Below are 41354 nucleotides of genomic sequence, written 5' to 3' on the forward strand. Positions count from 1 at the left end.
CTATGCGCGGCCGGACTTAACGGTCAGCGCGTTGAGCACGCCGGTGACATCGAGAACCCGGTGAACCTGGGGACTGGCCTTGACGAGCGAAAGGTGTCGGCCCGTTGTCGCCGCCGCGTTCCGTGCCGTGATCAATGCGCTGATGACGCTCGAGTCGATGAAGGTCACCGCGGCCGCGTCAACCTCAACGACATCGGCGTTATCGACCGCCGCGTGCAGGAGGTCCTGCAGTCGCGGGGCGCCGTTCATGTCGATTTCGCCGGACAGCACAACCTTTCTCCGGTCGCCTTCGGCGTGGACCTGGTGCTGCCAGGTCAGCTCCCGATTCATTTCTGCTCACCCTCCATCGCGGACGCCTCGACCCTACCGTCCGTCCCGGCGGCAGCGGACTGCTGCGGCACGGCGGCGGCCGCCCGGCACGTGCACCGGTGGCAGGTCCACCGGCAGCGCGTCGCTGCCCGCGCCGTGATCGGTGACCTCACACACCAGAACGTCGTCCACCTGCCGAAGATCCAGGTGTCCTGACCCGCCGCCATGGCGCACCGCGTTGGTCACCAGTTCATGAACGGCCAGCACGAAGTCGTCGCCGTCGTCGCCGGACAGGCCGGCGGCCGTGACCCGCGCGGCGAGGAGGTGCCGCAGCGGGGTCACTGCCTCAGCGGTGAAGTGCTGCGACAGCAGCACGACCGGCCGGGCCGCGACGCGCCCGCTCACCCGATCATCCTCACCGAGCTGCCCGTCGTTCATGGCTGGCACGCTACCTATCCCCGACAGTTCCGCCACCGTTGCTGCAGGCAAGTATCTGCAGGTATTTCTGCGGTCGTGCCCGGTGCGTGCCCGATAGGCCGGTCAACAAGGCCAGCAACGGGTTGTCCCGGTCGTGTTCATCGCCTACTGGGCGAAGAACAAGCCGGATCACCGGCACGGCCACACTCGTCTACCTCGGGACTCAAGGCACCTTCCAGACTCGAAAATCGGTGAGCGAGTGTGCAGGCGGCAGCGCCCGGCGTAGGGCAGCGGAGCCGGGCTGTGGGTTGGTTGCGGTCAGGCCGCGTTGGTTAGGTCGGGTTGGGGCTGGAGGGCGACCTTGTGGCCGGTGAGGTGTTCGAGTTGGCGGATGAGGTCGCGTTGGCGGCGGTGCTTGTCGATCCGTGATTCGTAGAAGCCGGGGCCGAGGTCCTGGTAGCGGGCTTCGGGGTTGGCCAGCAGGTGCCAGATGATGGTCAGCAGCGAGTTGCCGACCGCGACGATCGCGCGTTTCTTGCCCCGCCGTCGGGCCAGCCGCCGGTAGCGCTCACCTAGAAAGGTGTTGGTCCGGGCGAGTCCGGCGACCACCTCGCCAATGGTGCCGGCCAGCCATGGGTTGCCCTTGCCGGTGGAGTTGCCCTTCTTGCGGCCGGCCGATTGGGCGTCGACCGGGGAGAACTTCGCCCAGGACACCAGATGCGCGGCGGTGGGGAAGACGCTCATGTCCACCCCGATCTCGGCGTTGAGCTCCTGAGCCGACCGCAAACCGATACCGGTGATTTCATCGAGCTTCTCCACCGCGTGGGCGAAAGGGGCGATCAGCTCTTCGGTCCGGGCGTCCAGCTCGGCGATGTCCGCGGCGAGGGCGTCGATGCGGCGCAGCATCGTGGCGCAGATGAAGGCATGGTGGTCATCGAAGTGACCGGTCAACGCGTCACGCAACTGGGGGATCTTGCGGCGCATCGAACCGTGGGCCATCTCCGCGAGGACCTTCGGGTCACGCTGCCCGCCGATAAGCGCCCGCAGCATTTGCCGCCCCGACACCCCGTGCAGGTCACTGATCACCGAGTCCAGCTTGATCTACGCGTCCTCGAGGGTCTTCTCCAGCCGCTGCTTCTCCCTGGTCTGCTCACGAACCAGGCTGCGCCGGTACCGGGTCACATCCCGCAGCTGACGGATCGGCTTGGGGTGCACCAGGCTCGGCCGGCACATTCCCCGCTCCACGACCTTGGCCAGCCACACCGCATCCAGCCGATCGGTCTTCGGCCGGCCCGGCACATTCTTCACGTGGCGGGCATTGAGCAGCCAGCAGGTGAATCCCTCCGCCTCCAACAAACAGGTAGAACACCGGCTTCCAGTAACACGACGTGGCCTCCATCGCCACCAGCTCAACGCGCTCAACCCGCAGCCAGTCCGCCAACGCCAGCAACGCCGTCGTCACCGTCGCGTACTCACGGACCTCCTGCACCCGCCGATCCGGTCTGGTCGCGTGCGGCACCCGCACACACGCCACCAGACCCGCCTTGCCAATATCGATCGCGCACACCCGGGTAACCAGCTCCACCGGCTCCTCGGTCATCTCCTCCACCGGCCACCACCCTTCAGCCACACATCCACAGGTGGTCACCCGCGGGAACGGAACGGGGCAGGGACAGAGCCGGACTCGCGTGCTCGAAGCAACAGTGCAGGGCCCCTAAAGATCACGCTCCCGCGTCAGACAAACTGACGGACTCGAAGTACCAAGGAAGGTCGACGTCGGCGGGCGACCACCCCCGATTTTCACGCACGGCACGGGCGTCGCGACAGAGTCATCGGAGACAAACTGACGCTCCGGCCGCCTGCCCGACGAGGACATCCGCTTTAGCTACCCTGCCCGCATAGCGACACAGCCCGGTTGTGCCAGGCGGTGCCGGTGTACGCCATGGGGTAGCTCACCTCGCGGGTTCGTTGGTCGGCCGTCTCAACCGACAGTCGCATCGGCACCGGATCAGGCTTGACGGAGCAGTGAACGACAACCTGGACCTGTATCACGCCTACCTCGCCGGGACGCAGCAGGCGAAACGGAGCGGTGGCATCGATCACTGTGCCGGGGAGGCGTGCTCCAACCGTGCGAACCGTAACCGGCTGTGGACCAGCGTTGACGACAGCCAGTTGCGCGTCAAACCGGGCGATGCTGTTGGAGATTTCACCGCCGTCACTTGCCGAGCTGGCTATGACGACAACCGCGACAGTGGCAGCCCGCGTCCGTTGGTCGCGTGAGCCTTGCACCTCGGCTACGCCAATACCGCCGACCGCTGCACCGAGGACGAACGCCCCGATGGCGTAGGCGCTCATTGCTCGGTTCAGTCTGCGGCGTCGCGGACCCTCATCCGGCTTGACGCGTCCACGGCCACGGTCATCCAGGTCGATGATCGGATGTTCCGCCGTCATTCCGACAGCATGGCGGCCGCATCCTGTCGCCGTACAGCCATTCCTACAGCCAAGGCTGCCCACAGCCGCCGACGCTGCCCGACAACCACGGACGGGCTGACCAGGGGAACCGCCACCTGACCAGCCATCCCTGATCTTCTTCTAGCCCCAGGCCACTCCTGCCGCCGGCGCCGCCGTTTGACAACCGCCATTGAGACTCGTCCGGTAGGACGCTCCCTTGTCCCCGCCGCGGAGGCTGGACGGTCTACGACTGCTCGACGAGGAGATTCCCAGCTCCGTGATGGATTTCAGCTATCGTTGGCTACGCCAGCAACGTCGACAGAAGTAGATCCGTGACCATCGCGGGCTGCGTGACCATGGCCAGGTGATCGGCGTCCATACGCCGCACCAGGTACCCACATTCTACCGCCTGCTCTGCCGTGGACTGGTATGCGGCGCTCAGCTGGAGGTAGATGCGTCTAGCGGAGTCCCATGCCTTGCCCGGTGTGGGCAGCACCTCGGAGACGACCTTCCACGACAGTTCGGGTAGGCCGTGCAGCACTTGCCGCCGCTGTTCGGGGTCGGGCAGGACATCGGCTAGGGAGTCTGCGGGGAACCAGGTGTCCCACGTTGGCAGCCGGCCGGACACCGCCATCTCTCGCAGCCACGTGGCCCGTTCCGGCGGCAGTGAGCCGACCCAGCTCGTGCCCGGATGGGGCAGGCGGGCATCCAGGAAGACAACGTCCAGCCGGTCACTGCCGACCGCGTCGGCAATGCCGGGCAGGTAAGCACCCGCGCGGCTGTGGCCGACGATGACGGTAGGCGAACCATGAGTGACGTTGGCAGCCGCGGCGCAGGCCGCCGTATGGAAGGACGGCGACTCGACCAAAGGGCGAAGGTCCAGCACGGCTACGCGCCGCCCCGCCGCTTCGAGATGCGAACGCAGGGCGTCCCATGTCGCTGAGGTGAGGAGCGGACTGTGGACGAGGAGCATCGCTGGTTCGGCGAGCACGATCGAATCCTGGTGGCTGTACAGCCATCCGTACAGTCAAGCCCGCTTGCGAGCGCCGACGCTGCCCGACAATGACGGACGGGCTGACCAGGAGCACGGTCGCATTGCCGCCGCTAGAAGGGCCATCCGCGCAGCTCGCCGGGTCGCCCATCTTGATCTCATAATCCCTCAGTGTCGGCGGGAGGCTGGACGGTCTGGCGACCGCCCGACGAGGAGATCCGCACGCGACATCCTGGTCAACCGAACCAGCAGGCCCTACCGTCATCGCATGGCAGGTCTACCGCGTGTCGTCGCCTCCGGGAAGCGGATTGCCGAGGTCAGAGGGACAGACATGTATCTGCTTACCGTTGAGCTATGGAGCCCTAACCAGGTGACAGTCCGGTTGGTCGGCGAGCTGAATGACCGGATGCGGTCTGCCGTTGCCAGCTACCACGCGGCCATGGAGAGCTTGAGCCCGGACAGAGGTAGGGACGCAGTCCCGAGATCGCCGGGCGAGGAACTGTTCAAGGCACTTCAGGTGCGCCTCAGCGATGAGGTGGGCACTGCTTACAACTGGGAGTCGGGGAGTAGTGGCGGGACCGGGCAGGAACTGCTGTGCGAGTGGCGCTTTCGTGCGTCTCATGAGCTACACGGAAACCGCCTCACACTTACCGTGACGAGCAGCGAAGGCGTCGGCGGCTCAGAGGAGATCGTCTTTCCGTCGTAGAGCGGACCGGCCGGCGGTCGAGGGACGCAGCTCGCCGCTGGCTGTACAGCCATCAGTACAGCCAAGACCACCGTCAGACGCCGACGCTGCCCGACAACGACGGACGGGCTGACCAGGCGCGCACCGCACGCCTTCGGGGCACACAGGGGGGCACAAGACACCGTGAAACGTCGGCAAACAACGACCAACGATGACAGCCCGAGACGCCGTGTGAGCAGGTGTCGCCGGCCGTTCATGCTGGTGGCGGGACAGCGGTTCTATGTTCCGCTTCAACTCCTCGACGTAGCCTGACGTCGTGCTGATCAAGGTGATGGACGACTACGGATGCTGGCCCCTGTGGGTTCGTGACGAGGCCAGCGGCGTCTACGAGCCGCGCGATCCTGCCACCTTCGGACTCTCCGCCGGCCTCGTGGGGCGATTGGCGTCCTGGCAGCAGTGGTCGGAATCCATGGTCAACATCGCCGATCCAGGCGACAGCAGAGTCGTCGGGGCAGAGGAGGATGCAGCCTTCGCCGCTGAGGGACGTGTGCTGGCGGCGCGTGTTGCGGAAGAAGTACCGCAGGCGGTGGTCTGGTTCAAGGATGGCAGCAGCGCCGACGCCGCCGGACCGGACTGAGGCGGGCCTACAGCGCGGCTGTCGACAGCAACGGCGACAGCAGCAGGCCGGGACGAGGACGGCCGGCAACCGCCGGGCGCGGACAGTCGCCCGAGCTCACGGATGCGGACGGACACGCCCAGACGAAGCGCCCAGAACTTACAAACGAGGGGTCACGGCTGGCCCAGGTGGGTTGAGTAGCCGCAACGTGGCATGCCGGCCGATGGTCGTGCACTCTAACCGTATGAAGCCTGAGCCCATCGCCCGGCTCGGTGTCGCCTTCCGCATCATGTATGCCTGGTGGGCCGCGCTGGCCGCGCTGGCCGCGATCGCCGGGCTGGTTGTGCTACTAAGTTCTACCGACCACCCGACAGGCTGCATCGTCTTCTGCCCTTCCAATCGAACTTTGGCCCTGCTCGTGATCGGCGGTGTCGGCGTGCCCATGACGCTCATCGGCCTCATCGTCGGAACCGTCGTGCTGCGTTATCGACTTCGGCACTTCCGGACCGCGTTCGCGGCCGGCACGGTGGCCGCGCTAACCGGCACGGTGTCCGGCCTCATCGCCACGTGGTCTGCTGTTCTTGTTCAGCTAGTCCGACGGACAAGGCCTACCTTGGCGGACCGGTTGAGCAGTGTTCGGCGACCTTGACTCGGCCCTGCCCGCTCCTGGCAGTGTGGGGCACACGCGGGGCACATGACACCGCGAAACGTCGTGAACTAGCGGTCAACGATGGCAGCTTGAGACGCCGTGTCAGCAGGCGTCGGGTGCGGTTTTCGCTGGTGGCGAGGCAGTGGCTCTGCGTTCCGCTTCAACTCCCCGGCTTGCTGCCCAGGGGGACCCCAAGCACTGACGGCTGACGGGTCGTCGAGCAAGTTATTCAGACGCTCGGAATGGAGCTCGCATGATTCCCGCATCCAGCCGGATTGCCCAGGTCTCGAGGTCAAGCGGTGGCCTGGCATGCCGCCGAGGGAAGCCCCAAGATCAGGCCGTATCCAGGCCGTCAGAGGTGCACCAAGAGCAACGAACGTTGACCACCGATGACCAGAGAACGGGCAGCTCAGACGGCATCTTGCCCGTGTTGATCGACTATGTCCTCAACTTTGATCAATACAACGCCAAGTGGTGCGTGCACCCCCAGAGCGCAGACCAGGCCTGGTCATCTGGTCATCGCTGTGGCCCAAGCGGCCGGATGCCCAGGTGCGTTTCGACCTGGAGTCCGATGGCTGGTTCTGTGGGCCAGTTCGGGTCCCACTTGTCGGGGTCTATGGGGCCCACGTCTCTTCGGCCGATTGCTGTGTTCGTGAGTTGTGGACCCGCCTTGTGTAGGGCTGGTTTGGCTGAAGGGACGTCTCGGTCAGGGGTTGATCAGTCTCCAGTCGCCTTCGGAGATGACGTCAACGGTGCCATCGACCACCTTGATGGCGGTGTTGTCGTCGATGGCGTAAGTCGGGACCGGGATTCCGGACGCCCACTTCTGGATGTTGGACAGCTCGGCGTCCTCCATGTCCGGATGATTGAGGTGGGGGTACAGCGTGAAATCCACCAGCCCCAGCGCCCGGTCGGCGCCCTGCGCCATGTCGCTGCCGTCCGGGACGAATCCGAGGTCGAATTCGGCGTCGCAGTTGTACGGGGTGACCGCAATGCTCCCGGCGCTGACCCCCACATAAACCGTGTCACTCAGCGACGGCAGGAGGTCAGCCAGGCCCGACTGGCGCAGCCAGTAGGTCAGGTACAGCACGTCGCCGCCCCAGACGAGGAGGGCATCGGCCTCCCGGACTGCCGGGACCCAGTTCTCTTCTCGAACGGTCGGCAGCGCGGTGAGCTCCAACAGCCCCAGGGATTTCCAACCCAGCTGGGACAGCGGGATCGGAGCCTGGCCGTGAATCGCCTTCCACGCCCTCTCACCTCCGCCGGAGAAGGGGTAGACACCGGTGGGGATGAACAGGGCCGTGGACTCGGCGATCGGCTTGCCCAGCAGGTCGACGAGCGCGTCGGAGATACTCGGGTTACAGATGCCCGACGACGTGAGAAGGAACTTCATCAAAATCCGCTCTCCCGAAGCCACCGCAATGACGGCGATCATGTTGCCCATTAGAACCAGCGTCCCGGCTTGCTAACCCGAGCGACACATCGCTGGATCATCCGCTGGCGGCCGTCCAACCGTCAACTGCCTCCGCCCGTACGACGACACAGGTCCGATGCCACGCCCTTACCTGCGTTTTGTTCGCCAGTTCGGGTCCCACCTTCCGGGTTGTCTCGATCGAATGGCCATCGCCTGGCTGTCTCCAACCATCCAGAACTACCTCACTGGCGAACGGCCCAACCCTCATTAACTGCAGTTTTGGAGTTTCGTAGATCGACTCCGACACGCGGTTGGTCGAGGTAGTGGCCCTGCGGGCAGATAGCATGAAGGCCCGCATGAACGCGGGCAGCCGATCGTCGCCTGAGGGGTTTCAAAACTCGGTTATGTGCGCTGAGCTGGTCTTTTTGTGCGGCTCGTTCGTACTCGTAGATCAGCCCGCCGAGAACCGGCCGGCGTTTGACCCTCGTGAGCAAGGTCGGCGGCAGGACGGTCGGAGCGCGGAGGCTGCAGCGCCCGATGCGGACGGCGCTGCTGCGGACGACGTCGACAGGTCTGAGGCGTCACGCACGTCGTTCCGGCGCAGGATCGGCCCGACCGGGACACTGCCCGGAATCTGCTCAGCCGTGCTGGTGATTGGTGGACCGCAGCGCAGCTCCGGTTCCGTTGGGGCTGACCAGTCCGGTTTCATAGGCGACGACGACGACGACGGCCTGGCCGCGGTCGCGCAGGGCGAGCTTGGCGAGGATGCGGGCGACGTGGGTTTGACAGTCGCCTCGGACAGGTGGAGGTGGCCGGCGAGTTCGGCGTTGCTCAGGCCGTGGGCCAGCAGGCGCAGCACCTCGAGTTCCCGTGGCGTCAGCGTGGCCAGGTCGCGGTGGATCGCGGCCGTGTCCGGGTCACGGCGGGCGAACCGTTCGACGAGGCGGCGGGTAATGGCCGGCGCCAGCAGCGCATCGCCGGTGCGGACCATCCGGACGGCGGCGACCGGGCGGCCTGCGTGACGGTCAAGGGGCGAATCGGTAAATCCCGGATACGGACGACGGCCCACCGCGGACGCCGGCGGTCGGGAACACGGGGAGCCGTCCCGCTCGAGCTACTACTACTGGCGGTCGGCCGTCACGGCAGCCTCGCGGGCTGGGCGCTCGCCGACCACATGCGCACCGACATGGTCATCGCACCTGTCCAAGGTCGTCCGGCGCCGGCGTTTCGACAGCCTGAACAGTGGTTGTAACAAGCCTGCAAACTCACGTGAACATCTGCCTCGCAGGTCATTGGCTGTTCGGGAGGCCTGCGCCGTTCGTTTCGAGGTTTGTTCAGTGAACACCGTTCAGACTCTTGTTCACTGCCACTTAATCCGGTAGAACACGAGTGGGTCCGCTGCGCGGACCATCTGCCTCGTGGTTCTAGGAGGACTACTCATGGCTCGTTCAGATCGCGCGGACAGCACCTCCTCGCCCGCCCTCTCTCGCCGCGGGGTCCTGCAGTTGGGCGGCAGTGTCGCGCTCCTGCTCGCGACGGGGGCCTGCGCGGCGAACAGCGGGTCGAAGCCCAAGAACGGAGCGTCGGGCGGCCCCACCGCCAAGACGTTGCGCATCGCGGTCTCGAGCTACCTGTCGAGCTGGGACCAGGACTTCGTCGGCTTCGACCTGACCGCGCTGATGCTCTACAAGAACGTCTTCCCGTACATGATCGACTATGGCGTCACGAACGCGGGAGACAGCCAGATCCTCGACACCCAGAACATCGGCCCGGCGTTCGCCGAGTCGTTCGAGCCGGACGCCGCGAAGAAGGTGTGGACGCTCAAGCTGCGCCGTGGGGTCAAGTTCGCCAGCGGCAACGAGATGACCGCCGCCGACGTGAAGTGGTCCAAGGACCGTGCCTTCGCCGCCCAGGCGAACGTGGCCGGCATCTACCGCACCATCGGGCTGACCAGCCCAGACCAGGTCAAGGTCGTCGACGACTACACCGTGGAGTTCCACCAAGCCTTCCCCAGCGCCCTCACCCGGCAGATCCAGGCGATCTCGCTGTACGTCTTCGACTCGGTGGAGGCCAAGAAGCACGCCACCGCCAGCGATCCCTGGGCCAAGGAGTGGTTCGCCAAGAACGCGCCCACCGGCGGCTACTTCAACGTCGCGAAAGCCACCCAGGGCCAGGAGATCGAACTGTCGGCGAACACCGGCTACCCGGGGCCCGACCCGGCCAAGACGCCCACCATCCGCATCTCGGTGGTACCCGCCGCCGCGAACCAGCGGCTGCAACTGCAGGCCGGTGACATCGACATCGCCCTCGGCATCAGCCAGCGCGACATCCAGGACCTCAAGAAGGCCCCGGGAATCAAGGTCATCTCGGCGGCGAGCAACCGCCAGGTGGCGATCCAGATGTCCGTCACCGCGGCACCGTTCAACGACGTGAACGTCCGCAAGGCCCTCGCGTACGCGGTGCCATACGAGCAGATCATCAGCAACGTCTACGGCGGGGACGCCCGCCCGGCCAAGAGCCCCGTGCCGCTGGACATGCCCGGGTACGACGCGAGCGGCTACCCGTTCACGCACAACCTCGACCAGGCCAAGGCTGCCATGGCTGCGGCCGGCAAGAACACGATCGACTCGGAACTGGTCTTCGAGGCCGACAACGACGAACAGCAGAAGATCGCCGTCCAGGTGCAGAGCGAGGCGGCGAAGGTCGGCATCAACCTCAAGCTGACCCCGCTGGACCCGGCCACCCTCGGCGAGCGGCGGACCAAGAAGAACATCCCGGTGCAGCTCACCTCCGGCCAGCTCTGGGTGAACGACGTGGAGTACATGCTCGCCACGAGCTTCGTCAACGGCGCGAACCTCAACTACTCCAACTACAGCAATCCCGAGATCGAGAAGATCTACGAGCAGTCGCACACCACCGTGGACGAATCGGCGCGCAACCAGTTGTGGAAGCAGGTCCAGCAGATTCTCGCCGCGGACGTGCCCTGGGTGGTCATCTGCCAACCCAACTTCAACCTGCCGGTACGGGACACCGTCGCCGGCTGGGTACAGCCCATGGACGGCCTCGCCCGCCTGCGCTACCTGACCGCGTCGGCCTAGGCACCGCCGGGCATCCGAATGCGCATCCTCCGGTTTGTCGTCAGACGACTGCTCCAGCTCATCCCGGTGCTGCTCGGGGTGGTCGTCCTGACCTTCCTCCTGGTTCGGGTACTGCCCGGCGACCCGGTGCGGACCATCCTCGGGCAGAACGCCACCGAGGCGGACGCCGCCGCGGCCCGCGCACGGTTCGGACTGGACCAGCCGTTGTGGCGGCAGTTCCTCCACTACCTCCGAGGACTGGTCACGGGAGACTTCGGCACCTCCATCCAGAGCGGCGGCTCGGTCGGCGCGGAAATGGCCCTGCGGGTGGGACCCACGCTGGAGCTGGTCGTCATCGCGGTGACCATCGCGCTGGTGGCCGCCACCGTGCTCGGTGTCTGGTCGGCCCGGCGCGCCAACCGGCCCGGCGACCACGGCATCCGGGTGCTCGCCCTGGTCGGCAACTCCGTCCCCGACTTCTGGCTCGGACTGGTGCTCGTGCTGGTCGGCTACAGCGTGCTGGGCTGGTTTCCGGCACCGAGCGGGCGGGTCGATCCGGACACCAACCTGACCCCGCTGACCGGCGCCGACCTGATCGACGCCGTGCTCACCGGGAACGGACCGGCGATCACCTCCGCCGCGGCGTACCTGGTGCTGCCGGTGTTGACCCTGGTCGTCGGAGTGGTCGCGCCGTTGCTGCGCAGCGTGCGCGCCTCCGCACTGGAGGTGCTGCGCTCGGAGCCGTACGCCGCGGCCGAGGCGCACGGCCTACCACGGCGGACCCTGCTCTACGGCTACCTGCTGCGAGCGACCCTGGTCCGGCTGCCGTCGCTGGCCGCGCTGGTCTTCGGCACCGCCATCGGTTCCACGGTGCTCGTCGAGTACGTCTACTCCTGGCAGGGCTTCGGCCAGTGGGCGCTGCGCGGTCTGCTCTACCGCGACTATCCGGTGGTGCAGGCCTCCGTGCTGATGATCGCGCTGTGCTACGTGGTGGTGTTCCTCGTCGCCGACGTGGTGCACGCAATTCTCGACCCGAGAGTGAGGATCTGATGGCCGACCTGCGCACGGCGGGCCCGGCCGGTGCCACGGACCAGGGCGTGGCCGCCGACGCCGGCGGCACCCGCGACGGCCGTTTCGCCCGCGTCCTGATCACCACCGGCGCTGCCATCCTGACCGTGGTCGTGGTGGCCGCGGTGTTCGCCCCGCTGCTCAGCTCCTGGGGCGAGACCGAGATCGACCCGGCCAGCACGCTGGCCGCGCCAGGCGGCGGCCACTTGCTCGGCACCGACGGCAACGGCATGGACATATGGAGCCGCGTGCTGTACGCCGCCCGGCTGGACCTGGGCATCGCGGTGGCCGCCGTCGCGCTCGCGGTGGTGGCCGGCACGCTGCTCGGTCTGGTCGCCGGCTACCGCGGTGGCTGGCTCGACGACGTGCTCATGCGCGTCGTCGACATCTTCCAGGCGTTTCCCACCTTCATCCTCGCGTTGGCGGTGGCCGCCCTGCTCGGCAACGGCACGCTCAACCTGGTCCTCACCATCGCGGCCGTGAACGCTCCGGCCTACGCCCGACTGGTCCGCGCCGAGGTGCGTACGCTGCGCGAGCTGCCCTTCGTGGACGCCGCCGTGACCTCAGGGGCGTCGACGGCCGGCATCCTGTGGCGTCACCTGCTGCCCAACAGCCTCACCCCGGTGCGGGTGATCGCCCCGCTCAACTGCGGCTGGGCGATGCTCACCCTGGCCGGGCTCTCCTTCCTCGGTCTGGGCGTGAGCATTCCCGCCGCCGAGTGGGGCGCCATGATCAGCCTGGGTGCCGCAGACGTGGTCGGCGGTCGGTGGTGGACCTCCGTCCCGCCCGGCCTGGCCCTGCTCGTCTGCGTCCTGGGGTTCAGCCTGCTCGGCGAAGGCCTGCAGGAACGCGCTGACGCGAAGCGGCGGTGACCATGCTGTCGATCGAGAACCTCTCCGTCGTGATCCGCCGGCCCGGCCGCCAGGTGGCCGCGCTCAACGACATCACCTTCGCCGTACGCCCCGGCGAGGTCGTCGGCCTAGTGGGGGAGAGCGGCGGTGGCAAGAGCATGGTGGCCCGCGCCATCGTCGGTCTGCTTCCCGACGGTTCACACACCACCGGGCGAGTCGTCTTCGACGACGCGGACGTGCTGGGAATGGACGAGGTCGCGCTTGCCGCCCACCGCGGCCGGGGCGTGGCGATCTGTTTCCAGAACCCGCGCGGGGCGCTCAGCCCGACCCGCACCGTCGGCCGGCAGCTCGTCGACCGGCTCGTCACCCATCAGAACATGCCCGTTGATCGGGCCCGCGAAGCGGCCCGGGAACTGTTCGAGGCGGTCGGCATCCGCAGCCCGCAGCGGCGGCTCGACGCCTACCCCCACGAGCTGTCCGGCGGTATGGCCCAGCGGGTGATGATCTCGCTGGCCACCGGCTGCGCCCCCGGCCTGCTGATCGCCGACGAGCCGACCACCGGCCTCGACGTGACGCTGACCCGGGAGATCCTGCGGCAGTTCCGGCACGCCGCGGACACCGACGGCCGGGGCGTGTTGCTCATCTCCCACGACCTGGCCTCCATCGCCGAGGTCTGCGACCGGGTGGTGGTGCTCTACGCCGGAACGGTGGTGGAGAGCGGACCGGCCGCCCAGGTGCTGCGCGAACCGGCGCACCCGTACACCCGCGCCTTGCTGCGCTCGGTGCCCGACGTCGGCGGCCGACCGGTCGTCGCCACCGCCGGCGCCATGCCCCTGCTGACCCGCGCACCGCAGAATTGCCCGTTCGTCGCCCGTTGCGGGCACGCCGACGACACCTGTGCCGCCCGGCGTCCCACCACCGAGCCGCTCGCCGGCGGCCCGGATGGCTGGTCGCTGGCCTGCTTCCACCCGCAGGCCGGGCCGATCGGCGCGGAGCCCGAGCCCGTCCGGGCGATCCCGGCTGCCGATCCCGTCGTGGGCCCGGAGGCGAAGTCGACCGTGTTGGAGATCGACGACGCGCACGTGGTCTACCGCAGCCGGTTCGGGTCCGGCGGGCATCACGCATTGCGCGGGGTGAGCCTGCGGGTTGCGGCCGGCGAAACCCTCGGCGTGGTGGGCGAGAGCGGCTGCGGCAAGAGCACCCTCGCCAAGCTCGTCATGGGTTTGGTCTCGCCCACATCCGGCGCCGTCACCGTCGCCGGGCACAGCCTGGTCAGACAGCCCGGTCGGGCCCACCTGCGCGGGCGGGCGCTACGGCAGGCGCGGACGCGGGCCCAACTCGTGTTCCAGGACCCGATCGGCTCGCTCAGCCCACGCCGCACGGTCGCGGACTCGATCGCGGAGCCCCTGCGAGCCGCCGGCCTCTCCGCCGCGGAGCGGGCCGCCCGGGTCGCCGCGGTACTGGACCGGATGGAACTCGACCGCTCGATCCTGCAGCGATATCCGCACGAGCTGTCCGGCGGTCAGGCGCAGCGGGTCGGGATCGCCCGGGCGCTGGTCGGTGAGCCGGACCTGATCGTCTTCGACGAGCCGACCTCGGCCCTCGACGTCACCGTGCAGGCGCAGATCCTCACGGTGATCAGCGAGGTGACCGCCGACAAGGACCGCGCCGCGGTGTTCATCTCCCACGACCTGGCCACGGTGCGCGGATTCGCCGACCGGGTCGTGGTGCTCTACCTCGGGCGCATCGTGGAGGAGGGGCCGGTCGACGTGGTCTTCGACCACCCCCGGCACCCGTACACCAGGGCGCTGCTGGCCAGCGCACCCCGCCTGGGCGGCGGCACCGGGGCCGGCGGCGACGCGGTGGCGCTGGTCAAGGACCTCGAGGAGGCCGACGCGACCACCGGGTGCCCGCTCGCCGCCAGGTGTCCGTTCGTCACCGACACCTGCCGCACGCAGCAGCAACACCTTCAGCCGTATGGCGCAAGCCGAGCCGCCTGCTGGCGGGTGCCGGAGCTTGCCGCCCTGACCGGAAAGCAGGCCACCACCCCATGACAAGTCGCCCCATCCGGCTGGCCGTCGACATCGGTGGCACGTTCGTCGACGCCATGGAACTCGACACCCGCACGAACCGGGTCCGCTTCCGTAAGGCGTCCACCACCCCGGCCCGGCCGGCCGATGGCGTGCTCGCCGCGATCGCCGCGCTCGGCACCGATCTGTCCGAGGTGGAGCTGTTCATCCACGGCACCACCCTCGGGCTGAACGCGGTGCTGGAACGGCGCGGCGGGCGCACCGGCATCATCACCAACGAGGGGTTTCGCGACATCTTCCTCATCGGCCGGGGCAACGTGCCCGCCGACCACATGTACGACTTCCAGTACGAGCGGCCGGAGAGCCTGGTCCAGCGCCGCTTCACCGCCGGCGTGCGGGGCCGGCTCGACTACCGGGGCCGGGTGGTGGAGGACCTGGACCCGGACAGCGTCCGCGCCGCCGCCCGCGCCCTCGTCGTGGACCAGCAGGTCACCTCGATCGCCATCTGTTTCCTGCACTCCTTCCTCGACCCGAGCCACGAGCGGGAGGCCGCGCGGCTGATCCGGAAGGAGTTCCCCGACGTCAGCCTCTCGCTGTCGACCGACATCGTGCGCGAGTACCGCGAGTACGAGCGGACCAGCACGACGGTGCTGGAGGCGTACATCCGGCCGATCTTCGAGCGGTATGTCGACGAGCTGGAGGCCGGACTGGCCGAGCGGGGGTTCGGCGGCCGGTTCCTGATCATGCGCTCCGGCGGTGGTTCGATGACCAGCGCGGTGGCGAAGACCTCGCCCACCCACACCGTGCTGTCGGGTCCGGCCGGCGGCATCGTGGGCGCCGCCTACCTGGCGGCCGAGTTGGGTCGCGACAACATGCTCACCTTCGACATCGGCGGGACCTCGCTGGACGCCTGCGTCATCGAGCGCGGCAACCCGGTTGCCGCGTACCAGGCCCAGCTGGAGCACTTCCCGCTGCTGATCCCCACGTACGACATCCGCACCATCGGCGCCGGCGGCGGGTCGATCGCCTGGCTGGACCGAGGTCTGCTCAAGGTCGGCCCGCAGAGCGCCGGGGCCGATCCGGGGCCGGTCTGCTACGGCCGAGGCGGCATGGAACCGACCGTCACCGACGCGGCGGTCGTGCTCGGCTACGTCGACCCCGACCGTTTCCTCGCCGGCACGATGGGGCTGCAGGACGCGGCGGCGCGCGCGGCGATCCAGGAGCAGTTGGCCGGGCCGCTCGGCCTGAGCGTGGAGGGCGCCGCGGCCGGGGTCTTCGACGTGCTGCTGGCCCGGACGGTCGGCGCGGTCCGGCAGATCACCGTCGAGCGGGGCCACGACCCGCGGCAGTTCTCCCTGCTCGCCTTCGGCGGGGCGGGGCCGCTGCTGGCGCCGCTGCTGGCCCGCGAGATGGGCATCGGTGAGGTGATCGTGCCCTTCGCGCCGTCCGGGTTCTCTGCATGGGGCATGCTGTCTGCGGACATCGTCAACGACTTCAGCCGTACCGTGATGACCATTCTGGACGACGCGGACCTGGCCGCGCTGGAGCAGGTCTTCAAGGCGGTCGAGGCCGAAGCGGTGGCGTCGCTGGTGGCGCAGGGCGTGCCGGCGGACCAGGCCGTGCTGGAGCGGCAGTTCGAGCTGCGCTACCTGGGCCAGGAGCACAGCCTGATGGTCACGGTCGGTGGCGGGCTGGACCGCGACGCGGTCCGGACCGCCTTCGACGCCCTGCATCGCGGCCGGTACGGCCACACGATGGGCAACCCGCTGCAGATCCTCAACCTCCGGGTGCGCGGCATCGGCCGGACCGCCCGGCCGGAGCTCGGCACCCGTCCGCGTGGCGACGGTGACCCGGCGCAGGCGCTGCTGGCCCACCGCGACGCCTACGACTTCGGGCAGCGCGCGGTCGTGCCGTTCGCGGTGTACGACCGGGCCGCGTTGGAGCCGGGCGACACGTTCGACGGGCCGGCGCTGGTTGACGAGGGCACCTCCACCACCGTGGTGCCCAGCGGTCAGCGGGTCACCGTCGACGACCACGGATACCTGCTCGTGACCCTGGAGGCAGCCGCATGACCACGTTGGACGGTGCCCAGGTCGAGGTCGTCCGCAGCTACCTGCTCTCGGCGGCGGAGGAGATGCGGGCCACTCTCATCCGTACCTCGTTCAACCCGGTCATCTACGAGGTGCACGACTTCGGCCTGTCGATCTACGACGCCGACCTGCGGCTGGTCGCCGAGGCCACCGGGCTGACGTTCTTCCTCGGCGCCAACGACTACTCCCTGCGCAAGGGCGTCGAGTACGTGGGCCGGGAGAACCTGCACCGCGGCGACGTGGTGCTGCTGAACTACCCGTACTGGAACGCCGCGCACGCCTACGACGCGACGCTGTTCGCGCCGGTCTTTCGCCCGGACCCGTCCGACGTCGACGCCGACGGCGACCTGCTCGGTTTTCTCTGCGTGCGGGCGCACTGGATGGATCTGGGCGCCAAGGACCCGGGCTACGTGCTCGACTCCACCGACATGCACCAGGAAGGCCTGATCTTCCCGGGTACCAAGGTCGTCTCGCGCGGCGAGCCGGTGCACGAGATCCACGAGCTGATCCGCTTCAACTCGCGGATGCCCGACGCGGTGCTCGGTGACCTGCACGCGCAGATCGCCGCGCTGCGTACGGGCGAACGCCGGTTGCTGGAGATCGTCGAGAAGTTCGGGCGCGCGACGGTGGACTCGGCGATCGACCGCATCATCGCCGACGGCGAGGCCCGGACCCGCACCGCGCTGGCGGCCCTGCCGCAGGGCACCTGGACCGCGGAGGACTGGCTGGACGACGACGGCATCACCGACGACCCGGTGAAGATGCGGGTCACCGTCACCGTCGCCGAGGGCCGGTTCGTGGTGGACTTCGCCGGCTCGGCGCCGGCCACCCGCGGCCCGATCAACATGCCGTTCGGTGCGACCGAGGCGATCTGCAAGGTCATCCTCAAGTCGCTGACCTCACCCGACGACCCGTCGAACGCCGGCACGGTCGCGCCGCTGGAGGTGCGGGCCGAGCCGGGCACCTTGTTCCACGCGGTCTATCCGCAGCCCACCTTTACGCTCTGGACGGGCATCGTCGCCGTGGAGCTGATCCTCAAGGCCCTCGCGCAGGGGATGCCGGAGCGGTTGCCGGCCTCCAGCGGCGGTGACGTGCCGGGGTTCATGATGGTGGGTCTGCACCCGGACACCGGTCAGATGTTCGCGGTCAGCAACAACGACCTGGTCGGCTGGGGCGGCGCACCGCACCACGACGGGATGGACGCCGCCACCCACGTCTCCGGCAGCACCGGCCGGGGCACCCCAATCGAGGTGCTGGAGGCCAGGACGGGGATGTTCTTCGAGCGGGTGGAGATTCGTACGGATTCGGGTGGCGCGGGCCGGTTCCGTGGTGGTTGTGGGCTGCGGCGGGACATTCGTTTCGTGACGTCGGGGGAGTTCCTGTCGGTGATCAAGAAGACGAAGAGCGCGCCGTGGGCTCTGGCCGGTGGGCTGCGGCCCGACCCGAACCAGGTGGTGGTCTTCCCGGGCACCGACCGTGAGCAGCGGGTGAGTACTCGGCGTACGTCGGTGCGGGTCGGTGATCGGGTGACGCTGCTGACCGCCGGTGGTGGCGGGCACGGCGACCCGCGTACCCGCGACCCCGACGCGGTACGCCGGGACGTCGCCGAAGGGTACGTCTCCGCGCAGGCCGCCCGCGAGCTGTATGGAGTGGACGTCGATGAGTGAACCGACCGTCGACGGGGCCACCGTCGAGGTGGTGCACAGCCACCTCGTCTCGGCGGCCGAGGAGATGCGCGCCGCGCTGGTACGCACCGCCTTCAACCCGGTCATCTACGAGGTGTACGACTTCGGCATCTCCATCTACGACCGACAGTTGCGGCTGGTCGCGGAGTCGACCGGGCTGTCCCGGTTCCTCGGCGCCAACGACTACTCAATCGAGCGCGGGGTCGAGTACGTCGGGCGGGAGAATCTGCACCCCGGCGACGTCGTGCTGCTGAACTACCCGTACTGGAACGCCGCGCACAGCTACGACGCGACGCTGTTCGCGCCGGTCTTCCTGCCCGGCGGCGAGGAACTGATCGGCTTCCTGTGCATCCGGGCGCACTGGATGGACCTGGGCGCCAAGGACCCCGGCTACGTGCTCGACTCCACCGACATGCACCAGGAGGGGATCATCTTCCCCGGCACGAAGGTGTACGCCCGCGGGAAGCCGGTACACGAGATCCACGAGCTGATCCGCTTCAACTCACGCATGCCGGAACTCGTGCTCGGCGACCTGAACGCCCAGATCGCCGCGCTGCGTACCGGTGAGCGCCGGGTGATCGAGGTGTACCGGCAGTACGGGCCGGCCGTAGTGGACGCGGTCGTCGAACGTGTCATCGCGGCTGCCGCCGACTCCGCCCACGAGGCGGTGGCCGGACTGCCGCAGGGCAGCTGGACCGCCGAGGACTGGCTCGACGACGACGGCGTCACCGGCGACCCCATCCGCATGCGGGCCACCGTCACCGTCGCCGGCGGCACCTTCACCGTCGACTTCACCGGCTCGTCCCCGGCGGTGCCGGGGCCGGTCAACCTGCCGCTCGGGGCGACCATCGCCACCTGCCGGGTCGCGTTCAAGGCAGTCACCACCCCCACCCAACAGACCAACGCCGGGCACTTCGCCCCGCTTCGGGTGCGCACCGAACCCGGGTCGCTGTTCCATGCCCGGTACCCCGCGGCGACGTTCACCCAGTGGACCGGCACCGTCGCCCTGGAACTGATCTACCAAGCCCTCGCGCAGGGGATGCCGGAGCGGTTGCCGGCCTCCAGCGGTGGTGACGTGCCGGGGTTCATGATGGTGGGTCTGCACCCGGACACCGGTCAGATGTTCGCGGTCAGCAACAACGACCCGGTCGGCTGGGGCGGCACACCCCACCACGACGGCATCGGCCCGGCCAACCACCTGTGCCAGACCCAGGCCCGCAACACCCCCGTCGAGGTGCTGGAGGCCAGGACGGGGATGTTCTTCGAGCGGGTGGAGATTCGTACGGATTCGGGTGGCGCGGGCCGGTTCCGTGGTGGTTGTGGGCTGCGGCGGGACATTCGTTTCGTGACGTCGGGGGAGTTCCTGTCGGTGATCAAGAAGACGAAGAGCGCGCCGTGGGCTCTGGCCGGTGGGCTGCGGCCCGACCCGAACCAGGTGGTGGTCTTCCCGGGCACCGACCGTGAGCAGCGGGTGAGTACTCGGCGTACGTCGGTGCGGGTCGGTGATCGGGTGACGCTGCTGACCGCCGGTGGTGGCGGGCACGGCGACCCGCGTACCCGCGACCCCGACGCGGTACGCCGGGACGTCGCCGAAGGGTACGTCTCCGCGCAGGCCGCCCGCGAGCTGTATGGAGTGAACGCATGAGCGCCGCCTCTGCGCCCGAGCCATCGAGCCTGCTGCTCGGCAACTGCACCGTGCTCGACGCCCGCGTCGTGGAGGGCATGACGCCCATCGCCGACGCGGGGGTGTGGGTCCACGGCGACCGGATCGCCGCCGTCGGCCCGTACGCCGATGTGGCGGCCCAGGCGCGGGCCGCCAGCCCGCTGACCGAGGTGGACCTCGACGGCGCCCATCTGACGCCCGGGCTGGTCAACATGCACACCCACTTCTCCCTGTCGCTGCCCGGCAGCGGCGGCGACAACGTGAAGGGGATGGGCCCGCACGACCTCGCCTACTACATGGCCGACGGGGCAAGGCGGACGCTGCACTGCGGGGTGACCACGGTGCGGTGTGTCGCCGAGAAGGACCACGCCGACTTCGCGCTGCGGCGCGCCATCGCCGCCGGACGCACGCCAGGCCCCCGGATCTACACGGCCGGACGCGCGTTGGTCTGCACCGGCGGGCACGGCCACGAGAGCAGCGACACCATCGAGTGTGACGGGCCGGTCGGCTTCCGGCGGGGCGTACGCAGCCAGATCAAGGCCGGCGCGGACCTGATCAAGGTGATGATCTCGGGTGGCATCGCCGGTGAGCACGAGGGCATCCACACCCCGCAGCTCTTCGCCGACGAGCTGGCCGCGGTGCTGGAAACGGCGCACGCCTGGGGGCGCAAGGTGACCGCGCACGCGGGGCCGGCCGAGGTGATCGGCACCGCGGTGGAGCTCGGGCTGGACTGTGTGGAGCACGGCTACCGGCTCACTCCGCAGGTCGCGGCGCGGATGGCCGAGCGGGGCACGGCACTGGTGCCGACGCTGCTGGTGACGCGGTGCAAGGAGTTCTTCGACGAGCTCGGGGTCCCGGAATGGATGCAGTGCCGCTCGCTGGGCGCCGGGCCTCGGCACCTGGAGAGCTTCGCGATGGCGATCGCCGCCGGTGTGGAGGTGCTGCTCGGCAGCGACATGCCCCCGTTCTGGCATTTCGAAGGCACCAACGCCTCGGTGCGGGAGCTGGAGTACATGGCGGAGCGGATCGGGCCGGCGCGAGCGATCCACGCGGGCACCCTCGGGCCCATCCGGTGGCTCGGCGCCGAGAGCGACCTCGGCACGGTACAGGTGGGCAAGCTGGCCGATCTGATCGCGATGGACGACGACCCGCTCGCTGACACCTCGGCGTTCCGCAAGGTGCGGTGGGTGATGAAGGGCGGCCATGTCGCCCGGGACGACCGGGCCGCGGGAGGTGCGCGGTGACGTTCGTGGAGGCCGGCGCGGCGGCCATCGCCGCCGGGATCGACGACATGTACGAGGCCTTCCTCGCGGGGGACCGACCGCGGTTCGACGCGCACCTGCATGCCGAGGTGACCACCTGGGAGACCCACCTGCCCGGGCCGCTGCGTACCCGGGAGCAGCTGGACGCGTACCGCGATCAGCGGGACGCCGCCAGCCAGCGACCGCGGCTGGCGGTGCTCGCCGCGCGGGACAAACGCGTCGACGTGTGGGGTGAGGTCGGCGTCGCCCGCTACGTGCTGGTCGCGCAGGCACACGCGGAGCAGGCACCGCAGTTCACCCGAGTCACCGATGTGCTGCGCCGGATCGACGGCCGATGGCTGATCGTGCACCACCACGCCGAGCTGCTGCACGACCCGGTGGAGGCCACGTGACGCGCCGGCTGGTGGCCGACCGGACGGGTGAGCCGGCGGAGGTCCTGTCCGTCGTCGACCTGCCGGACGATCCTCCGCCCGGCCCCGGCGAGGTGCAGCTCGCCGTCCGTACCGTCGGCCTGAACTTCCTCGACGTGTCCCTCTGCCGGGGCGAGTACCCGGTGCGGCCGACCCCGCCGATGACCCCCGGGGTGGAGGCGGCTGGCCGGGTCGTCGCCGCGGGCGTCGGCGCCGAACACCTGCTCGGTCAGGAGGTCATCGCCTGCCCGACGCTGCCGCGTGGCGCACTCGGCGACGCGGTGACGGTCGACGCCGCGGTGGTGGTGCCCCGCCCGGCCACGGTGGATCCGACGATCGCAGCGGCCCTGCCGGTCACGTACCAGACCGCGTGGTTCGCCCTGGAGCGGGCAGGTGTCGCCGCCGGCCAGACGGTGCTGGTGCACGCGGGCGCCGGCGGCGTCGGCATCGCGGTCACCCAACTCGCGGTCGCCCGGGGCGCACGGGTCATCGCCACCGCCGGCGGTGCCCGCAAGACGGCCGTCTGCCGCGCCGAAGGCGCGGCGGCGGCGTTCGACTACACGACCGGGGATTTCGTCGCGGCCGTGCGGGAGGCTACCGACGGTCGGGGTGCCGACGTGATCATCGACCCGGTGGGCGGCGATGTGCTCGCCCGGTCGCTGGACTGCCTGGCGTTCGAGGGCGCGGTCGTCACCGTCGGCGCCGCCGGCGGTCCACCAGCGCCGGTCGACCCCGGTCGGCTGATCGCGGCGAACGCCACCCTGATCGGGCTCTCCTGGGGCTCCCAGTACCCGTGGCAGCGTGCCACGGCGGTGCGGGCGGCCTATCAGGCCCTGTTCGACCTGTACGGGTCCGGTGCGATCCGGCCGCGGGTCAGCAGGGTGGTGCCGCTGAACGACGTGCCGGCGGCGCTGAGCGAGCTGGCCGACCGAAGGACCATCGGCAAGATCGTCGCGCGGGTCGAGGAAGGGGAGGGGCAATGACGGAGACACCGGACGGCGACATGGAGATCTACGACCTCAAGGTGACTGTGGACCGCATCGAGGGGCGGTCGGTCTGCGCCATGGCGGTCGGTGACTGGTTCGAGCTGACCAACAGCGCCCACCTACGGCTACCCGAGGGCAAGCACTTCTGCGTGTACGCGCTCGCCTCGGTACTGCCGTTCCTCGCCGCGAAACAGCGCGACCTGGCGGCCGGGGACTGGCTGGCCCAGGACTCCCACTTCGCCTGCCCTGATCCCGAGGAGCGACTGATCATGAAGGTGGAACGGACCTGCCGGCGGCGGATGAACTCCTCGGAGTTGACCTGATGGCCGTCGAGATCGGGCTCGGGCTGCAGAGCGACAAACCCGCCGGCGCCTACGCCCGGCTGGCCCGCGCCGCGGAGTCGTACGGCTTCGACGTGCTGACCGTCTTCGGTGACCTGATGTACCAGCCGCCGATCTTCCCGCTGCTGGAGATGGCTCAGGTGACCAACCGGGTCCGGCTCGGAGCGGCGTGCCTCAATCCCTATTCCCTGGCCCCGTACGAGATCGCCGGCCAGGTCGCCGCGCTCGACCTGGCGTCGCAGGGGCGGGCGTACCTAGGGCTGGCCCGCGGCACCTGGCTCGGCGCGGTGGGACTGGCCCAACCGAAGCCGCTGACCGCGATCGAGGAGGCGGCGGCCGTCGTCTACCGCCTGCTGTCCGCCGACCGAGCCGGCTACGCGGGGCGCGTCTTCTCGCTAGCCCCCGGCACCGCGCTGCGCTACCCCGTGCAGCGGCCGGATCCGCCGCTACTGGTGGGCGCCTGGGGCCCGCAGGGGGCAGCCCTCGCCGGCAGGATCGCGGACGAGATCAAGGTGGGCGGCAGCGCCAATCCCGACATGGTGCCGGTCATCCGCGACCGGGTCCGGGTCGGCGCGGTCAAGGCTGGGCGGAACGTCGAGGACATCGGTATCGTGCTCGGCGCCGTGACGGTCGTTGACGCCGACGGCGAAGCGGCCAGGGCCAAGGCCCGCACCGAGGTCGCCATGTATCTCGCGGTCGTGGCGGAACTCGACCCGACCGTCGTGCTGCCCAGGGACCTGATGGAGCAGGTCGGCAAGCTGGTCGATGCGGGTGACCACGAGGCGGCGGGCCAGCTGATCCCGGACGAGGTGCTCGACCGGTTCGCCTTCTCCGGCACCCCGGCCCAGGTCGCCGCACAGGCCCAGGCACTCATCGACGCCGGGGTCCGTCGGGTCGAGTTCGGCACACCGCACGGGCTGACCGACGAACACGGCGTGGAGCTGCTCGGCTCCGCCGTCCTGCCCCTGCTGCGCAGGTAGCCCGAGAGAGAGGAGCGGCCGGTGCGGCTGGTCGTCGTGGTCGGACCCGGATTGGTGGCCGACACAGCGGTGCTGAAGTCACTCACCACCACCACGTGCGCGGAACTCGGCGTAGCCGGCCGGCTGGTGACCGCCAACGCACCCGACGACGTCCGGTCCCTGGTTGCGGCAGCAGATTCGCCGCTGGTGGTGCTGCCCGGTCCGACACCCGAGGTGCGTGCCCTCATGGGTGCCGTCCCACATGTGGTGTGGTACGACCTCACCGTCGAGTCACCCGTTGCCGGTGCCGCCCATCTGCACGGGCGCGGTGTCTGGGGCCTGGCCTGGGCGATCCGGCACGCCGTCCACCGCCTCCGGTCGCCGGCCGCCCGCATCGCCTACGGGCCGCACCCGGACCAGTGGGGCGAGCTGCGGCTCCCGGCCCGCACGAGCGAGGATCGGGCTCCGGTCGCAGTGCTGCTGCACGGCGGTTTTTGGCGGTCCGTCTGGGCGGCGGACCTGATGGACGCCCTCGCCGTCGACCTCGCCGACAGCGGGTACGCGTCGTGGAATCTGGAGTACCGGCGCCCGGACCGACATGGCTGGGACGCCACCACAACCGACGTCGCGGCGGGCATCGCGGCGCTCGCCGGAGTCGCCGATGACCGACCGCTGGACCTGGAGCGCGTCGCGGTCCTCGGCCACTCGGCCGGGGGCCAGCTGGCGTTGCGGGTTGCGGGGGACCTGGCCGCTGCCTCCGCTGCGGGAACCCGGGACGTCACCGTCGGTCCGGAGCGAACCGTCTCGGCGGTCGCGCTCGCGGTGTCGTTGGCCGGCGTCCTCGACCTGGCCGAGGGCGAACGGCGGCAACTCGGTGAGGGTGCGATCTCCACAGCCCTCGGCGGGACACCCGCGACGGCATGGCGGCGGTACGCGGCGAGCGACCCGATCGCTCGGGTGCCGCTCGGGCTCCCGACCCTGGTGGTGCAAGGAGCCGACGACAGTCTCGACCTCGTCGACATCAACCGCCGATATGCCGTGGCCGCCCGCGCGGCGGGAGACGACATCAGCTACCTGGAGCAGCCGGGCAACCACTTCGACGTCATCGATCCCGGCTCGGCCATCTGGCGCGCCACCATGGCCGCCGTGGACCGCCGCTTCGGTCGCTGAGAACCCAGAGGCCACTCTGCGAGGACGGCTTGTTTTCACGCTCGTGAACAGCCGCGTGCGGACCGACCAGGCGAGCCTCACAGTCAGAACAGCCGTGGCGTCACCACCGACACCACGGTCGTCACCGAGTCGGTGTCGTTGTAGATCCGGTGCGGCACCGAGGAGCGAAGATGCACGCTGTCGCCCGGCCGCAGCCGGTGTTCGACCCCGTTCACCTCGTAGAGCAGTTCGCCTGAAATGACGTAGGCGAACTCCTCGCCAGCGTGGCCGTACGCGTTCTCCCGGCGACCGCCGGGCGCGATGTGCACCAGCATCGGCTCAAGGACCAGGTCTGGTCCCCGCTCCGACAGCATCCGGTACGTCTGCTGCCCGGACACGTACTCGGTGGCGGCGGTCTCCGCCCTGGTGAGCGTGAAATGCGTGGGAAGCGGGGTGACGGATCCCGGCGAGGAGTCGGCGCCGGAATCGAAAAAGTCCGCCACCGAACAATCCAGAGCTTTCGCGACGCTGCCGAGCGCGGTCAGGCCGATGGACGAGATGCCTCGTTCGACCTGTGAGAGGAAGCCGATCGACAAGCCGGAGCGGGCGGCCAGGCCACGCAGCGTCAGCCCGCGTTCCTTGCGGTACTGCCGGATGCGCGCGCCTACCTGACCGGCCGGGGTGTCGTCCGCCACGCCGCCGTCCGGGCGGGTTTGCTCCCGTACCGGGTGGCTCTCCATCGACCGCACGGGGCCTCCTGTCGCGGTTGGCGGGAGGTCCCGCCGCGTTTGTTCGATGGTATCGAACTTTGGGGCACGCGCGGCAACCCCGCCCGCCGGGTTCGCGACCGACGACCGGAGCTCTGCGGCGGCCATCCCGGATCGGTAGGGACCTTGAGGGCTGGGCGCACGCCGGTCATCTCCGAGAACGCGTACCGCTTGTCCGGGTGCAAGGAGGTCGTGGACATTCCGATCCAGGCGTCGCCACACGTCGCGAGGACGACGCCGCTCGGGTTGAAGGTAGCCACGTCGATGCGCTGGGTGACGTACTCGGCGTACGTGTAGAAGGCCCCCCGCTCTGGGATGTCGGCCGAGCACGTCTTGTTGAGGTCGTAGAGCGCGCGCCGGTGCTGCGCCGTGTCACCGAGTTCCGCCATCGTCGTGAACCTGGTGCCCGACGTTCGCGCCCGTTGCAGGTAAGGCTCGAATTCCGCGTCGTCGAACTTTTCCACGTCCAGTTCAAGTCGTACCCAGGCTGCCGTGGACAGGACCCTACCCACGCTGCCATGCCGTGCTCCGAGAGCGGCAGTTGCCGATTTTCCTGCCGGGCGTCGTGGTCCTTGCCTGCGCTCAGCCGGTGCCGTACCCCGCTTGACCTGCTGCTCGGCCGCAGCGCGGTCGAGCGTCCTCGCGCTGGTCGAGTCGGCCCGGCCTCGCAATCAAACTGGCGATCTACCAGCCAGTACGTGACGCGGCCGACTCATTCGCGATTCACCAGCTTTACGAGGGGTTCCTAGCGTCCTGGGTGATCACCAACCCGCACCCCCGGAGGCTTGACTTGAGCCAGACCCGCAGGGACTTCCTTCGCCGCGTCGGCATCGCCGGCGGCGCCGGCGTCATGTTGCACAGCATGGGCGCGCTCGGCCTGACGAGCGCCCATGCGGCGGAGACACCCCCGTTCACACCGTTGAAGAAGAGCGACCTCGGCCGGCACGGCAGGAAGACGGTCATCGTGATGGGCGGCGGCATCGCCGGCCTCACCGCGGCGTACGAGCTGCTCAAGGGCGGCTACGACGTCACCATCCTGGAAGGCCGCGACCGGCCCGGTGGCCGTAACTGGACCGTGCGGGGCGGGGACACCTACACCGACCTGAAGGGTCAGACCCAGAAGGCGACCTTCGCCAAGGACCAGTACATGAACGCGGGCCCCGGGCGCATCCCCCAGATGCACGTGACGCTGGACTACTGCAAGGAACTCGGCGTCCCGATCGAGGTCTTCACCAACCAGAACGCCGACGCGTTCCTCTACCGCGAGAACGTGCCGGGTGCCCTCAACGGCGTTCCGGTCCGCCATCGGGCCGCCAAGGCGGACGCCTACGGTTACACGGCCGAGCTGCTCGCGAAGGCCACCGACCAGGGGTCGCTCGACCAGTACCTCACCGCCGAGGACAAGGAGCGGCTGCTCACCTACCTGCGCAGCTTCGGCGCCATCGGGAACCGGGTCGCGGGTGACCCGGCGGCCAGCTTCAAGTACAACGGCGGCGGGCGTCGTGGCTACGACCCGCAGCCGGGCGCCGGTCTGGAGGCGGGCACGCCCATCCCGCAGTACGCGATGTCCGACCTCTTCGCCTCGACGCTGGGCAACTACTTCTCGTTCGAGATGGGCTTCGACCAGGCGATGATGATGTACCAGCCGGTCGGCGGGATGGACCGGATCGCCTACGCCTTCGCCAAGGCGATTGGTGGCGGTCGACTGCGCTACAACGCCCGGATCGTCGAGTACAACAACACGGCCGACGGCGTCGAGGTCGTCTACACGACCCCGAGCGGTACGAAGAAGATCACCGGCGACTTTGCGATCAACGCCATGCCTCCGCACATCGCCGCGAAGATCAAGTCCAACCTGCCCACCGCGGTCGTCACCGCGCTCGGGTCGGTGAGCGTCACCAACGCCGGCAAGATCGGCATCGAGTACGACCGCCGGTGGTGGGAGGAGGACTTCCGCATCTACGGCGGCATCACCAACGCCAACACCAACCTCGCGAACATGTGGCACCCGTCGTACGGCTACCACGGCGACCGGGGCACGATGATCGGCTACTACAACACCGGCGCGAACGCCAACTTCTACGGCAACCTCACCCCGCCGCAGCGGCTCGCGGAGGCGGTCACGCAGGGCAAGAAGATCTTCGGCGACGTGTACGGCAAGGGCATCACCGCGTCCTTCTCCCAGGACTGGGCCTCCACGCCGTTCTCCGAGGGTGCGTGGGTCGGTTGGCCCGGCGCGGTCGGAGGCCAGACGGGCGCGGGGTACCGCAGTCTCCTGGAGCCGACCGGGAACGTCTACTTCGCCGGCGACCACCTCAGCCACGCCATCGCGTGGCAGCACGGCGCGATGGTCTCCGCCCGCGTCGCCGTCGAGTCCATCCACGCCCGGGTCACGGCCGCGTGAGCACGCCCGCCGTCACCCCCGGCATCCGCAGCAACAGAAAGGCCCCCGCAGTGCGCCGACTCGGCATCCTCATCCCAGCCGCCGCCGTTCTCCTCGCCATCCCGACGGTTGCCGCCGCCGGAGGGCTCTTCCCGCCACGGCCCGGTACCACGCTCAGCGTGCTCCCCGCCGGACAGGACAACCCGATGATCGCCGACGGGGTGGCCATCGGTAAGGGCACGGCGATCTACAAGACCAGCGGCCTCGGCCCGGCGGCCCTGAACACGGCCGCGCCGGCCGGCTCGGAGGCGCGCTACATCGACACCGAGGTGTTTTCGGGCGGTGTGCTGCCGCCCGGCGTGACCATCACCGAGGCGCAGGGCATCAACGTGCTGCGCCGCATCGGGGAGAACCTGGCGAAGGCGGGCCTGTCCTACGACGACGTCATCTCCATGCGGGTGTTCCTCCAGAACCCCGCCGGCCAGGAGCGGATGGACTTCAACGGCTGGAACCGGGCCTACCGTCAGTTCTTCGCCAACACCAGCCTGTCGACCGGCAAGCCGGTGCTCGTGCCGCTCGGGTCGGCCGCCCCGGCCACGCCGATGGTGGTCAACCCCGCCCGGCCGTCGCGGTTCGCGCTCGAGATCGAGAACCTGCCGGTCAACGGTTGGCTGGTCGAGGTCGAGGTGGACGCCGCCTACCCGTCGAAGGGCGAGTGACTCCACCGGTCGCGTAGGTACCGCCGACCCGTCGCGTAGGGGATGTCCGTATCCCCCCGGCGACGGGTCGTCGGTGCTCTGCGACGCGCCGGACGGTGCACGGCGGTCCGATACCACGGACCCGCACCTCAGTTGGTGAGAGAAATCGGGGGAAGCCGGTCAAATTGTCAAGCGCCCACAGTTGCACCTCTGAGCGCGGAGGGTTCGCCTCGCCTACGGGGACGGGATCGTTGCCCTGAGCGATGAGTGCACGTTTGCCGTCCTGATCGAGCGCGACCTCCCATCGCACGACGCTGCCAACGGTGTCCGGGACTGCAGCGATCCGGACTGCGCGTCGTCGCGGACGCGGCGCCGTCCACGATTTAGTTGATAAGCACCTATTGAGTGCGGCTCTTACCAGGGGAGAGGGCCCTCGGCGTTGAAGAATCCGCCCGTGGGTCCGTCCTCGTCCAACGTTGCGAACCGCACCACGACCGCGGCTGCCTCGGCGGCGGTCCGAGTCGCGCCGGGTGACATCTCCGTCAGCGTATATCCAGGATCGACCGAGTTGACCTTGATGGCGGTGCCTCGCAGCTCGATGGCGAACTGCACGGTCAGCGCGTTGACCGCCGACTTCGATGTCGGGTAGGCGGCAGCGTTCCATTCCTGCGGCCAGTCAGCGGCGCTGGTCAGAGCCAGCGACCCTGATCCAGACGACATGTTGACGATGCGGCCGCTGGCCGCGGTCCGCAGCAACGGAAGCATCGCGGTCGTCACGGCGAACACGCCGATCACATTCGTCTCCAATGTGCGCCGGAACGAATTGACCGGCAGACGGCTGGGCGGCACATCGTCGACCGCGATCGCCGCGTTGTTGACCAGCGCGTCCAGCCGCCCGTACCGGCGGTCGATCCACTCGGCGGCCGCCTGTACCGTCACCTCGTCGGTGACGTCGAGCTCGACACACCCGGCCGCCACGCCATCGGCAGCCAGCCGCTCGACGGCGGCTGCGCCCAGCCCGCGATCACGCGACGCCACGATCGGCACGTATCCCAGCCGTCCAAGCTGCTTGACGACCTCGAACCCGATACCGCGATTCGCCCCGGTCACCAACGCGATCGGGTTGGAAGCACCACGCATTCCGGAGATCGTAGTCGATGAGGGCGAGGCTCCAGGTAGAAGAGCAATCGACCAAGATCCGATGCCCCGACCGGGAGCCTCGACGTGCTGTCTTACCCCGCCACGATCCCGCTGTCCAATCGAACCCTGAACCACCTCGCCGAGCTTGTCCGTAACCACCGCCGGCAGCGTCGATCCCGGTGGCGGCGTCTCGACCCCGGCCGGCAAGCCCTGCTCACCCTCACCCACCTGCACAACGGCGACACCTACACCCGCCTCGCCGCCGGGTTCGGCATCGGCGTCGCCACCGCCTGGCGCTACGTCCGCGAAGCCGTCGACCTGCTCGCCGCAGCCGCCGACGACCTGACCACCGCGATGGACCGCATCCGCAAGCTGGCATACGCGATCCTCGACGGCACGCTGATCCCGATCGACCGGGTCGCCGACCAGAAGCCCTACTACTGCGGCAAACACCGGCGGCACGGCGTGAACGTGCAGGTCATCGCGGACGCGGCAGGACGCCTGGTCTGGGCCTCGCCAGCGCTGCCCGGCGCCACCCATGACCTGAGCGCCGCCCGCGTTCACGGCATCATCGACGCGCTGGCCAGCGCCGACGTGATGACGTTCGCGGACAAGAGCTACCAAGGAGCCGGCGACCCGCACGCCGTTCAAGCGCCACCGCTACCGACCGAAACTGTCCCGCCGCCAGAAGGCCGTCAACCGCAGCCATGCCCGTATCCGCGCCTGCGGCGAGCGAGCCATCGCCACGCTCAAGACCTGGAAGCTCCTGGCCAAACTGCGCTGTTGCCCCAGCCGCGCGACCGCGATCGTGCAGGCCATCCTCGTCCTACACCGCGTCGAGACCAGCCGCTACTCAGGATGAAAAGGGCTCAATGTACGCCGTCGCTGCCGCCGGAGATGGCGTAGTGGCCGTCGTGGTTGAGGGCCAGGGAGGTGACTCCCTTGGCGGCAAGACCACGGCCGCGCCGGCGGCGAGCAGCGCCCGCCGGGCGAGCACCGCGCCCCGACCGGCACGCGGTCGTCCGGTACACCCGGCCCGTACGCGGGGCCGGGACGACCCGTCGCGCCCTGGGCGGCACGGCCGTGATGATCGGATGCATCGCCACGGTCGTGGTTGTCCTGGCCCGATAGCCGGCCCTGCCCCAGTCGTCACCGCGAGCGCCCCCGCCTCTGGTGGGGGCGCTTCGGGTGAGGGCCGCGCCGGGGGATCGCCGGACCCGGCGATGTCACCCCGCCTTGCGTACGCGGTAGGCGAGGTGGGTGACGCCGTTGCCCTCGACGACACTCGTGGGCCCGTCCAGTTGGACGGGGGTGATCTTCAGGCCGGTGAAGAAGGGGATGCCGTCGCCGAGCAGGACCGGGACGAGGTCGACGTGGACCTCGTCGAGTAGGCCGGCTTCGAGGACCTGCGCGGCGATGGTGCCGCCGTTGACGCCGACCTCCTTGCTGCCGGCGATGGCCTTGGCGGTGTCGATCGCGTGCTCGATGCCGTCGGTGACGAACACGAACGAGTCGTTCTCGCGTTCCCAGCCGTCGGGGACGGTGTGGGTGACGACGACCACGGGTACGTCCATGGGGTGCCGGCCGCCCCAGCCGTGGGTCATGTCGAACAGCCGTCGGCCGACCACCAGCGCTCCCGTCCGTTCGGTCAGGTCGCGCAGGTGTTTCGCGCTCGCCGCGGAGGTGCGCAGCGTCATTCCGGGTGTGGCAGTCGGCGTCTCGACGTCGCCGTTGTTGTACCACTGGAAGAGGTATTCGAACCCGCCGTGCGACGCGTCGGCGATGTAGCCGTCCAGCGACATGGTCGCCCCGGTCGTAACCTTCGTCATCGATCCACTCCCTTGGTCTTCATCGGCCCGCCGATGACCCGGCCGGCTCGTCTCTGCCCAGGGGTCGAACCTGGCGGCGACCGTTCGACATCGGCCGCAGGATTTTTCGACTACGGCCATGGGCCCACCACGGATGTTCCGGATGGGACCAGGCGGGTCGATGAGCGAGGTCAGCCTCGGCAGCTATTGATCCCGTGCCGCCGGGATGGGGGGAAGTGTCACGCAGGTCGATTTGGCGACACGGGCGTTCTCGTGCGCGACGATGGCCGGCAATGGGTATGGATACACGCCCAATTGGCGGAACACGCCCGGTGGCGCCAGGTCTCGGCCGATGATCAAAACATGTGGGCGAAGATCGACGTACCGTGCGTCGGCGGGCCGGTGGACGGCCGCTCTGTCCTGGTGCCGGTCGACGAGGACGGTGTGCCCCCTGCAATGATCGATCAGACCTGGTTGTGGATCGAGTACGGCGGCGAGCTGCTCGACGCGGATATGAACGGCGTGTACGCGCTGGAGTCGATCGCCGGCGGCGGCCCGCCGTGGGTATACGTCTGGAGCAGTCTCCTCCCTGATCAGCAGTCAACCGATCAGCGGGGATAGCTGATCTCCAGCCTGCCCAACCGGCGGCGCCGCGAAATTGATCACGCCCAGGCCGGCGGCTGGCCCGATCCGGCGCACTACAGCTCCGCGGCGGGCCCGGCCGTGCTCGTGCATGCCGGCCCGCCTACGGCTTCCGTCTTCTCAGGTTCGCCGCTACGCCGACAGCGGCGAACCGGGATGGATTTTGCCGGTGACCCGCCTCAGCCTTGATCAGGAGGCGATGGACCGTACCAGTGCTGCCAGTTCGCGATCGGGGCTCACGTTTCTGCTGTACAGGGGGCTGCAGGGCGTCATGGCCAGCCGCAGCGACAGTGCGACGAGGTTGGGGCGGGCTGAATCGGCGTAGATCTCGGCGAGCTTGGTGAACTCGTTCATGATCCCGACGACGCTGCGGTTGGCGGTCGTGGCGAAGCGGCATTCGCGCATGTTCAGTAGCTCGTCGGCGATGACGGCCTTGGGCACTTGGTGGGCGTCGAGCACCGCCGCGATCTCGTCGGGGATGCGGGCGGGCAGGGAGCGTGCCGGTGCCAGCGGCAGCAGGACCGGTAATAGGGTGCGTTCATTCACCAGAAGTGCCAGCCGGGGCCGCCACCACAGCGCGGTGGCGTACCACGGGCCGAGCAGCGTGGTGTCTTGGTCTCCGTCAACAGCCCGAGGCGGGTTGGTGTGGTCGAGGAGCTTCTTGGTTGCCCGTACGATCAACATCTGCTCTCCAGCGTCAAACGCGGTGGCGGCGGGCTCGCTCGATGACGTCGCGGCCGTCGGCGTCTTGCTGGCGTGGCGCGTAGCCGGCCTTGCGCAGGGCGGCCATCGTGTCAGCCGTGGTGGCTTGGCTGGCCAGCACGGTCGGGGCGAGCAGACGCAAGTTGAGCTTGCCCAGCCGTTTGTCGGCGCAGATCTGAGCCAGCAGCGCGGTGTCGTCGCTGACCAGAGTGCTGGCCGCGGGTGCGACCCGTACCGACCCGTGCTGGCGGGCGACGTCGGCCAGCAGGTAGACCAGCGGTTGCGGCAGTCCGCCGTCGGCGACTTTCGTTAGGGCTTTCGTCAGGCTGCGCTCGGTCCAGCCTGCGTCGTACGCTCCGCGTACAGATGCTGGGCTGAAGCGCCAGGTCGTGGCCGTGCCGCGGGACTCTACGACGGCGGCCGCGTCGAGCAGCTCCGCCAGTTCCGGACCTGGTGTTCCGGTCACGACCACGGTCAGGTCGGCCTGCAGCCGGGCGGTGCGGGCGAGATCCCCCAGGTCGCCGACAGCCTTGACGATGTCCTTGCCGGCCAGCAGCGCCTGCCCGGCGGGGCTGATCGCGCCCGCGCCGAGAACCCCCAAGGTCGCGGCCTCCTCCAGCAAACCGCGCGCCGCCGTGGCGTCGCCGAAGGCCAGCGGCTGCCCCCACCACATCCAATGCGCCGCCTGCTCGAGGTCCGGCGCGGCCCGGTCACCAAACGCCCGCAGCACGGCCATCCGGGCGTGCGCAGACCACGCTTCATCGTAGTCCGGCACCCACGGGCCGGTCTGCGTCGACGGCAGACAGTCCAGCTCGCGCCACGCCTTCAGGATCACCGCCAGCCGCCGGTCCAGACCGAGCTTGAGCCAGCGATCGTACGCGCCCGTCGGGATCACGCGTTCGTCGAGTGCGGCCAGCCCGGCCTTCACGGCGACCGCGAGCAGCAGCCGCACGGTCGCAATGGCCACACCAAGCGTCCTCGCTGTCCGAGTCAGCTCGCGCACGCCGACGCCGCCGGCCTTCACCGTTGCCAGCGGCTCACGTCCAGCCCCGTCCAGCAGCGCCGACAGCAGCCCGACTGCGGCGATGCCCTGCGCTTGGGCGTCGCGGCGCACTGCCGTGGGATCCGGTGTGTGCCAGGCTACCGGCGGTTCCTGCGGCTGGAACGGCGCAGGTAGTCGGCTCCTCGCAAAGCGATCGCGACCTGACCCGCCAGCTGATAGTCCTCCCAGGTCACGCGGTAGACCAGCCCATGCTCCTCGGCCCAGTCCAGCGGATGCACCTGACGATAGTGGCTCGGATACCGAATGCGGTGCGCGATGCCGCTGCCGCCGTAGCGACGGAGCTGCCGCCGTAGCGACGGATCAGTCCACCGTCGCGATCAGCCTCCTCCAACACCGCCCGCGTCGCGGCGGGCATCCGCTTGACGAGATCGTGCACGTTGTCCGTGTCGAGAAAAACTCCGCCACCGCCTCCAGCAGGTCCGCCTTGCGGCCCTTCGTCGGCAGCCCCAGGTTGCTCGCAACAACCTTCAGATCATCGACGTTCAACACGGCCGCGAGTTGCCCAGCCGACGGGCCCACACCCAGCGGACGGACGAAGACCTCTCGCACGATGCCGTTCACCGCAAGCCGGCCCCGCAGCCGCGCGACAAACCCCGCATCGGCGGCACGCTGCAGGTACGGCACTGCGTCGGCGCCGACCAACGCCGACACCTCAGCCTCGGCGACGACGCCACCCAGCGCCAAAGCCGCCTCCAACACCTGCAAAGTCGGCAGGTCAAGGCCAGCAAGCCGATCATATGGATTCACGAGGCTGCTCCCAGGAACGGCGACACCCCTGAATCCAACCTCACAACCGCATCCCATGACGGGACCCCCGCCTGCCGCCAAACCTGAGCCCAGCTGCCTGGCCCGCCGCCAGCGGCCCCGAGGCCAATCGTTGGCCCGCAAGGGGATGTCGAGCAGACGACCTCGTGGCGGGGACACAATGCCGGACCACACCGGTACGGCCTGTTAGCCGCGGACAGTCTGCATCTCCTCCTCAAGGGGTTAGCCAGCCGATGAACGCCGGGACACCGAGGAACAGAACAGCCCCGCCAGCAGCCGGGCCGAGTGCTGACGTGATGCCACCGGCGGCCACCATCCCCCGAACGCGTCGTGCTCTCCATCAACGGCGACCTCTACCGCGGCACGGTCGGTACGCACTGGTGGCACATCTTCGACTGGGTGCCGCTCGTGGTCGAGGGCACCAGTGGGCCAGGTCCCTAGCCGCCCTGAGCCGATGTCCTAGGACGGTTTAGAGGGTGTGCATCAGCGCAGGCGGTGACGGCTTCGACCGCAGTGTTCAGCGCCGTCTCCGGGAACGTGCGCTGGGATCGACGGCGACATGTGGCATGGTGACGCGGATGATGGACAGTGCTGGAGCGTTGGAGGCCGTGGTCCGGCATGCCACGGAGCTTGAGGACGACTACGACGACATCGCGCCGACCCTCACCGCTTTGGCGGCGTGCGGGGACATCACCTTGGTGCCCCGGTTACACGAGGCGCTCGACCGGTTCCTCGACGAGCAGAACTTCTACGGTCGGGACCTCATCGCCGGCATTCTGGCCGGCATCCAGGGCGTGGCTGCGCTCCCGGCGCTGCTGCGCGCATCGGCCCGCGATCTCGGCGACGACCAGGACAGCTTGACCGGCGAGATCATCGACCTTTTGCACACGAACAAGGCAGCCGCGCGTCGCACGGTGCTGGACCTGGCCACTGGCGGCACCCCCGAACTACGCCGGGCAGGGCTGTGGGCGCTTGGATTCGTGGTCGAAGCTCAGGATGTCGAACTGCTGGCCGCAGCCGCGGCCGACGCCGACCCGCGGGTCAGGTCCGTGGCGATCGGCTCGATTCCCAACCCTGCTGACGATGACCGAGCATTCCAGGTGCTCGTCATGGCGCTGCGTGACCTCGACGATCAGGTACGCATCTCGGCCGTCAGCAGGCTCGGCTACACCGGCCGGGCCGACGCGGTTGCGCCCCTCGCCGCCCTCGCCGCGGACCCCGTGCCGCGGGTACGGTCGATGGTCGCGTACGCACTCGGCCAGCTCCGCAAGGTCGAGGCAACCCCGGCGTTGCTGCGGCTGCGGCACGACCCCGATCGGCACGTCCGCGAGAACGCCCTCGAAGCCCTTGGCTCAGTCGGCGGAGCGGCGGCGGTCGACGCGCTGCTGCTGATGGCCGGCGATGAGGACCCGCTGCTGCGAGCCCAGGCCGCTCGGGCGCTCGCGAGGGCGGTGGACTCGGATCAGCGCATACCGCCGCAGCTCACGACGCTGGCGCAAGACGACGAGCCGGCAGTGCGCGCCGCCACCATCAGCGCACTTATCAGCACCGATAGCGCGCTCTCGCGCTGGGCGTCGCTCGTGGTCGGGCTGGCGAACGACCCAGACCCGGTGGTCCGCCAGCGCGTCGCCGTTGCGGCACGCCGCCTCGCGCCCGACGCCGCCCCCGACATCCTCCGCCAGTACGTCAGCGACCCTGACCCGACCGTGCGCCGGATTGCCGATATGGAACTTGCTCGGCTGACCGATACCGCCGCACGCTGACCTGCAGTGACATGGAGGGGCGCCTGTTGGAGCCGGAGTTCCCCGAGCTGGCGTGGCTCTACCCGGAGGTCGGCAGCCTGGCCGCCGCGTTGCGACGAGCCGCCGCCGAGATCGGCGTGGATGTTGGCGATGTGACAGCCAACGAGAGCAACCCGAAGTCGTATGCGGGGGTGGCCAGCGTCGTGCCGGAGCGGGAGGCGCTGGGCGTCTCCGTCGGTCACGTCGAGCGGTACTTCTCGGTAGGCGGGTGGGGGCAGGGCGTCGAACTGCTCACCGGCAGCACCGATGACCTGGCCGAGGTGGCGCGGCTGGCACAAGCGTGGCGCGTCGGCCTGCCGCTGGTCGAGATCCAACGCCTGGCGCCCTTCGTCAGGGTCAACGAGCGGGCGCTGGCCCACGAGCGCGGCCCGGAGCACGTGGTGGCGTACCAGTGGCATCGCATCGCTACAACACCGTCCGCCGCCACTCCCGGCTCGGACACCAATCCCCGATCGCTTTCGAAGCCGCCCGAACAACATCAACTACGCTGCCTTCAGCGGCATGAACCCGTGTCCAAGATCAGGGGTCAAGCCCCGGCTGCTCTTCAGCGGGCTTGCCATGGCCGGCGCGCCTGCAGCGGTGAGCTGGGTGGTCATGCTGGTCCGCGCGGTAGCCAACCGGCGCCGAACGTAGCGGGAATCGACGGCCGGCGCGGTGGTGGCTCCCTGGCGGCAGTGCCCTAGACGAGTATCAGGCTAATGAGTTTGTTGGCGCTGGGCGGCACCTTGGAATCAGACTGGTTGGTTGCGCAGGATGACCAAGCCGGAGCCGTAGCGTCATACATCGGCCAGGTGGAGCCTGGTTTCGATCGTGTCGGGCGAGATGATGTTGGTCGGCTCGCTGGCGCCGCAGAAAAGCGGTGAACCGAAGGATCATCAGACGGTGGCCGTCTTCCGTCACACGGGACACGCCCCGACCACAAAGGATCGACACGGCTGCCATGCGCCGAGGTTAGAGAACAAGCTGAGGGACTGGCGGGTCGTCGCGAGGAAGGGACCACCCTGGCAATGTCATCGTGCATGGTGATTCCCGTCCTTGGCGTCGGCTGATGCGCCGGCTGCCCGGTCGGACTCGACTCCTCCAGCCCTGGCGACCACGCGTCCCCTTTTGAGCACGAGGTCGCGTGCTGGCCGGGTGACGACCGCCTCGGCCGGGGTGCGCGCATCGACGACCACGAGGTCGGCCGGCGCGCCCGGCGTCAGCCCGTACACGTTCAGCCCCAGTAGCTGTGCGCCGCCGTAGCTGGCCGCCTCCAGCGCCAGCTCGATATCCTCGTCACGGCGGAACGTGCTGCGGTATGCCACATGCATGGCTCGCTCCAGCATGTCGCCGCTACCATACGGGCCCCATAGATCCCGGATGCCGTCGTGGCCGCACGCAACGGTGACCCCCGCCGCCCGCAGCTTCTTGATCGGCGGCATCGGGAAGTCGTAGACCGCTGCTGTCACAAGCGCCACGCCCGCCTCTGCCAGTCTTACCGCGAGCCGTTCCTGGGTCACCTCATCGGCTTGGCCGAGCCCGTAGGCGTGGCTGACCGCGACGTGCCCGCCCAGCCCGGTGGCCGCGGTGCGCTCGGCGATCAACTCCAGCTGCCAAGTTCCGAGGGTGCCGCCGTCGTGAAGGTGAATGTCGATGCCGGCGCCATAGCTCTCGGCGAGTCCGAACACCACGTCGAGGTGCCGCACCGGGTCCCGGTCGATCCCGGCCGGATCCAGCCCGCCGATCACGCCCACCCCGTTCTTGAGGGCCTCTTCGAGCAGTTCGGCGGTCCCCGGGTTGGTGAGCACGCCGTACTGGGGGAAGGCCACCTGCTCCACAGTGATCCGGCTCTCCAGCCGGTCGACGGCCGCCTGCACGGCCTCTACGCCGGACAGGCCGAGCGCCGGGTCGATATCGGTATGGGTGCGGACGTATGTGGTGCCCGCGGCGACCATCCGCTCTAGCAGGGCGGCGATGTTGTCCACGTTTGGTACGCCTAGCTCGCCTCGCCGCCGGCGCTCGGTGTCGATCCGGTCTGAAAGGGCATCACCGGCCGAGTGCGGCACCCACTCCCCGCCGTACAGGGTCTTGTCCAGATGGCAGTGCGCCTCGATCAGACCCGGCAGCACCACTCGGCCCGACACGTCGATCACTTCGGCATTCGGAGCCTGGATACCCGGCTCAATCTGTTCGAGCACCCCGGCGCGCATCAGGATGTCCGCCTCCGTGTCGCCCCCCACGGCCGGCCCCCGCGCAGCAGCAACTCGCTCATCAACCTCTCCTTGTGGTAATGCATGACGGTTGCCTGAGCATGTGGCCCCAGGGTTAGGACGGTCCGGCGGAAGCGGCAGGGCCGAGACCGGCGATCCGGTCCGCCGTCTCGACGAGTGTGGCGACGCCTTCGGTCGTCCATGGCCCGGTCGTGATGACGCTGACGTGATCGATGCCCAGGTCGGCGAACGTCGCGCAGCGGGTCACGAAGGAGGCCGCAACCTCGCCGGGTTGCAACCGCGTTGCGATCACCTTCTCGATCTTGTCGTACGGCCGTCCGACGTCGTCGCACAGCGCGCGCAGCACGGCGAGCTTGTGCCGCACGGTCTTGCCGCCATCGGGGATGTCGAACACGTGGCAGGCGTCCGCATAGCGCGCGACCAGCGGCAACGTTCGCTTCTCCCCAGTGCCGCCGATCAGGATCGGCGGGTGCGGGCGGGAGACCGGCGCTGGGCTGCCCACCGGTCCGTCCAGCGTGTAGTGCCGACCGCGGTAGGGCGACGCGTCCCCCGTCCACATCTGCAGAGCGATCTGCAGCGTCTCCTCCAGTCGGTCGAACCGCTCCGATACGGGCGGCAGTGGCAACCCCATCGCTGCGGACTCCTCGCTCTGGTAGCCGGCGCCGATGCCGAACAAGGCGCGACCGCCGGAGAGCACGTCGAGGGTGGTCACGGCCTTGACCAACAAGGCGGGCGGGCGGAAGGCCACCGCGCTCACCAGCGTGCCGAGCCGTAAGCGCGAGGTTCGCGCGGCGAGGTAGCCGAGCGTGGTGTAGGCCTCCAGCATCTCGGTCTCGCCCGGGCCGGCGCCGTACGGATCGGTCTGCAGCAAGTGGTCGGCTACCCAGAGGCCGTAGATGTCGCCGTGGTCGGCAGCCTCCGCAATCCCGGCAAGGTGCTCTCCGAGGCCCTGCCGCTCGTCGCGCCAGGAGAAGTTGGTGACGCTCATGCTCAGCCGCACGGTGGCGCTCCTTTCGTCTGTCCATCCGCAGCGCCTCCTGGCGCCAGAGCCAGTACGTGTCGTGGCGCAGGTTCAAACTCGGCGCGTTCCTCCTCGGGGCCGGGACCAGTTGGCGTCGATCGCGATACGACGTCCCGTCACCCCGACGGCCGGTCTGCTTGGTAACGCGGCATTAGGGACGACTACCCCGGTGTTGCAACCCGCAGTTGTCGTGTAACGCCGCCCTCCAACTCAGGACAGCACGCGGTAGGTCACGTGCGTAACCGAGGTCGCGGCTCGCGACTTCACCTGTTCGAGTTTCAGCGGCGAAACGCCCTCGAACAGCCGCGTGCCGGCGCCGAGCGTGAGCGGCACAATGTGCGGCCGCACCTCGTCGATCAGGCCAGCGGCGAGGTACTCGTTAATGGTGGTCGCGCCGCCAGCGACCACGACATCGCCGTCGCCGGCCGCCGCGCGTGCCTGTGCCAGCCCCGACTCGATTCCGTCCGTGACGAAGTAGTACGTGGTGCCACCGTCCATCGGCTGCGGGTCGCGCGCGTGGTGGGTGAGCACGAAGACCGGAGCGTGGAACGGCGGGTCGTCGCCCCACCAGCCGTTCCACTGCCGATCCCACTCGCCACGCACTGGACCGAACATGTTGCGCCCCATGATGAATGCTTTGGCGGCAGCAAACTGGTCGACCTCGGCCCTGTTCTCCTCAGGAGTGTCGAACATCCAGGCGTGCAGCTTGTCGCCCGAGCCGTCGCCGCCGTCGTCGCCGAACGGGCGTTCCTCGGTCTGGTTGAGCCCGGCCGAGAACCCGTCGGCCGAGATCGTGATATCGCAGATTACCCTGCCCAGACGTGTGGCCATTGCTCTCTCCTCCTTGTAGCGGCCTTCGTCGGTTAAAGCGAACAGCATCTATCTCCGCTGTGTGGGTCGGGAAGTGAAGGTTTGCGCCGGTAAGGTGCACGACTCGGATAGCACCTGGTGTGGTGCGCGAAGTACCACTGCCGGTGCTGACCGGCGCGATCGTGGCCCGGTGCGGCGAACTGACCCAGGCCAGGTGCGCCGAGCGCGACTGGCAGGTCATTGCCCTGGAGGTGATGCCCGACCAGCTTGCCCGCCAGGCTGCGCAAGCGGCCTGAGAAGCTTGGCGCCTTCAAGTGTCAGAGGAGTCACAGCGTCAGTCTCCTGCCGGGGGTCGGAAGGCACCGATCGGGCTGAGCTGAATGCCGGCGAGCTGCCACCGATCGCCCGCGCGGACGGCGATGTGCGTCGCACGGAACTGC

General features: G+C 69.1%; 39 protein-coding genes and 2 pseudogenes. 24 read left to right on the top strand and 17 right to left on the bottom strand.

Features of this window, described 5'->3' with window-relative positions; translation table 11 throughout:
• From ACGF4F_RS26510 to ACGF4F_RS26525, 4 genes are all read right to left on the bottom strand, one after another.
• Complete coding sequence (locus tag ACGF4F_RS26510; RefSeq protein WP_393081323.1) at positions 1-330, bottom strand: STAS domain-containing protein; 330 nt, start codon at positions 328-330, stop codon at positions 1-3.
• Positions 331-363: 33 nt separating this feature from the next.
• Positions 364-747, bottom strand: a complete 384-nt coding sequence (locus ACGF4F_RS26515; RefSeq protein ID WP_393081326.1) for an ATP-binding protein — start codon at positions 745-747, stop codon at positions 364-366.
• 297 nt (positions 748-1044) lie between these two features.
• Positions 1045-1812 (bottom strand): transposase, encoded by a 768-nt coding sequence (locus ACGF4F_RS26520; RefSeq protein ID WP_393081329.1) that lies wholly within the window; start codon positions 1810-1812, stop codon positions 1045-1047.
• A gap of 15 nt (positions 1813-1827) precedes the next feature.
• Entirely contained in the window at positions 1828-2082 is a 255-nt protein-coding gene (locus ACGF4F_RS26525) for a transposase (RefSeq protein ID WP_393081332.1), read from the bottom strand.
• A gap of 669 nt (positions 2083-2751) precedes the next feature.
• Between ACGF4F_RS26525 and ACGF4F_RS26530 the strand changes: the two genes are divergently transcribed.
• Positions 2752-3006 carry a hypothetical protein gene (locus tag ACGF4F_RS26530; protein ID WP_393081335.1) on the top strand — a complete coding sequence of 85 codons (255 nt, stop codon included), beginning with the start codon at positions 2752-2754 and terminating at the stop codon, positions 3004-3006.
• Positions 3007-3478: 472 nt separating this feature from the next.
• On the opposite strand, the gene ACGF4F_RS26535 is transcribed toward ACGF4F_RS26530, so the two are convergent.
• Entirely contained in the window at positions 3479-4168 is a 690-nt protein-coding gene (locus ACGF4F_RS26535) for a hypothetical protein (protein WP_393081338.1), read from the bottom strand.
• Positions 4169-4436: 268 nt separating this feature from the next.
• Here ACGF4F_RS26535 and ACGF4F_RS26540 point away from each other — a divergent pair, with 268 nt between their 5' ends.
• The 3 genes from ACGF4F_RS26540 to ACGF4F_RS26550 all read left to right on the top strand — a co-directional run bounded on the left by ACGF4F_RS26540 (position 4437) and on the right by ACGF4F_RS26550 (position 6118).
• Complete coding sequence (locus ACGF4F_RS26540; protein ID WP_393081341.1) at positions 4437-4874, top strand: hypothetical protein; 438 nt, start codon at positions 4437-4439, stop codon at positions 4872-4874.
• Between the two features lie 295 nt (positions 4875-5169).
• Entirely contained in the window at positions 5170-5490 is a 321-nt protein-coding gene (locus ACGF4F_RS26545) for a hypothetical protein (protein WP_387280601.1), read from the top strand.
• Positions 5491-5713: 223 nt separating this feature from the next.
• The gene (locus ACGF4F_RS26550) at positions 5714-6118 is read left to right on the top strand and encodes a hypothetical protein (RefSeq protein WP_393081344.1); all 405 of its coding nucleotides are present in this window, start codon (positions 5714-5716) and stop codon (positions 6116-6118) included.
• A 706-nt stretch (positions 6119-6824) separates the two neighbouring features.
• Here the strand turns inward: ACGF4F_RS26550 and ACGF4F_RS26555 are convergent.
• A complete protein-coding gene (locus tag ACGF4F_RS26555; protein WP_393081422.1) occupies positions 6825-7511 on the bottom strand; it encodes a Type 1 glutamine amidotransferase-like domain-containing protein in 687 nt (228 codons plus the stop codon).
• Positions 7512-8170: 659 nt separating this feature from the next.
• Positions 8171-8532: pseudogene (locus tag ACGF4F_RS26560) on the bottom strand (response regulator transcription factor); the annotation flags it as partial.
• Between the two features lie 439 nt (positions 8533-8971).
• Here ACGF4F_RS26560 and ACGF4F_RS26565 point away from each other — a divergent pair.
• The 13 genes from ACGF4F_RS26565 to ACGF4F_RS26625 are packed head-to-tail and all read left to right on the top strand — an operon-like array spanning position 8972 to position 25124.
• The gene (locus ACGF4F_RS26565) at positions 8972-10630 is read left to right on the top strand and encodes an ABC transporter substrate-binding protein (RefSeq protein ID WP_393081347.1); all 1659 of its coding nucleotides are present in this window, start codon (positions 8972-8974) and stop codon (positions 10628-10630) included.
• Positions 10631-10648: 18 nt separating this feature from the next.
• Positions 10649-11659: an ABC transporter permease gene (locus tag ACGF4F_RS26570; RefSeq protein WP_393081350.1), complete on the top strand. Its 1011-nt coding sequence runs from the start codon at positions 10649-10651 to the stop codon at positions 11657-11659.
• Entirely contained in the window at positions 11659-12549 is an 891-nt protein-coding gene (locus ACGF4F_RS26575) for an ABC transporter permease (RefSeq protein ID WP_393081353.1), read from the top strand. The genes ACGF4F_RS26570 and ACGF4F_RS26575 overlap by 1 nt, the downstream gene beginning before the upstream one ends.
• Before the next feature lie 2 nt (positions 12550-12551).
• Positions 12552-14582 carry a dipeptide ABC transporter ATP-binding protein gene (locus ACGF4F_RS26580; protein WP_393081425.1) on the top strand — a complete coding sequence of 677 codons (2031 nt, stop codon included), beginning with the start codon at positions 12552-12554 and terminating at the stop codon, positions 14580-14582.
• Positions 14579-16630 carry a hydantoinase/oxoprolinase family protein gene (locus ACGF4F_RS26585; RefSeq protein ID WP_393081357.1) on the top strand — a complete coding sequence of 684 codons (2052 nt, stop codon included), beginning with the start codon at positions 14579-14581 and terminating at the stop codon, positions 16628-16630. Before ACGF4F_RS26580 ends, ACGF4F_RS26585 begins: the two co-directional genes overlap by 4 nt.
• On the top strand, positions 16627-18315 hold the full coding sequence (locus tag ACGF4F_RS26590) for a hydantoinase B/oxoprolinase family protein (RefSeq protein WP_393081360.1): 1689 nt from the start codon (positions 16627-16629) through the stop codon (positions 18313-18315). Before ACGF4F_RS26585 ends, ACGF4F_RS26590 begins: the two co-directional genes overlap by 4 nt.
• On the top strand, positions 18308-19978 hold the full coding sequence (locus ACGF4F_RS26595; RefSeq protein WP_393081363.1) for a hydantoinase B/oxoprolinase family protein: 1671 nt from the start codon (positions 18308-18310) through the stop codon (positions 19976-19978). The genes ACGF4F_RS26590 and ACGF4F_RS26595 overlap by 8 nt, the downstream gene beginning before the upstream one ends.
• On the top strand, positions 19975-21240 hold the full coding sequence (locus tag ACGF4F_RS26600; protein WP_393081366.1) for an amidohydrolase family protein: 1266 nt from the start codon (positions 19975-19977) through the stop codon (positions 21238-21240). The genes ACGF4F_RS26595 and ACGF4F_RS26600 overlap by 4 nt, the downstream gene beginning before the upstream one ends.
• On the top strand, positions 21237-21650 hold the full coding sequence (locus tag ACGF4F_RS26605; RefSeq protein ID WP_387280584.1) for a nuclear transport factor 2 family protein: 414 nt from the start codon (positions 21237-21239) through the stop codon (positions 21648-21650). The genes ACGF4F_RS26600 and ACGF4F_RS26605 overlap by 4 nt, the downstream gene beginning before the upstream one ends.
• Positions 21647-22651, top strand: a complete 1005-nt coding sequence (locus ACGF4F_RS26610) for an NADPH:quinone oxidoreductase family protein (protein ID WP_393081369.1) — start codon at positions 21647-21649, stop codon at positions 22649-22651. Before ACGF4F_RS26605 ends, ACGF4F_RS26610 begins: the two co-directional genes overlap by 4 nt.
• Positions 22648-22977, top strand: coding sequence for a TIGR04076 family protein (locus ACGF4F_RS26615; RefSeq protein WP_357447849.1), 330 nt, complete (start codon positions 22648-22650; stop codon positions 22975-22977). The genes ACGF4F_RS26610 and ACGF4F_RS26615 overlap by 4 nt, the downstream gene beginning before the upstream one ends.
• On the top strand, positions 22977-23975 hold the full coding sequence (locus tag ACGF4F_RS26620; RefSeq protein WP_357447852.1) for an LLM class flavin-dependent oxidoreductase: 999 nt from the start codon (positions 22977-22979) through the stop codon (positions 23973-23975). Before ACGF4F_RS26615 ends, ACGF4F_RS26620 begins: the two co-directional genes overlap by 1 nt.
• 21 nt (positions 23976-23996) lie before the next feature.
• A complete protein-coding gene (locus ACGF4F_RS26625; protein ID WP_393081374.1) occupies positions 23997-25124 on the top strand; it encodes an alpha/beta hydrolase in 1128 nt (375 codons plus the stop codon).
• Positions 25125-25207: 83 nt separating this feature from the next.
• Here the strand turns inward: ACGF4F_RS26625 and ACGF4F_RS26630 are convergent, their stop codons facing one another.
• Entirely contained in the window at positions 25208-25843 is a 636-nt protein-coding gene (locus ACGF4F_RS26630; protein ID WP_148804786.1) for a helix-turn-helix domain-containing protein, read from the bottom strand.
• Between the two features lie 817 nt (positions 25844-26660).
• On the opposite strand from ACGF4F_RS26630, the gene ACGF4F_RS26635 reads away from it, so the two are divergent.
• A complete protein-coding gene (locus ACGF4F_RS26635) occupies positions 26661-28274 on the top strand; it encodes a flavin monoamine oxidase family protein (protein ID WP_393081376.1) in 1614 nt (537 codons plus the stop codon).
• Positions 28271-28972, top strand: a complete 702-nt coding sequence (locus ACGF4F_RS26640; protein ID WP_393081379.1) for a Rid family hydrolase — start codon at positions 28271-28273, stop codon at positions 28970-28972. The genes ACGF4F_RS26635 and ACGF4F_RS26640 overlap by 4 nt, the downstream gene beginning before the upstream one ends.
• 393 nt (positions 28973-29365) lie before the next feature.
• Here the strand turns inward: ACGF4F_RS26640 and ACGF4F_RS26645 are convergent, their stop codons facing one another.
• The gene (locus ACGF4F_RS26645; RefSeq protein ID WP_357447824.1) at positions 29366-30091 is read right to left on the bottom strand and encodes an SDR family NAD(P)-dependent oxidoreductase; all 726 of its coding nucleotides are present in this window, start codon (positions 30089-30091) and stop codon (positions 29366-29368) included.
• 84 nt (positions 30092-30175) lie between these two features.
• Between ACGF4F_RS26645 and ACGF4F_RS26650 the strand changes: the two are divergent.
• A pseudogene (locus ACGF4F_RS26650) lies at positions 30176-30953 on the top strand (transposase family protein).
• A 364-nt stretch (positions 30954-31317) separates the two neighbouring features.
• Here ACGF4F_RS26650 and ACGF4F_RS26655 read toward each other — a convergent pair.
• Entirely contained in the window at positions 31318-31920 is a 603-nt protein-coding gene (locus ACGF4F_RS26655; protein WP_393081383.1) for a dihydrofolate reductase family protein, read from the bottom strand.
• A gap of 342 nt (positions 31921-32262) precedes the next feature.
• Here ACGF4F_RS26655 and ACGF4F_RS26660 point away from each other — a divergent pair, with 342 nt between their 5' ends.
• Positions 32263-32520 carry a hypothetical protein gene (locus ACGF4F_RS26660; RefSeq protein ID WP_393081386.1) on the top strand — a complete coding sequence of 86 codons (258 nt, stop codon included), beginning with the start codon at positions 32263-32265 and terminating at the stop codon, positions 32518-32520.
• Positions 32521-32730: 210 nt separating this feature from the next.
• Here ACGF4F_RS26660 and ACGF4F_RS26665 read toward each other — a convergent pair whose 3' ends face one another.
• The 4 genes from ACGF4F_RS26665 to ACGF4F_RS26680 form a co-directional block, all read right to left on the bottom strand.
• Positions 32731-33225 carry a DUF6933 domain-containing protein gene (locus ACGF4F_RS26665; RefSeq protein ID WP_393081389.1) on the bottom strand — a complete coding sequence of 165 codons (495 nt, stop codon included), beginning with the start codon at positions 33223-33225 and terminating at the stop codon, positions 32731-32733.
• Between the two features lie 13 nt (positions 33226-33238).
• On the bottom strand, positions 33239-34357 hold the full coding sequence (locus ACGF4F_RS26670; RefSeq protein WP_393081392.1) for a helicase-associated domain-containing protein: 1119 nt from the start codon (positions 34355-34357) through the stop codon (positions 33239-33241).
• Between the two features lie 26 nt (positions 34358-34383).
• Entirely contained in the window at positions 34384-34524 is a 141-nt protein-coding gene (locus ACGF4F_RS26675; RefSeq protein WP_393081395.1) for a hypothetical protein, read from the bottom strand.
• An 82-nt stretch (positions 34525-34606) separates the two neighbouring features.
• Positions 34607-35053: an SAP domain-containing protein gene (locus tag ACGF4F_RS26680; RefSeq protein ID WP_393081397.1), complete on the bottom strand. Its 447-nt coding sequence runs from the start codon at positions 35051-35053 to the stop codon at positions 34607-34609.
• 494 nt (positions 35054-35547) lie between these two features.
• Between ACGF4F_RS26680 and ACGF4F_RS26685 the strand changes: the two genes are divergently transcribed.
• The gene (locus ACGF4F_RS26685) at positions 35548-36834 is read left to right on the top strand and encodes a HEAT repeat domain-containing protein (RefSeq protein WP_393081400.1); all 1287 of its coding nucleotides are present in this window, start codon (positions 35548-35550) and stop codon (positions 36832-36834) included.
• 11 nt (positions 36835-36845) lie between these two features.
• Positions 36846-37556: a hypothetical protein gene (locus ACGF4F_RS26690; protein ID WP_393081403.1), complete on the top strand. Its 711-nt coding sequence runs from the start codon at positions 36846-36848 to the stop codon at positions 37554-37556.
• Between the two features lie 327 nt (positions 37557-37883).
• Here the strand turns inward: ACGF4F_RS26690 and ACGF4F_RS26695 are convergent, their stop codons facing one another.
• From ACGF4F_RS26695 to ACGF4F_RS26705, 3 genes are all read right to left on the bottom strand, one after another.
• Entirely contained in the window at positions 37884-39092 is a 1209-nt protein-coding gene (locus ACGF4F_RS26695; RefSeq protein ID WP_393081407.1) for an amidohydrolase, read from the bottom strand.
• An 85-nt stretch (positions 39093-39177) separates the two neighbouring features.
• The gene (locus ACGF4F_RS26700; RefSeq protein WP_393081410.1) at positions 39178-40083 is read right to left on the bottom strand and encodes an LLM class F420-dependent oxidoreductase; all 906 of its coding nucleotides are present in this window, start codon (positions 40081-40083) and stop codon (positions 39178-39180) included.
• 231 nt (positions 40084-40314) lie between these two features.
• Positions 40315-40935 (bottom strand): dihydrofolate reductase family protein, encoded by a 621-nt coding sequence (locus ACGF4F_RS26705; protein WP_393081413.1) that lies wholly within the window; start codon positions 40933-40935, stop codon positions 40315-40317.
• Positions 40936-41057: 122 nt separating this feature from the next.
• On the opposite strand from ACGF4F_RS26705, the gene ACGF4F_RS26710 reads away from it, so the two are divergent.
• Positions 41058-41210, top strand: coding sequence for a hypothetical protein (locus tag ACGF4F_RS26710; RefSeq protein ID WP_393081416.1), 153 nt, complete (start codon positions 41058-41060; stop codon positions 41208-41210).
• Positions 41211-41354: the final 144 nt, after the last annotated feature.

Origin of the sequence: Micromonospora sp. NPDC047740, from assembly GCF_043204735.1 — a bacterium.
Classification (GTDB): domain Bacteria; phylum Actinomycetota; class Actinomycetes; order Mycobacteriales; family Micromonosporaceae; genus Micromonospora.

Bases quoted from the DNA above. Each gene is read 5' to 3' on its own strand.
- ACGF4F_RS26510 (WP_393081323.1), bottom strand. From the start codon at position 330: ATGAATCGGGAGCTGACCTGGCAGCACCAGGTCCACGCCGAAGGCGAC.
- ACGF4F_RS26515 (WP_393081326.1), bottom strand. From the start codon at position 747: ATGAACGACGGGCAGCTCGGTGAGGATGATCGGGTGAGCGGGCGCGTC.
- ACGF4F_RS26540 (WP_393081341.1), top strand. From the start codon at position 4,437: ATGGCAGGTCTACCGCGTGTCGTCGCCTCCGGGAAGCGGATTGCCGAG.
- ACGF4F_RS26550 (WP_393081344.1), top strand. From the start codon at position 5,714: ATGAAGCCTGAGCCCATCGCCCGGCTCGGTGTCGCCTTCCGCATCATG.
- ACGF4F_RS26555 (WP_393081422.1), bottom strand. From the start codon at position 7,511: ATGAAGTTCCTTCTCACGTCGTCGGGCATCTGTAACCCGAGTATCTCC.
- ACGF4F_RS26565 (WP_393081347.1), top strand. From the start codon at position 8,972: ATGGCTCGTTCAGATCGCGCGGACAGCACCTCCTCGCCCGCCCTCTCT.
- ACGF4F_RS26570 (WP_393081350.1), top strand. From the start codon at position 10,649: ATGCGCATCCTCCGGTTTGTCGTCAGACGACTGCTCCAGCTCATCCCG.
- ACGF4F_RS26575 (WP_393081353.1), top strand. From the start codon at position 11,659: ATGGCCGACCTGCGCACGGCGGGCCCGGCCGGTGCCACGGACCAGGGC.
- ACGF4F_RS26580 (WP_393081425.1), top strand. From the start codon at position 12,552: ATGCTGTCGATCGAGAACCTCTCCGTCGTGATCCGCCGGCCCGGCCGC.
- ACGF4F_RS26585 (WP_393081357.1), top strand. From the start codon at position 14,579: ATGACAAGTCGCCCCATCCGGCTGGCCGTCGACATCGGTGGCACGTTC.
- ACGF4F_RS26590 (WP_393081360.1), top strand. From the start codon at position 16,627: ATGACCACGTTGGACGGTGCCCAGGTCGAGGTCGTCCGCAGCTACCTG.
- ACGF4F_RS26595 (WP_393081363.1), top strand. From the start codon at position 18,308: ATGAGTGAACCGACCGTCGACGGGGCCACCGTCGAGGTGGTGCACAGC.
- ACGF4F_RS26600 (WP_393081366.1), top strand. From the start codon at position 19,975: ATGAGCGCCGCCTCTGCGCCCGAGCCATCGAGCCTGCTGCTCGGCAAC.
- ACGF4F_RS26615 (WP_357447849.1), top strand. From the start codon at position 22,648: ATGACGGAGACACCGGACGGCGACATGGAGATCTACGACCTCAAGGTG.
- ACGF4F_RS26620 (WP_357447852.1), top strand. From the start codon at position 22,977: ATGGCCGTCGAGATCGGGCTCGGGCTGCAGAGCGACAAACCCGCCGGC.
- ACGF4F_RS26630 (WP_148804786.1), bottom strand. From the start codon at position 25,843: ATGGAGAGCCACCCGGTACGGGAGCAAACCCGCCCGGACGGCGGCGTG.
- ACGF4F_RS26645 (WP_357447824.1), bottom strand. From the start codon at position 30,091: ATGCGTGGTGCTTCCAACCCGATCGCGTTGGTGACCGGGGCGAATCGC.
- ACGF4F_RS26655 (WP_393081383.1), bottom strand. From the start codon at position 31,920: ATGACGAAGGTTACGACCGGGGCGACCATGTCGCTGGACGGCTACATC.
- ACGF4F_RS26660 (WP_393081386.1), top strand. From the start codon at position 32,263: ATGTGGGCGAAGATCGACGTACCGTGCGTCGGCGGGCCGGTGGACGGC.
- ACGF4F_RS26665 (WP_393081389.1), bottom strand. From the start codon at position 33,225: ATGTTGATCGTACGGGCAACCAAGAAGCTCCTCGACCACACCAACCCG.
- ACGF4F_RS26690 (WP_393081403.1), top strand. From the start codon at position 36,846: ATGGAGGGGCGCCTGTTGGAGCCGGAGTTCCCCGAGCTGGCGTGGCTC.
- ACGF4F_RS26705 (WP_393081413.1), bottom strand. From the start codon at position 40,935: ATGGCCACACGTCTGGGCAGGGTAATCTGCGATATCACGATCTCGGCC.